Annotated in this window: 53 protein-coding genes (1 of these 53 only partly in view); 28 read left to right on the top strand and 25 right to left on the bottom strand. The window is 61.5% G+C overall.

Annotated features, from left to right (window positions below; all coding sequences use genetic code 11):
• From ACEN93_RS13190 to ACEN93_RS13175, 4 genes are all read left to right on the top strand, one after another.
• Nucleotides 1–658, top strand: the final stretch of a protein-coding gene (locus ACEN93_RS13190) for a sigma-54-dependent Fis family transcriptional regulator (RefSeq protein WP_495611492.1). 1259 nt of this gene lie to the left of the window's left edge; the window shows 658 of its 1917 coding nt (coding positions 1260–1917); the start codon falls outside the window, past its left edge; its stop codon occupies nucleotides 656–658.
• A gap of 194 nt (nucleotides 659–852) precedes the next feature.
• Nucleotides 853–2202, top strand: coding sequence for a UDP-N-acetylmuramate:L-alanyl-gamma-D-glutamyl-meso-diaminopimelate ligase (gene mpl / locus ACEN93_RS13185; RefSeq protein ID WP_007958628.1), 1350 nt, complete (start codon nucleotides 853–855; stop codon nucleotides 2200–2202).
• On the top strand, nucleotides 2199–2846 hold the full coding sequence (ubiX, locus tag ACEN93_RS13180) for a flavin prenyltransferase UbiX (RefSeq protein ID WP_236190113.1): 648 nt from the start codon (nucleotides 2199–2201) through the stop codon (nucleotides 2844–2846). Before mpl ends, ubiX begins: the two co-directional genes overlap by 4 nt.
• Nucleotides 2839–3123, top strand: a complete 285-nt coding sequence (locus ACEN93_RS13175; RefSeq protein ID WP_074691595.1) for a YceK/YidQ family lipoprotein — start codon at nucleotides 2839–2841, stop codon at nucleotides 3121–3123. The genes ubiX and ACEN93_RS13175 overlap by 8 nt, the downstream gene beginning before the upstream one ends.
• A gap of 34 nt (nucleotides 3124–3157) precedes the next feature.
• Here ACEN93_RS13175 and ACEN93_RS13170 read toward each other — a convergent pair whose 3' ends face one another.
• From ACEN93_RS13170 to ACEN93_RS13160, 3 genes are all read right to left on the bottom strand, one after another.
• Nucleotides 3158–3799 carry an oxidoreductase gene (locus tag ACEN93_RS13170; protein ID WP_007958634.1) on the bottom strand — a complete coding sequence of 214 codons (642 nt, stop codon included), beginning with the start codon at nucleotides 3797–3799 and terminating at the stop codon, nucleotides 3158–3160.
• Between the two features lie 27 nt (nucleotides 3800–3826).
• Nucleotides 3827–5554 (bottom strand): C13 family peptidase, encoded by a 1728-nt coding sequence (locus ACEN93_RS13165; protein ID WP_074691593.1) that lies wholly within the window; start codon nucleotides 5552–5554, stop codon nucleotides 3827–3829.
• Nucleotides 5555–5664: 110 nt separating this feature from the next.
• Nucleotides 5665–6120 carry a MaoC family dehydratase gene (locus ACEN93_RS13160; protein WP_085668083.1) on the bottom strand — a complete coding sequence of 152 codons (456 nt, stop codon included), beginning with the start codon at nucleotides 6118–6120 and terminating at the stop codon, nucleotides 5665–5667.
• A gap of 193 nt (nucleotides 6121–6313) precedes the next feature.
• Here ACEN93_RS13160 and ACEN93_RS13155 point away from each other — a divergent pair, with 193 nt between their 5' ends.
• The 3 genes from ACEN93_RS13155 to ACEN93_RS13145 are packed head-to-tail and all read left to right on the top strand — an operon-like array spanning nucleotide 6314 to nucleotide 7993.
• Nucleotides 6314–6676 carry a CidA/LrgA family protein gene (locus ACEN93_RS13155; RefSeq protein WP_039771873.1) on the top strand — a complete coding sequence of 121 codons (363 nt, stop codon included), beginning with the start codon at nucleotides 6314–6316 and terminating at the stop codon, nucleotides 6674–6676.
• A complete protein-coding gene (locus ACEN93_RS13150; RefSeq protein ID WP_007958637.1) occupies nucleotides 6676–7392 on the top strand; it encodes an LrgB family protein in 717 nt (238 codons plus the stop codon). Before ACEN93_RS13155 ends, ACEN93_RS13150 begins: the two co-directional genes overlap by 1 nt.
• Before the next feature lie 10 nt (nucleotides 7393–7402).
• Nucleotides 7403–7993 (top strand): LON peptidase substrate-binding domain-containing protein, encoded by a 591-nt coding sequence (locus tag ACEN93_RS13145; RefSeq protein ID WP_074691591.1) that lies wholly within the window; start codon nucleotides 7403–7405, stop codon nucleotides 7991–7993.
• Between the two features lie 19 nt (nucleotides 7994–8012).
• On the opposite strand, the gene ACEN93_RS13140 is transcribed toward ACEN93_RS13145, so the two are convergent.
• The 4 genes from ACEN93_RS13140 to ACEN93_RS13125 form a co-directional block, all read right to left on the bottom strand.
• A complete protein-coding gene (locus tag ACEN93_RS13140; protein ID WP_495611491.1) occupies nucleotides 8013–9776 on the bottom strand; it encodes a hypothetical protein in 1764 nt (587 codons plus the stop codon).
• A gap of 291 nt (nucleotides 9777–10067) precedes the next feature.
• Nucleotides 10068–13541, bottom strand: a complete 3474-nt coding sequence (locus ACEN93_RS13135) for a calcium-binding protein (protein WP_495611490.1) — start codon at nucleotides 13539–13541, stop codon at nucleotides 10068–10070.
• Between the two features lie 249 nt (nucleotides 13542–13790).
• Nucleotides 13791–15107, bottom strand: coding sequence for a bifunctional DedA family/phosphatase PAP2 family protein (locus ACEN93_RS13130; RefSeq protein WP_103385491.1), 1317 nt, complete (start codon nucleotides 15105–15107; stop codon nucleotides 13791–13793).
• A gap of 54 nt (nucleotides 15108–15161) precedes the next feature.
• Nucleotides 15162–15857 carry a DNA-3-methyladenine glycosylase gene (locus tag ACEN93_RS13125; RefSeq protein WP_490840864.1) on the bottom strand — a complete coding sequence of 232 codons (696 nt, stop codon included), beginning with the start codon at nucleotides 15855–15857 and terminating at the stop codon, nucleotides 15162–15164.
• 177 nt (nucleotides 15858–16034) lie between these two features.
• Here ACEN93_RS13125 and ACEN93_RS13120 point away from each other — a divergent pair, with 177 nt between their 5' ends.
• From ACEN93_RS13120 to ACEN93_RS13060, 13 genes are all read left to right on the top strand, one after another.
• Nucleotides 16035–17306 (top strand): glutamate-5-semialdehyde dehydrogenase, encoded by a 1272-nt coding sequence (locus ACEN93_RS13120; RefSeq protein ID WP_039771866.1) that lies wholly within the window; start codon nucleotides 16035–16037, stop codon nucleotides 17304–17306.
• Entirely contained in the window at nucleotides 17275–17997 is a 723-nt protein-coding gene (gene nadD / locus ACEN93_RS13115) for a nicotinate-nucleotide adenylyltransferase (RefSeq protein ID WP_039771865.1), read from the top strand. Before ACEN93_RS13120 ends, nadD begins: the two co-directional genes overlap by 32 nt.
• A 72-nt stretch (nucleotides 17998–18069) precedes the next feature.
• Nucleotides 18070–18564, top strand: coding sequence for a ribosome silencing factor (gene rsfS / locus ACEN93_RS13110; RefSeq protein WP_064382180.1), 495 nt, complete (start codon nucleotides 18070–18072; stop codon nucleotides 18562–18564).
• 9 nt (nucleotides 18565–18573) lie between these two features.
• Entirely contained in the window at nucleotides 18574–19041 is a 468-nt protein-coding gene (rlmH, locus tag ACEN93_RS13105) for a 23S rRNA (pseudouridine(1915)-N(3))-methyltransferase RlmH (RefSeq protein WP_009051038.1), read from the top strand.
• Nucleotides 19042–19050: 9 nt separating this feature from the next.
• On the top strand, nucleotides 19051–20946 hold the full coding sequence (gene mrdA, locus ACEN93_RS13100; protein ID WP_074691583.1) for a penicillin-binding protein 2: 1896 nt from the start codon (nucleotides 19051–19053) through the stop codon (nucleotides 20944–20946).
• A gap of 31 nt (nucleotides 20947–20977) precedes the next feature.
• Complete coding sequence (gene rodA / locus ACEN93_RS13095; protein WP_050761190.1) at nucleotides 20978–22081, top strand: rod shape-determining protein RodA; 1104 nt, start codon at nucleotides 20978–20980, stop codon at nucleotides 22079–22081.
• Between the two features lie 17 nt (nucleotides 22082–22098).
• The gene (gene mltB / locus ACEN93_RS13090) at nucleotides 22099–23109 is read left to right on the top strand and encodes a lytic murein transglycosylase B (RefSeq protein WP_007958658.1); all 1011 of its coding nucleotides are present in this window, start codon (nucleotides 22099–22101) and stop codon (nucleotides 23107–23109) included.
• Entirely contained in the window at nucleotides 23109–24116 is a 1008-nt protein-coding gene (locus ACEN93_RS13085; protein ID WP_011336096.1) for a septal ring lytic transglycosylase RlpA family protein, read from the top strand. Before mltB ends, ACEN93_RS13085 begins: the two co-directional genes overlap by 1 nt.
• A 325-nt stretch (nucleotides 24117–24441) precedes the next feature.
• Nucleotides 24442–25599, top strand: a complete 1158-nt coding sequence (locus tag ACEN93_RS13080; RefSeq protein WP_011336095.1) for a D-alanyl-D-alanine carboxypeptidase family protein — start codon at nucleotides 24442–24444, stop codon at nucleotides 25597–25599.
• A gap of 84 nt (nucleotides 25600–25683) precedes the next feature.
• Nucleotides 25684–25959, top strand: coding sequence for a DUF493 domain-containing protein (locus ACEN93_RS13075; protein WP_011336094.1), 276 nt, complete (start codon nucleotides 25684–25686; stop codon nucleotides 25957–25959).
• Complete coding sequence (lipB, locus tag ACEN93_RS13070; protein ID WP_039771855.1) at nucleotides 25959–26606, top strand: lipoyl(octanoyl) transferase LipB; 648 nt, start codon at nucleotides 25959–25961, stop codon at nucleotides 26604–26606. The genes ACEN93_RS13075 and lipB overlap by 1 nt, the downstream gene beginning before the upstream one ends.
• A 25-nt stretch (nucleotides 26607–26631) precedes the next feature.
• Nucleotides 26632–27630: a lipoyl synthase gene (lipA, locus tag ACEN93_RS13065; protein WP_162130488.1), complete on the top strand. Its 999-nt coding sequence runs from the start codon at nucleotides 26632–26634 to the stop codon at nucleotides 27628–27630.
• A 174-nt stretch (nucleotides 27631–27804) separates the two neighbouring features.
• Nucleotides 27805–28752: a S66 peptidase family protein gene (locus tag ACEN93_RS13060; protein WP_074691579.1), complete on the top strand. Its 948-nt coding sequence runs from the start codon at nucleotides 27805–27807 to the stop codon at nucleotides 28750–28752.
• A 51-nt stretch (nucleotides 28753–28803) separates the two neighbouring features.
• Here the strand turns inward: ACEN93_RS13060 and ACEN93_RS13055 are convergent, their stop codons facing one another.
• The 5 genes from ACEN93_RS13055 to leuS all read right to left on the bottom strand — a co-directional run bounded on the left by ACEN93_RS13055 (nucleotide 28804) and on the right by leuS (nucleotide 34871).
• The gene (locus tag ACEN93_RS13055; RefSeq protein WP_039771851.1) at nucleotides 28804–30126 is read right to left on the bottom strand and encodes a lytic murein transglycosylase; all 1323 of its coding nucleotides are present in this window, start codon (nucleotides 30124–30126) and stop codon (nucleotides 28804–28806) included.
• A gap of 61 nt (nucleotides 30127–30187) precedes the next feature.
• The gene (gene arfA / locus ACEN93_RS13050; RefSeq protein ID WP_007958672.1) at nucleotides 30188–30352 is read right to left on the bottom strand and encodes an alternative ribosome rescue factor ArfA; all 165 of its coding nucleotides are present in this window, start codon (nucleotides 30350–30352) and stop codon (nucleotides 30188–30190) included.
• A gap of 142 nt (nucleotides 30353–30494) precedes the next feature.
• Nucleotides 30495–31532 carry a DNA polymerase III subunit delta gene (gene holA, locus ACEN93_RS13045; RefSeq protein ID WP_039771848.1) on the bottom strand — a complete coding sequence of 346 codons (1038 nt, stop codon included), beginning with the start codon at nucleotides 31530–31532 and terminating at the stop codon, nucleotides 30495–30497.
• 39 nt (nucleotides 31533–31571) lie between these two features.
• Entirely contained in the window at nucleotides 31572–32177 is a 606-nt protein-coding gene (locus tag ACEN93_RS13040; protein ID WP_039771846.1) for an LPS-assembly lipoprotein LptE, read from the bottom strand.
• 87 nt (nucleotides 32178–32264) lie between these two features.
• Entirely contained in the window at nucleotides 32265–34871 is a 2607-nt protein-coding gene (gene leuS / locus ACEN93_RS13035; RefSeq protein ID WP_039771845.1) for a leucine--tRNA ligase, read from the bottom strand.
• Nucleotides 34872–35125: 254 nt separating this feature from the next.
• Between leuS and ACEN93_RS13030 the strand changes: the two genes are divergently transcribed.
• Together ACEN93_RS13030 and ACEN93_RS13025 are read left to right on the top strand one after the other, a co-directional pair.
• Nucleotides 35126–35449, top strand: coding sequence for a hypothetical protein (locus tag ACEN93_RS13030; protein ID WP_039771843.1), 324 nt, complete (start codon nucleotides 35126–35128; stop codon nucleotides 35447–35449).
• A 105-nt stretch (nucleotides 35450–35554) separates the two neighbouring features.
• A complete protein-coding gene (locus tag ACEN93_RS13025; protein WP_074691573.1) occupies nucleotides 35555–36334 on the top strand; it encodes a YdcF family protein in 780 nt (259 codons plus the stop codon).
• A gap of 35 nt (nucleotides 36335–36369) precedes the next feature.
• Here the strand turns inward: ACEN93_RS13025 and lnt are convergent, their stop codons facing one another.
• The 5 genes from lnt to miaB form a co-directional block, all read right to left on the bottom strand.
• Complete coding sequence (lnt, locus tag ACEN93_RS13020; RefSeq protein WP_414882761.1) at nucleotides 36370–37893, bottom strand: apolipoprotein N-acyltransferase; 1524 nt, start codon at nucleotides 37891–37893, stop codon at nucleotides 36370–36372.
• Between the two features lie 14 nt (nucleotides 37894–37907).
• Nucleotides 37908–38747 (bottom strand): CorC family transporter, encoded by an 840-nt coding sequence (locus ACEN93_RS13015; RefSeq protein WP_007909641.1) that lies wholly within the window; start codon nucleotides 38745–38747, stop codon nucleotides 37908–37910.
• A gap of 5 nt (nucleotides 38748–38752) precedes the next feature.
• Entirely contained in the window at nucleotides 38753–39247 is a 495-nt protein-coding gene (gene ybeY / locus ACEN93_RS13010; RefSeq protein WP_007958682.1) for an rRNA maturation RNase YbeY, read from the bottom strand.
• Entirely contained in the window at nucleotides 39240–40244 is a 1005-nt protein-coding gene (locus ACEN93_RS13005) for a PhoH family protein (protein ID WP_011336084.1), read from the bottom strand. Before ACEN93_RS13005 ends, ybeY begins: the two co-directional genes overlap by 8 nt.
• A 123-nt stretch (nucleotides 40245–40367) precedes the next feature.
• The gene (miaB, locus tag ACEN93_RS13000; protein WP_103385487.1) at nucleotides 40368–41696 is read right to left on the bottom strand and encodes a tRNA (N6-isopentenyl adenosine(37)-C2)-methylthiotransferase MiaB; all 1329 of its coding nucleotides are present in this window, start codon (nucleotides 41694–41696) and stop codon (nucleotides 40368–40370) included.
• A gap of 132 nt (nucleotides 41697–41828) precedes the next feature.
• Between miaB and ACEN93_RS12995 the strand changes: the two genes are divergently transcribed.
• Entirely contained in the window at nucleotides 41829–42158 is a 330-nt protein-coding gene (locus tag ACEN93_RS12995) for a DUF1820 family protein (protein WP_027617776.1), read from the top strand.
• Nucleotides 42159–42256: 98 nt separating this feature from the next.
• On the opposite strand, the gene ACEN93_RS12990 is transcribed toward ACEN93_RS12995, so the two are convergent.
• From ACEN93_RS12990 to ACEN93_RS12975, 4 genes are all read right to left on the bottom strand, one after another.
• Entirely contained in the window at nucleotides 42257–42811 is a 555-nt protein-coding gene (locus tag ACEN93_RS12990) for a tetratricopeptide repeat protein (RefSeq protein ID WP_039771834.1), read from the bottom strand.
• 226 nt (nucleotides 42812–43037) lie between these two features.
• Entirely contained in the window at nucleotides 43038–44321 is a 1284-nt protein-coding gene (gene hemL, locus ACEN93_RS12985; RefSeq protein ID WP_007958695.1) for a glutamate-1-semialdehyde 2,1-aminomutase, read from the bottom strand.
• Nucleotides 44322–44331: 10 nt separating this feature from the next.
• Nucleotides 44332–44955 carry a thiamine phosphate synthase gene (gene thiE / locus ACEN93_RS12980; protein WP_103385486.1) on the bottom strand — a complete coding sequence of 208 codons (624 nt, stop codon included), beginning with the start codon at nucleotides 44953–44955 and terminating at the stop codon, nucleotides 44332–44334.
• A 24-nt stretch (nucleotides 44956–44979) separates the two neighbouring features.
• Complete coding sequence (locus tag ACEN93_RS12975) at nucleotides 44980–45777, bottom strand: hydroxymethylpyrimidine/phosphomethylpyrimidine kinase (protein ID WP_039771996.1); 798 nt, start codon at nucleotides 45775–45777, stop codon at nucleotides 44980–44982.
• A gap of 304 nt (nucleotides 45778–46081) precedes the next feature.
• On the opposite strand from ACEN93_RS12975, the gene ACEN93_RS12970 reads away from it, so the two are divergent.
• From ACEN93_RS12970 to ACEN93_RS12955, 4 genes are all read left to right on the top strand, one after another.
• Entirely contained in the window at nucleotides 46082–48430 is a 2349-nt protein-coding gene (locus tag ACEN93_RS12970) for a 7TM diverse intracellular signaling domain-containing protein (protein WP_495611489.1), read from the top strand.
• Nucleotides 48431–48525: 95 nt separating this feature from the next.
• Complete coding sequence (locus ACEN93_RS12965; protein ID WP_495611488.1) at nucleotides 48526–50175, top strand: acyl-CoA dehydrogenase family protein; 1650 nt, start codon at nucleotides 48526–48528, stop codon at nucleotides 50173–50175.
• A gap of 59 nt (nucleotides 50176–50234) precedes the next feature.
• The gene (gene amn / locus ACEN93_RS12960; RefSeq protein ID WP_011336076.1) at nucleotides 50235–51734 is read left to right on the top strand and encodes an AMP nucleosidase; all 1500 of its coding nucleotides are present in this window, start codon (nucleotides 50235–50237) and stop codon (nucleotides 51732–51734) included.
• Nucleotides 51735–51806: 72 nt separating this feature from the next.
• Complete coding sequence (locus tag ACEN93_RS12955; protein WP_039771829.1) at nucleotides 51807–52442, top strand: pseudouridine synthase; 636 nt, start codon at nucleotides 51807–51809, stop codon at nucleotides 52440–52442.
• Here the strand turns inward: ACEN93_RS12955 and ACEN93_RS12950 are convergent.
• A complete protein-coding gene (locus ACEN93_RS12950) occupies nucleotides 52437–52646 on the bottom strand; it encodes a DUF2788 domain-containing protein (RefSeq protein ID WP_003228500.1) in 210 nt (69 codons plus the stop codon). The two genes, ACEN93_RS12955 and ACEN93_RS12950, sit on opposite strands and share 6 nt — an antisense overlap.
• 106 nt (nucleotides 52647–52752) lie before the next feature.
• Nucleotides 52753–53232 carry an Lrp/AsnC family transcriptional regulator gene (locus ACEN93_RS12945; protein WP_007909658.1) on the bottom strand — a complete coding sequence of 160 codons (480 nt, stop codon included), beginning with the start codon at nucleotides 53230–53232 and terminating at the stop codon, nucleotides 52753–52755.
• A 455-nt stretch (nucleotides 53233–53687) separates the two neighbouring features.
• On the opposite strand from ACEN93_RS12945, the gene ACEN93_RS12940 reads away from it, so the two are divergent.
• Nucleotides 53688–54722, top strand: a complete 1035-nt coding sequence (locus ACEN93_RS12940; RefSeq protein WP_103385483.1) for a DUF6515 family protein — start codon at nucleotides 53688–53690, stop codon at nucleotides 54720–54722.
• On the opposite strand, the gene ACEN93_RS12935 is transcribed toward ACEN93_RS12940, so the two are convergent.
• A complete protein-coding gene (locus ACEN93_RS12935; RefSeq protein WP_495611487.1) occupies nucleotides 54716–55612 on the bottom strand; it encodes a cation diffusion facilitator family transporter in 897 nt (298 codons plus the stop codon). The two genes, ACEN93_RS12940 and ACEN93_RS12935, sit on opposite strands and share 7 nt — an antisense overlap.
• Nucleotides 55613–55627: 15 nt before the next feature.
• On the bottom strand, nucleotides 55628–56047 hold the full coding sequence (gene pmcY / locus ACEN93_RS12930) for a periplasmic Zn2+ metallochaperone PmcY (protein ID WP_039771823.1): 420 nt from the start codon (nucleotides 56045–56047) through the stop codon (nucleotides 55628–55630).
• Nucleotides 56048–56085 lie beyond the last annotated feature (38 nt).

The raw sequence follows: 56085 nt of genomic DNA, 5'->3' as shown, positions 1-56085 counted from the left end.
GTTGCAGCAGGCCGATGGCGGCACGCTGTTCCTCGATGAAATCGGCGACATGCCGCTGGCCTTGCAGACCCGTCTGCTGCGGGTGCTGGAGGACCGGCAAGTGGTGCCCATTGGCGGCGAGCCGGAAGCGGTCAACGTGCGGATCATCAGCGCCACTCACCGCAATCTGCTGGAGCGGGTCGGCGATGGCAGTTTCCGTGAAGACCTGTATTACCGGCTCAACGGACTGGAAGTCGCGTTGCCGCCGTTGCGCGAGCGCAGTGACAAATCGCAGCTGCTGGATTTTCTGCTGGCTGAAGAGGCGGGCGGGGAAAAGATCCTGATCGAAGAACCGGCGCGCCAGGCGTTGCTGGGTTTCAACTGGCCGGGCAATGTGCGGCAGATGCGCAATGTGCTGCGCACGCTGGCGGCGTTGTGCGATGAAGGGCGGATCGGATTGGAGGATTTGCCGGCGATGTTTCGGCAGGTGCAGCCGCTGTTGGTCAAAGCCGATGAATCGTCGTCCGAACATCCATTGGAAGATGCCGAGCGGCTGGCGTTGCTCAATGCGCTGGAACACACGCGCTGGCATATGACCCACACGGCGCAGCAGCTCGGCGTGAGCCGCAATACGCTTTATAGAAAGCTGCGCAAGCACGGGATCGCCCGAACCGCCTGAATACTCCTGCCGATCGTTCCCACGCTCTGCGTGGGAACGCCTCCCCGGACGCTCCGCGTCCGCTTTTGGACGCAGAGCGTCCTGCGCTGCATTCCCACGTGGAGCGTGGGAACGATCAGGGTCGGGTGATCAGCTAAAGAGTGCGATTTCCCCCTCCCTGCGCTAACCTGCGGCCATGTTTTACGAGGTCGACTATGCACATTCATATTCTGGGTATCTGCGGGACTTTCATGGGCTCGATGGCGGTTCTGGCCAAAGAGCTGGGCCATCACGTGACCGGCTCCGATGCCAACGTCTATCCGCCGATGAGCACCCAGCTCGAAGCTCAGGGTATTCAGCTGACCCAGGGTTACGACCCGGCGCAGCTTGATCCGGCGCCGGATCTGGTGGTGATCGGCAACGCCATGTCCCGCGGCAACCCGGCGGTGGAATATGTGCTGAACAAAGGCTTGCCTTACGTGTCCGGCCCGCAGTGGCTGGCCGACCATGTGCTGCAAGGTCGCTGGGTGCTGGCGGTTGCCGGTACGCACGGCAAGACCACCACCAGCAGCATGCTCGCCTGGGTGCTGGAACATGCCGGCATGAGCCCGGGTTTCCTGATCGGCGGCGTGCCGCAGAATTTCTCGGTGTCGGCACGTCTGGGCGGCACGCCGTTCTTCGTGATTGAGGCCGACGAATACGACAGTGCGTTCTTCGACAAGCGTTCGAAGTTCGTCCACTACCGTCCGCGTACCGCGATCCTCAACAACCTTGAGTTCGATCACGCCGACATCTTCCCTGATCTGCCGGCCATCGAACGTCAATTCCATCACTTGGTGCGGACCATCCCGAGTGAAGGCCTGGTGATTCACCCGACCACCGAACCGGCCTTGCAGCGTGTGATCGAGATGGGCTGCTGGACACCGGTGCAAACCACCGGTGCCGGCGGTCAATGGCAGGTCAAGTTGCTGAAAGACGACGGCTCGGCGTTCGAAGTGATGTTCGAAGGCGTATCCCAAGGCGTGGTCGAGTGGGAATTGACCGGTCAGCACAACGTTGCCAACGCCTTGGCGACGTTGGCAGCCGCGCGTCACGTCGGTGTTGTTCCGTCGATGGGCATTGCCGGGTTGAGCGCGTTCAAGAGCGTCAAGCGCCGTATGGAGAAAGTCGCGGAAGTGCGCGGCATCACTATCTACGATGACTTCGCCCACCACCCGACCGCAATTGCCACCACCCTTGATGGCCTGCGTAAACGCATCGGCGATGCGCCGCTGATCGCGATCATCGAACCGCGCTCCAACTCGATGAAGCTCGGCGCGCACCGTGACGGTCTGCCGGACAGCGTGGTCGATGCCGATCAGGTGATCTGGTACGCACCGGCCAATCTCGGCTGGGATCTGGCAGGCACTGCCGCGTTGTGCACCGTGCCATCGATCGTCAGCGATTCGCTGGAAGGCATCATCGAACGCGTGAAAAGCCAGGCCCAGCCCGGCACCCACGTGGTGATCATGAGCAACGGCGGCTTCGGCGGCCTGCACGGCAAACTCGCCGAGGCGCTGAAATGAACAGTCGTTTCGAGAGCAACGGCCCCGAACGCATCACGCTGGCGATGACCGGCGCGTCCGGCGCCCAGTACGGCTTGCGCCTGCTGGATTGCCTGGTGCGCGAGGATCGTGAGGTGCATTTCCTGATTTCCAAGGCCGCGCAACTGGTAATGGCCACCGAGACCGACGTGTCGCTGCCGGCCAAGCCGCAAATGATGCAGGCGTTCCTCACCGAATACACCGGCGCGGCCGCCGGGCAGATCCGCGTGTACGGCAAGGAAGACTGGATGTCGCCGGTGGCCTCGGGCTCCGGCGCTCCGGCGGCCATGGTGGTGGTGCCGTGTTCGACGGGCACCTTGTCGGCCATCGCCACCGGCGCCTGCAACAACCTGATCGAGCGGGCGGCGGACGTGACGTTGAAGGAGCGGCGCCAGTTGATTCTGGTGCCGCGCGAAGCGCCGTATTCGAGCATTCACCTGGAACACATGCTCAAGTTGTCGAACATGGGCGTAACCATCCTGCCAGCCTCGCCGGGCTTCTATCACCAGCCGCAGACCATCGATGACCTGATCGATTTCGTGGTGGCGCGGATTCTCAACCTGCTGGGCATCCCCCAGGACATGCTGCCGCGCTGGGGCGAACACCATCTGAGCAGCGATGAATAAGCTGCTGGCGATCCTGCTGGTGTTGCAACTTACTGGCTGCGCCACGGCGCGCACGCTGGATGCCGCCAAGCCCGGCGCGCCGGTGGTGTATTCCGGCACCCGGCTGGATCTGTATGCGATGAATGGCGGATGTTGCGCGATGGATCGATTCGGCGCCGAGGCGCCGAGTTACCCCGGTGTGGATCTGCCGGCCAGCGCACTGCTCGACACGCTGCTGTTGCCGTTGTCGTTGCTGACGGTGATCGGCGTGGGGTTCCAGGCGACTGGCGGACTCTAAAAAGATCGCAGCCAATGGCTGCGATCTTTTGTTTTTACTTGCCGAGTTTTCTCAACTCGTCCGATTCGACGATCCGCACACCATCCTGCTCCTCCAGCGCCAGCCGCCACATGGCCCGGGCCAGTTGGCAGGCTTCGATGCCGCGGTATTTGCCGGGAATCAGTTTCGAGAACGGTGCGGCAAGCTGCTCGCCCAGGCGCGGCTCGCTGCGTTCGCCGAGCAACAGCGATGGCCGGCAAATGGTCAGCTGCGGCCAGTCCTGCGCACGCAATGCGTACTCCATCTCGCCTTTGACACGGTTGTAGAACACCGAGGACCGGCGGTCGGCCCCCAGGGCACTGATCACGATCAGGTGCCGTGCGCCCATTTCCCGTGCGCGCTTGGCGAAAGCTACGACCATGTCCAGATCCACGGCGCGGAACGCTTCTTCGGAGCCGGCCTGCTTGATGGTGGTGCCGAGGCAGCAATAGGCGATGTCGACGCGACCCGCCAACTGCGGCAGGAAGGTCTGTGGGTCGCCGACCGGGTTTTCCAGATGCGGATGTTCGGCCAGCGGCCGGCGTGAGGGGGCAAGGACACGGCTGATAGTTGGCTCGTTGAGCAGGCGGTCGAGCAGATGTTCACCGGTCAGACCGGTGGCTCCGGCAAGCAAGACATGCTGAGGCGTCAAGTACATAGTGTCTCTCCCTTGATACTGTTCAGCTTAGTTGCTGTTTGTCGCTCCGTCGTTCAATGCAGCACTTTGCAATGCTTTTCTCGCTTGCTGTTTACGCAGCAGTTGCCAGTGCGCCAGTACGGTTTTCGGCGCCCAGATTTGCGGTTCAGAGGCTTCGAAACTGTCCGCCAGTTCCCGTTCGGCAACGGTGGCCTTGGCCAGTTTGAAGGCTTGCTCCAGGTCGTCGGTCTGGTTCAATGCCTGGGCAAACAGGGCGTCGCCGAAGTAGGTGAAGTTGGCCTCCTCGGAGCAACCGAACGACACGCGGTCGGCGCGTGAGGCGGTCATGATCAGCGTGCGTTCGTCCTTCAGCGCCGGAATGAAGCCGCCGGAATAGCACGAAGAGATGACAATGATCTTGTCGCGGTTCTTCAGCGGCGCCAGCACGGCGGCGAGTTCGTCGGCGGGCAGGTCGGCCAGTTCCATGCGCGGCTGGTCGAGTACCAGTTCGTGCTCGGCGGTGCCGTGGCTGGTCAGGTAGATGAAGACCAGATCTTCCGGACCGCTGCGTTCGGCCAGGGTTTGAGCGGCGCGACGCAGATTTTCTCGGGTGGCCATCGGTCGGTCGCCGAGGTGGTCGCGGTGGTTGACCAGGCGAATCTGGCCAAACGCGCCGAAACGGCTGGTGAGCATGTTGGCCACGTAGTCGGATTCGCGCAGGAACACGCTCTGCTTGCCATCGCCGCCGAGGGTCAGGGTGTACAGCTCAACGGCCGGGGTCGAGGCCGGCACATTCGCCAGTGCCTCGTCGAGCAGGCGACCCTGGGCCAGCAGGCCGAGTTCGAGGGTGTCCGGCAGCAATTTGCCGTCGGCATCGCGCACTCGCTGGCCGTTGATCCAGGTGCCGCTGAGCACGCTGCCATCGGTGAGCACCAGGGTGCCGCGTCCTGAATAGCTGTCGCTGTCGAACCCGCCGACGTAGAAGCTGCCATCGGACAGGTTCAGGCGACCCTGACCGCTGAAGCGCCAATCATTGAAGTAACCGATGTAGTGGCTGCCGTCGGCGCCGATCAGTTCGCCCTTGCCGGTCAGCGCGCCTTCCTTGAACTGCCCGAGCCAGACATCGCCATCGGCGTTTTCGTAGCGACCCTTGCCGTGCAGTTGATTGTTCTTGAAGCCGCCGACGTAGATGTCGCCGTCGGCACTGTTGAACGTGCCGTTGCCTTCGAGCTGGCCGTTGACGAAGTGGCCGGTGAACTGATTGCCGCTGGCATCGCCGCGCTGGCCTTCGCCGTTGGGTTTGCCGTGGGCGAACTGGCCCTGATAGGAACTCCCGTCATCCAGCTCGAGGCGGCCGAGCCCGGAATACTGGTCGGCCTTGAATTCGCCGCGATAGGTCATCGCGTTTTCTTTAAGGGTGCCTTCGCCGTCACGTCGGCCCAGCTTGAAGCCGCCGGTGTAGCTGCCGGCCGTGGTGGTCAGCGTGCCCTGGCCGTCGAACAGCCCTTGCTGGAAGTTGCCGCGATAGACCTCGCCATTGCTGCCGTGCCATTCGCCCTGGCCATGCCATTGCCCCTTGTCGAACGCCCCGGCGTACCAGCTGCCGTTGGGGTAGTCGACCCGGCCCTGGCCTTGCAGCAAGCCATCGACCAGTTCACCACGATAGCGGCCGCCGTCGGGCAGGCGCGCATCCGGCGGCAACAGCGATTCGCCGTCGCCACACGCGGCCAGCAAAAGGGTCAAGGCAAGGGGAGCAAGAGGGGCGAATGAGCGCATAGCGGGATCCGGGCAATTAGGCGACCGAGTATGCCGCAGCTATGTGACCTTATACAGCCGGCAGGGAAGAGCGGATGCGAAACAGCGTGAGCCGCTTCGCATCCAGGCGCTTAAACGAAGCAGAGCGACAGCGGTTCGGCGATGTAGGCCGGTTTGTCCGAGCCTTCGATCTCCAGGGTGGCGGTGGCCTTGAGCAGCCACTGGCCAGGTTTTTTCTCGGTCACTTCACCCAGATCGACCTTGAGCCGGACTTTGGAGTCGACCTTGACCGGCTGGATGAAACGCACGCTGTCCAGGCCGTAGTTGACCACCATCTTCACGCCTTGCGGCAGGATCAGGATGTCTTCCATCAGTTTGGGGATCAGCGACAACGACAGGAAACCGTGTGCAATGGTGCTGCCAAATGGCGTTTGCGCGGCTTTGACCGGATCGACGTGGATGAACTGATAATCCCCGGTGGCTTCGGCGAACAGGTTGATGCGCTCCTGATCGATGGTGAGCCATTCGGAACGTCCGAGTTCCTTGCCGACATAATCTTTGAGCTCTGCAACGGGAACATAGGGCATTGAGACTCTCCTTGGGTTCATCGGTTTTATAGTTTTTCAGGTGGGGGATTTGACCGCCCTGCGAACCACTGTAGATCATCATGGCGATTTGCTCAGGTCAACCGACCATGCTTTTGGCGAATGCCGGTTCATAGCGCAGGCGTGCTTATAATGCGGGCGACCTGCGGGGTGAAAAGTAAGACGGAGATGTCGGATGTTGCTACGTGGCCTGACCATGCTGGTGCTGTTTCAATTGCTCGGCACGGCCCTCAATCATTTGCTGTTGCCGGTGCTGCCGGGGCCGATCATCGGCCTTTTGCTGTTGCTGGCATTCCTGATCGTGCGCGGTGAAGTCGGCGAGCCGCTGAATCTCGCCGCCGGCAGCCTGTTGCGTTATTTGCCGTTGTTGCTGGTGCCGCCGGCGGTGGGTGTGATGGTCTACGCCACGGCGATTGCCGCCGATTTCTGGGCCATCGTCGGGGCGTTGGTGGTGTCGCTGATTCTGTCGATGGCCTTCGCCGGCGTGCTGATGCAACGGCTGGTCAAGCGTCACGCGCCGCACTCGGAGGAATCCTGATGCTGTTCGACTGGCAAGGTGCCTGGGCTTCGGTGATTCACCATCCCCTGTTTGGCATCGGCATTACCTTGGGGGCCTATCAACTGGTGCTGGCGGCGTTCGAGAAAACCCGCTGGATCTTTCTGCAACCGGTACTCGTCTCGATGTTGCTGGTGATCGGCGTGCTGGTCGGCTGCGGCCTGACCTACGCCGAGTACCGCAAAAGTACGGAAATCCTCAGCATTCTGCTGGGGCCGGCAACCGTGGCGCTGGCCGTGCCGCTGTATTTGAATCTGCGGCGCATCCGCCAATTGTTCTGGCCGATTTTTACTACGCTGGTGATAGGCGGCGTGGTCGCCACGGGCATGGGCGTGGCGCTGGGCTGGTGGTTCGGCGCCGATCACATGATTCTGATGACCATGGCGCCCAAGTCGGTGACCTCGCCGATCGCCATGCTGGTGGCCGAGCAGATCGGCGGTGTCGCGGCACTGGCGGCGGTGTTCGTGTTGATCACCGGGGTGATCGGTGCGATCTTCGGCCCGGCGCTGCTGACCCGCCTTGGCGTGCACAGCCCCGAGGCGCGCGGTATGGCGCTGGGCATGACGGCGCATGCGGTCGGCACGTCGGTGGCGTTGCAGGAGAGCGATGAATGCGGCGCCTTCGCGGCGCTGGCGATGAGTCTGATGGGCGTGGCCACGGCGGTGTTCCTGCCGTTGGCGGTGTCGATGGTGGTGTAAGGAAATGTCTATGAGTCTGCCGCTTTTTCCGCTGAACACGGTGCTGTTTCCCGGCTGCAATCTGGATTTGCAGATCTTCGAGGCGCGCTACCTGGACATGATCGGCCGTTGCATGAAACAGGGCGGCGGATTCGGTGTGGTGTGCATCCTTGAAGGCACTGAGGTCGGCGTGGCGCCGGAAGGTTTCGCCATGGTCGGCTGCGAAGCGCGGATCACCGATTTCCAGCAGCAGGACAACGGACTGCTGGGGATTCGTGTGCAGGGCGGGCGGCGCTTCATCGTGCAGAGCACCGACGTGCAGCGCGATCAATTGATCATGGCCGAGGTCGAGTGGCTGGACGAAGAACCCGAACAACCGTTGCAGGATGAAGACGCCGATCTGGTGGCGCTGCTCAAGGCCCTGGCCGAGCACCCGATGGTCGAAGCGCTGAACATGGGCACTGAAGCGGTTGGCCAGCAATCGCTGGCCAACCAGTTGGCCTACCTGTTGCCCTTTGCCGAAGAGGACAAGATCGACCTGCTGCAACTCGACGATCCGCAGCAGCGACTGGATGCGATCCAGGCGTTGCTCGATGAGTTGCAGGGGGAACTGTTTGCGTAAGGCCGGCTGAGCGGTTCCGTTACTCGGGCCAGACGATGTCGCCGGCGAACCACTCCTTGCCTGGGTCCAGTGTCAGTATCGGCTTGCCGGCCTTGGCGACCTTGTCGATCAGCGCGTCATATTCATGCTGGTTGTAGGCGCCGCGATGGGTACGCTCTTCAATACTCGAAGAGGTGAACCAGGGGTCTATTCCTGCCTCAGCCACATCGTCGACTTTCGCCGCCCGTGTATGGGTTGAGTCGAGCAGCCAGAGTCGGCTGGACTCGATGCCCTTTTTCGAGGCGGAGATAAGCGCTTCAAACTCATCCTGAGGAAACCACGCGCCATTCTTCTCAGCGGATAGATTGAGTAGCTGGTTTTCTTCCCTGAGCACGACTTCCATTTTTCGCGTGTCGATGATGTAGGCGAAGATGAAACTCTGGTTATGTCGAGTCGTTTCGTAGTTGCGCTCGGAATCGAGTTCCACGTCAGAGGCATCAGACCACTCGTTATCGGATTCGCCGGAATCAGGGTCAGGCTTACCGGTTTTTTTGCCGGGGTATTTGTTCTTCTGGTTGTTGTAGAGCAGGTATTCCGGATCCGGCGGATTTCTGCCATTGCCGCCATACTCGTGGAGCAACTTCAGACTGACCGTTGCGCTGATCGGCTTTTGGGTGGTCGCTCCCTGCGGATGTTTCCAGCGCGGCAGCATTCTGCCGTCGTTATAAAACTCGAACGGCGTTCGCTCATCTGCCCGGAACAAACCGGGAATATCAAGGCGGTACAGGCAACCGCTGTTGTTGCGCAGGTAACCCAGACTGGCTAGAAACCCGTCGAGAAACGGCCGGCTCAGGCTTTGGTCGAAGTCCAGCAGATCGCCGCGCCAGAGCTTGCCGTTTCTTGTCGGGATGATCAGCGGCTCGATTTCCTGACGCAGTTGATCGAAGCGCCCCGGGTCGTTTTCGTCGAGCGAGCGCAATCGGTGCTGCTCCGCCCACTGCGGCATTTGCTGCGGGTTGTCGAGCAGATCCTTGCGCAGCTGCACATGCTGCACGGGCGAAAGATTGTAGCTGCGCAGATGTTCAGTCACTTCATCAAGCGTCTTCTGAGGATGCAACCAGCGCAAACCATCCATGATCAGATCCTGTCTGGCATTGCCGGTCACCATCGGTTTGACCCAGTGCGGCCGACTGCCACCGGTCTGGCCTTCTTCCCGCAAACGCGTGATGTCCTGGCCGTGAATGCCGTATGCCTCCCATATCTGATGGTCCTTCCAGGCTGTCAGGTGGGTGGGCGAACCATTGAAACCGGCCGGCGGTTCGTCAACCTGAACCCAATAGTTGTCAGGACCCTTGAATCCGTAAAAATAATCGGCGTTCGGTAAGCTGGAAAAAAATTCCTGCCGTCGGTAATAACCTTGGGTATCAACCTGTACCCAGTGAGGCATGGGGGCCAGGTGCATACGTGACAAAGGCCGGAAATGTTGCGGTTGTGAAGTGGTCGTACGCTTGATTTGTGTGTCGCCCTGATCAGACGCAGGACGTTTGGCCAATGGTGCTTTCGGCGGTTGATCGGCAAGGTGCCATGTTGTTTCGCCCGGATCTCTGCGGATCAGCGGGCCGGGTGCCAGTTTCCTGTACAGATCGGTTACCCGATAGGCGGCGTGGACTGCGTCGAACTCCACATGCACGGTGCCGAGGTCCTGTATATCGACGAAACGGCGTCCGACGACAAAGCGAAAACCATCGGCGTCCGCTGGCTGCATGTTGCGCAACAGCGCCTGGTTCAACAGGTAACCGGTCAACCCGCCGCTTGTTACGGGCCGGGCATCCGGCAGGTCGGATATCTCGACCCTGGGCGGGGTGCCGCTGGCGGCCGAGTGACTGCCGGAACCCTGCTCGGGTGTAACGACAGGTGGGGTGGGAATATCCGGGTGTGGTCGATGCCGTACCGGTATTTCCACCTCCGGACGCGGTCGATTGACGAACGTGTCCGTTGGCGTTTGCGAACTCACTCTCGAAGAGTTTGATGGCGGGGGTGTTTTGGGGCGCATCGTGTCATTCCTTGACGATTGATGTGGTTAGCGGGCCGCGACTCAGTTCGCGGCCGTTATGGCGGCAACCCTGTTTTCGATGATCAGGTGTTCGGGATCGACCAGACGCGTGGGAGCGCCGTTGGCTGTCCACTTGCCTGTTGCCGCGTTGTAGAAAATCTCTGCATGAGGTGCGTCGGACAGATGAATGTTTTCGATAAGAACGTTATCGCTTTCCAGCATCTGTCGGCGTTTATGGTCGTTCACCAGGACGACGATTGCCTGGGTCGATCCGCAGGACGAGGCGTTGACGCTATGCAGACCAATCACCTCGAACAGTGCATTGACCCGGTACCGATCTCCCGATGTAACGATCACGTCGATGGTTTCCAGGGGCAGCGAAACGTCGTTGGTGTCGGGCAGATGAACATGAAGGCTGCCGATCTTCAGCAGGTCATCCTTGATGGAAAGATGGCTGTCGTTGATTTTTTCCTTCATCTGGTGCGCATGAATGTGCCAGGTCGATGAACCCCGCAGGTTCGCGTCCGCTTCGGCGGTGGACAGGCGAATGGACAGGTTGCTGGACGGGTACAGCGCATAGGTCGAGGATCGTCCTTCCAGCCAGTAGCTCGTGTTGTGATCGATGGCTTTGAAATCGATGCGTTGCGGGGTATTCCTCAGGGTTCGCTTTTCGACAGAGGGTTTGACGAACAGGTAGGTACCGGCACGCTCTCGCAGTGAGGCATGGCTTGCCACCGATCGATAGCCCGGGTTCCTGGCGTCGTCCAGGCAGACATTGGCCGGATAGTCGAGGGCATAGGAAACACCGTCACGCATGACCAGGGTGAAGGCGTGATTCATCTTCCAGCCCGCGGTCAGGATCCCCGCGCCGCTGTCACTTTTTTTTCCCGTATCTTCGATGACGGCACCGTGCACCGAGAGCAGCCCTGCACCCGCACCGAAAGCAATCCTGAAGTGGACATCGTCGTAGTCGAGCACGGTAAATGCATTTGTCTGTCGGACTGTAACGGTATAGACGGCCTCGACATCGGCAATGTCCTTGCTGTCGAAGTCGATATAAAGCGTACTGCGCCCGCCATTGCTCTGCGGTGCTGCCTTCAGGACGGTGTGGTAGTTGCGTCTGGAGACGAAGTAGAACGAGTGCGCTTTGGTCGGCGGTATGTTGACCGGGCTGTTGAGCTGCACCGGGGAGGGCTTGGCAAGGCCGGCAGTGAGGACGTTGACACGCAGGGGGCGGTCGCTCTGGTCCGCAATCTCGGCGGGCCATTGAGGTTGCAGGTGGTAACCGTCCTGCGTGATGAATATCCATTTGTCGTTGTTCAATACGCGCTTGCCATCGACGGTCCGGTAAACCGCTTCGAGCACGAGGGCGCGCAGCGGAGATCGGGGATGGTCGTCGCGCAATGATTCGACGACCAGGGCATGAGTCCGAATGGTCCAGCTTTGAACGGCCTCGAGGGTGACACCCAGATAGACCCTGCTCGGCTCCAGACCATCCTCAGTGACGAGGATCTGGCGACTCAGAGGGTCGAGTTGGTAGATATCGTTACCGCTACCGCCGTCAACGCTGACGAAGTGGCCTCGAACTGAAATGTGGTCATCCCCTGCACCGGCATTGACCTGATCCTGCCCGTTGGCGGTAATGACGTCGGCCTGATCCGATCCGTTGACCCGGTTGCGGGCACCGGCCAGGGTTTCGACTTTCTCGATGGAACTGAACGTGGAATGCAATACCGGTTCGATTGCGGGGTTTGCTGAACGCAACCCGAGCCTTCCGGTTTTCATGTCGATGTCGTAACCGAGGTAAAGCGGTGGATTCGGGATGTGATCCAGATGCCTGTGAGTGCCTTGAAGCCAAAGCAGGTCGGTACCGTCTCCCCCTTGCAGATGATTCGCGCGGACCTCTGCGCGAGAGAGTGCATCGCCGGCGGACTGAAAGAGAAACGAATCGTCCTTGTCGCCGCCGGTGAGGGATTTGTCGCCGGCGCCGTAACTGAAAAAGTTCGGTTTGTCGCGCACGCCTTGTACCGTGTCATTGCCTCCACCCAGATTCCAGAACACCCCTTTGGCAGTGTCAGTCTTCAGGCTGGTCACGATGGCATCCGAGTCAGGCAGACCGGCTCGTGCATCGTAATGGTCATCGGTTTCGACGATGACTGGCAGGTTTTCAGTGACATAGGGTAATTCGCCCTTGGCCTCATCCCATTGATACCGTGAGAGACGAGTGGGCTGAAGCCTGACATCGAATCGGCCATTGACGATCGCGTCGACACTGTCCTTGAGTTCATTGTCCAGCCAGCGCAGGCTTTGGGTTTTCAAGGCCTTGGCATAGTCGCTGGTGGTTTTCGAGATCAGATATCGCTCCATCAGCGCCTTGTCCTGGTCCTGCCCGGTGAAGGCGAACCAGCCGGCACGCCAGCGTTCGTTCACGGACAGTTCGATGTAATCGTCGATGTCGTCGACAGCCCGGACGGCGCCGTAGATTCTGGCACCGACAATCATGATGGCCGCCGCTGCGATACCCACCGGGCCGGCTGCCTGGAAACCTGCCAGTGCCGCGCAACCCAACGCGAGGGAGAGCGCGGCGCTGAATACACTCAATCCCCCGGTCACGTAGAGATCCTGCGCCTCTTTTCCCTGGGCCTTGGCGGCATCGTTGAAGGATTTGATCGCGGTGTAGATGTCAAAGGGCAGTGTCAGCGCACTGGCGATCAGGCCTGCCCCCCGGCACAGCCATTTGCCCATGCCGGTCTTGCCGAAGTGTTCGATGGCCATCGATCCCTGCCGGATCATGTGCTCGCCTGTCCTGCTCAAGGCGTACTCGAATCCCAGCGAGGTTATCTCCGCAATGCCGCCGCCGACATTGATCAGCACTTCCCCCATTTGGCCTTTCTTGAGAGCGTCGATGGCGCCGGTATACGCGCTGTACAGTCCGTAGGCCTGCAACCCCACCCCCATGCTGGTCATGCTGCGACTCTTGGCCTTGTCTACCCAGCTGGGCAAATGATCCGGCAGCGGGTCTCTGCGAATGTCCAGACGTTGTGTAGCTTTCAGCAGACTGTTGATCTTGTTCATCGCTGGCGCGGAATCGCCGGCGGCCATCTCGCGCATCAGCGCTGGGGCATCGGGTGAACGTTGCGTGACAATCTCATACAGCAGTGGCGCAACTTTCTGGCCTTCTTGCGTATTGACTGATTTGATGCGCTGCTCAACTTCGGCCGGATCGAACTCCAGTGCGTCGATGAATGTTTGATCGGGCTCGGGGAAATAGGAGTTGGCGGCTGTGATGACCTGCCCGTTAAGCCGTCCGCCCAAGGCTCTCAGTTCCTCGCGGGTAACGGTCATCTCACCGATACGCAGGGGGCCGAACAGGCTGTCTGTTTCATGCAGGCTGGGTGTGCGATCGATCGGAGAGGGAGTGTCGGTCTCATTGTTAGTTGATGAATTACTTAGGTCGGAAATAACAATTGCGGCTGTAGGATAAGTTTCCGAAGTTTTTTCGAACGGGATAGACAAGATCAATACTCTTCCATGAGGTAATGAGTATTCAATCTGTCATGCAATAAATTTTTGGCCAGGCTTAATGTTTTGCCAATTATATTTATGGTTGTCGGTTTATCGCGATGACGAATGTTGTCTTTTTTACTTGGAGCAAGCTTGGCGGTGACGTATTTGTCGAAACAGCAGCGTTTCAGTTCAGAAACAGGACTGATCGCCGCTTGCGGATTCGCCCCGAAGGAGAATCCGTCAAGCGTCGGATGCGGCTCAATAGGCGTATCGAAGCAGGGTGTGTGGCAGGTGTCGCAATACGAAGAAGCCAAATAGAGCGACCAGAGCTGGCAAAACCAGCCACCAGACTTTCTGCGGCATTGCACCAAGAGGTGCATGACGTTGACTGAGCCACAGGCCCGCTGCGCAGACACAGGCGGCGAGCATGGCGCCGGCCAGGACATCCGTTGGCCAGTGCGCGCCCAGATATACCCGTGACAGGGCAATTGCCAGCGCCGGTATGCAGCCGAGCAACAGCCAGGTGAGGCGTAGCCGTGGCGGTTGTCCGCGTCCGGCCAGCACGGCGAGCGCCAGGAACAGCGCGAACGAGCCCGAGGCGTGGCCGCTGGGCATGCTGTAACTGGTGAGTGGGTCAGTCAGCACTTCCGGGCGTACCCGGGCGAAAAACAGTTTGGTCCCGGTGTTGGCCAATGCCGTTACGAGCAGGGTGCCGCCGACGAAGATCGCGTGTCGCCACTGACGACACAGCAACAGCAGCGCTGTCAGCAGGGCACTGAACAACAGCATGTTGCGGAACTCACCGATCAGGGTGAAAACCACTGCCACTTCATCCAGCGCCGGCCTGCGGTGCTCCTGCACCAGGGTCATGACGCCCTGATCGAGGGCGGTCAGGTATGGAAAACCGATGAACAGGCCGATCAGGATCAACAAGCTCATGCTGCTGATCCAGACCGTCGCCCGCCGATGACGGCGCAGGCTGCTGTTGGCGCTCAGGCCGACCATCACCGCGATGCTGCCGGCGACAATCCCGGCCTGCAGCCAGAAGCCTTCCGGCAAGGGCAGGCGAATCGCCGCCCCGGTGGCCCAGCCCGGCAGCAGATAGGCGAGGCTCCAGCCGGCCGCCGCCAGCAGACTCACGGCGGCGAAGCGCGGGAAGGGCATGTCGCACATACCCGCGACCATCGGCAGCATCGGTCGCAACGGGCCGATGAAGCGGCCGACCAGCAGGCTGGCGATGCCGTAGCGTTGGAAGTAGGTTTCCGCGCCGGCCATCCACTCCGGGTGATGGCGCAATCCCGGCAAGCGCCGGATGTTCTGGTGGAAGTGGCGGCCGAGGAAATACGAAATCACATCACCGAGAATCCCGCCGAGGAAACCCAGCAACAGGGTTTCGCTCAACGACAGGGCGCCGCTGCCGGCCAGCACCGCCACGGCAAACAGCAATACCGTGCCGGGCACGATCAACCCGGCAATCGCCAGGCATTCCACGCAGGCCACGACAAACACTGCAGCGGCCAGCCACTGCGGATTGGCGGCCAGCCACCCGGTCACGCTATCGAGCCATGGGCCCATACAAACCACTCCATTTCATTGATGTCCCTGATCGGCGAGCCGCAGGGTGTGCGTTCACAGCAGAAAATAATCGCGACCTTCGACCTGACCCCGGCGCAGCGGGTTCCGCGTGCACCACTGGGCGTAAGCCGCATCGACGAAGCGATACATCAAGTGTTCGTCGCGGCCATGGGGAATGCCCAGGCGGGTGGTCTGAATTACGTGGGTCGGCGCAGGGCCGGTGTCTTCCACCAGCAGAATTTCGTGGTCGAAGCGCTTGGCATCCCACACCGGCACTTTCAGTCCCAGCGCCTTGCACAATAAGGTCTGTCCGGCACAGAGCTTCTGCGTGTGACGCGGGCGACCCTGAGCATCGGGATTGTTCAACAGCATCTGCGCCAGGCTGGCCGGGCCGCTGATCTCGTCGACCCACGGATAGGCCGATTTGATCAGCACCGCATTGCCCGGACCCTGCGCACTGAAGTTCAGCGAATCGCCGCCACGGGCGTAGTACATATAGATGTGGCCGCCGTCCAGAAACAAAGCCTTACGCTTTTCTGTGTAGCCGAGGGACGCGTGGCTGCCTTTTTCCTCGCGGTAATAGGCCTCGGTTTCGATGATTCGGGCACTGAGCCACAAGTCACCGACCCGATGGCGAATGACTTTGCCGAGCAGATCCTTGGCCAGCGTCTGGGCGTCACGGTCGAAAAAGGCGTCCGCAAGGCCGACAGGCTGGCGCGCGGAGGTGGCGCGAACGGTCAGGTTGGACATGGCAAACAGTGTTTATCCAGGCGGAGGAGGTCGTGATGATAACAATTCAAGGCTTAATCCCGGCTGAACGTCGGCAAATCGCCGTCCATTTCGACCATCCGCCCGTCACCGCTGTTAGTCCCGGGACGCGACAGCTATAATCTGCCGCTTTCCTCTTTGCCAAGACCCCAGCAGACCATGACTGAGTCCGTTCTTGACTACATGACCCGATTGGGTCGCGCCGCCCGCGAAGCTTCCCGCGTCATCGGCCGTGCCAGCACCGCGCAGAAAAACCGCGCCCTGCTGGCTGCCGCCAATGCCCTGGATGCCGCCCGCGCCGAGCTTGCGGCAGCCAATGAACAGGATCTGGCCGCCGGTCGCGCCAACGGTCTGGAACCGGCATTGCTGGAACGTCTGGAGCTGACCCCGGCACGCATCGACGGCATGATCGTCGGTCTGCGTCAGGTCGCAGCACTGCCGGATCCGGTCGGTGCGATCCGTGACATGAGCTTCCGTCCGTCGGGCATTCAGGTCGGCAAGATGCGTGTCCCGCTGGGCGTGATCGGGATCATCTACGAATCCCGTCCCAACGTGACCATTGATGCCGCCAGTCTGTGCCTGAAGTCCGGCAACGCGACGATCCTGCGCGGCGGTTCCGAAGCGATTCATTCCAACCGCGCGATTGCCGCTTGCATCCAGCGCGGTCTGGCCGAAGCCGAACTGCCGGCCGCCGTGGTGCAAGTGGTGGAAACCACCGACCGCGCCGCCGTTGGCGCGCTGATCACCATGCCCGAATACGTCGACGTGATCGTACCGCGCGGTGGCCGTGGCCTGATCGAGCGCATCAGCCGTGACGCCCGGGTGCCGGTGATCAAGCACCTGGACGGCATCTGCCACGTCTATGTCAGCGAACACGCCGACTTGCCGAAAGCCCAGCGCATTGCCTTCAATGCCAAGACCTATCGCTATGGCATTTGTGGTGCGATGGAGACCTTGCTGGTCGATCAACGTGTTGCGAAGGATTTCCTGCCGTCGATGGCCAAACAGTTCCGCGAAAAGGGCGTCGAGCTGCGGGGGTGTGAACGCACCCGGGCGATCATCGAAGCCGTAGCGGCGACCGAAGAAGACTGGAGCACCGAGTACCTGGCGCCGATCCTGTCGATCCGCGTGGTGGATGGTCTGGATCAGGCCATCGAACACATCAACCATTTCGGCTCCCACCACACCGACTCGATCGTCAGTGAAAACCTCGCCGACACCCGCCAGTTCGTGGCTCAGGTCGACTCGGCGTCGGTGATGATCAACACCCCGACCTGCTTCGCCGACGGATTCGAATACGGATTGGGTGCCGAGATCGGCATTTCTACTGATAAGCTGCACGCCCGTGGCCCGGTGGGCCTGGAAGGACTGACCTGCGAGAAGTACATCGTGGTCGGTGATGGCCAGTTGCGCGGCCAGGCGACGGTCTGACTTGTCCGACCTCGACCTGAAAGCGCCGAAACCCGGCAAGAGGTCCCGTCCCCGGCGCATTGGCGTACTGGGCGGGACGTTCGACCCGGTGCACGTCGGCCATTTGCGTGGCGCGCTGGAAGTCGCCGAAGCGCTGGGGCTCGATGAGCTGCGCATGATGCCCAGCGCCCGGCCGCCACACCGCGATACGCCGCAGGTGTCGGCGCAGGACCGGCTGGCAATGGTTGAATGTGCGGTGGCCGGTGTGCCGCCGCTGGTGGTGGACGCCCGCGAATTGCAGCGGGACAAACCGTCCTGGACCATCGATACCCTGGAGTCGCTGCGTGCCGAAATGGCCGCCGAGACCCAGGTTTTTCTGCTTCTGGGCTGGGACGCGTTTTGCGGCCTGCCCACTTGGCACCGCTGGGAAGAGTTGCTCCAGCATTGCCACATCCTGGTGCTACAGCGCCCGGACGCCGACAGCGAACCGCCGGATGCCTTGCGCAACCTGCTGGCAGCGCGTTCGGTGAGCGACCCGCTGGCCCTGAAGGGGCCGAGCGGACAGATTGCATTCGTCTGGCAGACACCGCTCGCGGTTTCCGCCACCCAGATCCGTCAACTGCTGGCCAGCGGTAAGTCGGTACGTTTCCTGGTGCCCGACGCGGTCCTGGCCTACATCGATGCGCACGGTCTGTACCGTGCGTCGAACTGAACAAGGCGTGCTTCACTGATACGAATCCACGTGTCGCCAAGCCGCCGAAAATATGAGCAAAACGAGTTTTATATGACTGACAAAGACCAAACCAAAGTAAAGCGCAAAGGCACATTCAAGAGCGCCCCGCTGCCAGAACCGGTCAACACCAACGAACCGCTGAAGGGCGACGAACTGGTCAAGGTGGCCGTTGCAGCCCTGGAAGACGTCAAGGCCCAGGACATCCAGATCATTGATGTGCGCGACAAGCAGAGCATCACCGACTACATGATCATCGCCACCGGTACCTCCAACCGCCAGATCAACGCGATGCTGGACAAGGTTCGCGAAGAAGTGAAAAAGCAGGGCGCCAGGCCGCTGGGCGAAGAAGGCAAGGGCGACAGCGACTGGGTGCTGCTGGACCTGGACCTGGTGATCGTGCACATGATGACTGCCTCGGCACGTCAGTTCTACGACCTGGAACGCCTGTGGGCCGGTGCCGAGCAGAGCCGTGCGGCGGACGCCAAGCACCACAGCCCGGAAAACACCCACGAGCATTTCACCAAGCTCAACAAAGACCAGCTGTAAGGGATTGCTGTGCGACTGCGACTGATCGCCGTCGGTTCACGCATGCCCAAGTGGGTGGAAGAAGGCTGGCATGAGTATGCCAAGCGTCTTCCATCCGAGCTGGCGCTGGAACTGGTGGAAATTCCGCTCAATACCCGTGGCAAGAACGCCGACGTGGCCCGCTTCATCCGTCAGGAAGGCGAAGCCATGCTGGCCAAGGTCGGGCAGAACGAGCGGATCGTCACCCTCGAGGTTCATGGCAAGCCGTGGAGCACCGAGCAACTGGCGGTCGAACTCGATCGCTGGCGCCTGGACTCGCGCACGGTCAATTTCATGGTCGGTGGCCCGGAAGGGTTGGCACCGGAAGTCTGTGCCCGCGCGGATCAGCGCTGGTCGTTGTCGCCGCTGACGCTGCCGCACCCGCTGGTGCGCATCCTCATCGGCGAGCAGTTGTATCGTGCCTGGACCGTGCTGTCCGGCCACCCTTACCACAAGTAATCCGCCCTCATGTCTCAGCCGATCCGCATCAAGGACCACGAAAAAGACGCCCGTCTGGTGCGTGGTCGCGTCGTGTTCGGCGCAATTGCGGTGGTGGCGCTGATCTGCGTGCTGATTGCGCGCCTGTATTACCTGCAGGTGATTCAGTACGAATATCACTCGACCCTGTCGGAAAACAACCGGGTTCACGTTCAGCCGATCCCGCCGACCCGTGGCCTGATTTTCGACCGCAACGGCGTGGTGGTGGCGGACAACCGTCCGAGCTTCAGCCTGAGCATGACCCGCGAGCGCTCCGGCGACTGGCAGCAGGTGCTCGACGTGATCGTCGAGGTCTTGCAGCTGACGCCTGAAGACCGGGTGATCTTCGAGAAACGCATGCGCCAGGGCCGCCGGCCGTTCGAGCCGGTGCCGATCCTGTTCGAACTGACCGAAGAGCAGATCGCCCGGATCGCGGTGAACCAGTTCCGTCTGCCGGGCGTCGAGGTGGTCGCGCAGTTGGTGCGTCACTACCCGCAGGGCGCGCATTTCGCGCACTCGGTGGGTTACATGGGGCGGATCAACGAGAAAGAGCTGAAGACCCTCGATCCGGTCAACTACAGCGGCACCCACCACATCGGCAAGACCGGCATCGAGCGCTTTTACGAAGCCGAGCTGCACGGCCAGGTGGGTTACGAAGAGGTCGAGACCAACGCCCGTGGGCGCGTCCTGCGCGTGCTCAAACGGACCGATCCGGTGCCGGGCAAGGACATTGTCCTGAGCCTCGACATCAAATTGCAGGAAGCTGCCGAGGCCGCGCTGGGCGGTCGGCGTGGCGCGGTGGTGGCGCTCGATCCGAAAACCGGCGAAGTGCTGGCGATGGTCAGTCAGCCGAGCTTCGACCCGAACCTGTTCGTCACCGGCATCAGCTTCAAGGCTTACGCCGAGCTGCGTGATTCCATCGACCGGCCGCTGTTCAACCGTGTATTGCGCGGTCTGTACCCGCCGGGCTCGACGATCAAGCCGGCGGTGGCGATTGCCGGTCTCGATGCGGGCGTGGTGACGGCGTCGAGCCGGGTGTTCGACCCCGGTTACTACATGCTGCCCAACTACGATCACAAGTACCGCAACTGGAACCGCACCGGGGACGGCTTCGTCGACCTCGATACGGCGATCATGCGGTCCAACGACACCTACTTCTATGATCTGGCGCACAAGCTGGGCATCGATCGGTTGTCGGCCTATATGAACAAGTTCGGCATCGGCCAGAAGGTCTCGCTGGACATGTTCGAAGAGTCCCCCGGCCTGATGCCGTCCCGCGAGTGGAAACGCGCGACCCGGCGTCAGGCGTGGTTCCCCGGCGAAACCCTGATTCTCGGGATCGGCCAGGGCTACATGCAATCGACCCCGCTGCAACTGGCCCAGGCCACGGCGCTGGTGGCCAACAAGGGTGTGTGGAACCGCCCGCACCTCGCCAGGACCATCGAAGGCGAGAAGCCCAAGGATGAAAATCCGATGCCGGACATCATCCTTCGCGATCCGTCGGACTGGAACAAGGTCAACCACGGCATGCAGCAGGTGATGCACGGTGCCCGTGGCACCGCGCGCAAGGCCTCGATCGGCGCGCAATACCGGATCGCCGGCAAGTCGGGTACGGCACAGGTCGTGGCGATCAAGCAAGGCGAGAAGTACGACCGCTCCAAGGTTCAGGAGCGCCACCGTGACCATGCCCTGTTCGTCGGTTTCGCGCCGGCGGATGACCCGAAAATCGTGGTGTCAGTGATGGTCGAGAACGGTGAGTCCGGTTCCGGCGTCGCGGCACCGGTGGTGCGCCAGGTCATGGATGCCTGGCTGCTGGATCAGGACGGACGGTTGAAGGCCGAATACGCCAGCCCTATCAGTGCGGAGGCTACGGCCCGTGATGAATAATTTCGATCGCATGCTCTCCAGCGAGGATGTGATGCGTCGCCGGGCGACGCTGCTGCAACGTTTGCATATCGACGGCCCGTTGCTGGTGCTGTTGTTGATCCTGGCCGCCGGCAGCCTGTTCGTACTGTATTCGGCCAGCGGCAAGAGCTGGGACCTGTTGGCCAAACAGGCCACGTCGTTCGGTATCGGCCTGGTGTCGATGATCGTCATCGCCCAGTTCGAGCCAAGGTTCATGGCGCGCTGGGTGCCGCTCGGCTACGTGATCGGGGTGGTACTGCTGATGGTGGTGGACATCATGGGCCACAACGCCATGGGCGCGACCCGCTGGATCAACATCCCCGGGGTGATCCGCTTCCAGCCCTCGGAATTCATGAAGATCCTGATGCCGGCGACCATCGCCTGGTACCTGTCCAAGCGCACGCTGCCGCCGCAGCTCAAGCACGTCGGCATCAGTCTGCTGCTGATCGGCGTGCCGTTCGCCCTGATCGTGCGTCAGCCGGATCTGGGCACTTCGCTGCTGATTCTGGCCGGTGGCGCCTTCGTCTTGTTCATGGGCGGGCTGCGCTGGCGCTGGATTCTCAGCGTACTGGCGGCGGCGATTCCGGTGTCGGTTGCGATGTGGTTCTTCATCATGCACGACTACCAGAAGCAGCGGATCCTGACGTTCCTCGACCCGGAAAGCGATCCGCTGGGTACCGGCTGGAACATCATTCAGTCGAAAGCCGCCATCGGTTCCGGCGGCGTGTTCGGCAAGGGCTGGCTGCTGGGCACCCAGTCGCACCTGGACTTCCTGCCGGAAAGCCACACCGACTTCATCATCGCGGTACTCGGCGAAGAATTCGGCCTGGTGGGCATTTGCGCGCTGTTGCTGATCTATCTGTTGCTGATCGGTCGCGGCCTGGTGATTACCGCCCAGGCGCAGACGCTGTTCGGCAAATTGCTGGCCGGCGCTCTGACCATGACGTTTTTTGTTTACGTTTTCGTCAACATCGGTATGGTCAGTGGCCTGTTGCCGGTGGTGGGGGTGCCGTTGCCGTTCATTAGCTACGGCGGAACTTCGCTGGTGACGCTGCTGTCAGCGTTTGGGGTTTTGATGTCGATCCATACCCATCGCAAGTGGATCGCACAGGTTTGAATAAGGTGAAGAGTTCAATGCAAGTAATGCGTGACTGGGCGACACGATACGCACCGTGGCTCGGCCTGGTAGGCATCCTTGGCAGCGCGCAGGAAGCGTTGGCCGGCGATTACGAAGGCTCGCCCCAGGTGGCCGAATTCGTCGGTGAAATGACCCGCGACTACGGTTTTGCCGGCGAACAGCTGATGGCCGTGTTCCGCGAAGCCCAGCGCAAGCAGGCGATTCTCGACGCCATTTCCAAACCCGCCGAACGGGTCAAGCAGTGGAAAGAATACCGGCCGATGTTCATCACCGACGCGCGCATCGCCCGCGGTGTGGACTTCTGGCGCCAGCACGAGGCCACCCTGGCCCGCGCCGAGCAGGAATACGGTGTTCCAGCCCAGGTGATCGTGTCGATCATCGGCGTTGAGACCTTTTTCGGACGTAATACCGGCAATTACCGGGTGATCGATGCCTTGTCCACGCTGGGTTTCGACTATCCTCCCCGTGCCGAATTTTTCCGCAAGGAGCTTCGTGAGTTCCTGCTGCTGGCCCGGGAAGAGCAGGTCGACCCGCTGACCCTCAAGGGTTCCTATGCCGGGGCGATGGGTTTGCCGCAGTTCATGCCGAGCAGCTTTCGCGCCTACGCGGTGGATTTCGACGGCGACGGCCACATCAATATCTGGAACAACCCGGATGATGCGATCGGCAGCGTCGCCAGCTATTTCAAGCGTCACGGCTGGGTCGCCGGTGAGCCGGTAGTCAGCCGCGCGGATGTCCGTGGCGAGCAGGTGGATGAAGGCCTGACCACTGGCATCGAACCGACGAAAACCGTCGGGGAGTTGCGAGCGCTGGGCTGGTCGAGTCATGATGCGCTGCGCGATGACATGCCGGTCACCGCATTCCGCCTGGAAGGCGACAACGGCCCGGAATACTGGATGGGCTTGAAGAATTTCTACGCAATCACGCGTTATAACCGCAGCGTGATGTACGCCATGGCCGTACATCAACTGTCTGAACAGCTGGTACAAGCACGGGGCGTCAAGTAATGCGGGCATTGCCTATCAATAAACCCCTGAAGCTGGTGGCTTTCGCTGCGTTGGCGGTGCTGGTCGCCAGTTGCTCGACCAGCCGTTCGCCGAGCCAGAAGCCGACCACCGCCGTACGTTCGCAGCCGGGCCTGGACATCAACCGGGCCCACAAGGATGGCGCGCCGTGGTGGGATGTCGATGTGTCGCGTATCCCGGACGCCACGCCGACCCTGCACACCGGCCCGTACAAGGCCAACCCGTACACCGTGCTGGGCAAGACCTACTTCCCGTTGCAGGAATCCAAGACTTACGTGGCCTCCGGCACTGCGTCCTGGTACGGCACCAAGTTCCACGGTCAGAACACCGCCAACGGCGAGGTCTACGATCTGTACGGCATGAGTGCCGCCCACAAGACATTACCGCTGCCGAGTTACGTTCGGGTGACCAACCTGGACAACAACAAGAGCGTGATCCTGCGGGTCAATGACCGCGGGCCGTTCTACTCGGACCGGATCATTGACCTGTCCTACGCCGCCGCCAAGAAACTCGGTTATGCCGAAATCGGCACCGCGCGGGTCAAGGTCGAAGGCATCGACCCGCAGCAATGGTGGGCCGCCAAGGGCCGTCCGGCGCCTTTGATGCTCAACGAGCCGCAAGTCGCGCAGAATAGCGCCCCGGTGATCACGGCCTCGGCCGGCACCGTCGAGCAATGGACTCCGCCGCCGCAGCAGCACGCCGCGGCCGTCGTGCCAGTCCAGCTCGATGCAAAAAAAAACGCTTCTGCACCAGCGTCTGGCCAGTATCTGCAGGTGGGCGCGTTCGCCAACCCGGACGCTGCAGAACTCCTGAGGTCGAAGCTCAGCGGGATGGTGAGCGCTCCGGTGTTCATCAGCTCGATCGTGCGCAATCAGCAGACCCTGCACCGGGTTCGCCTGGGACCGATCGGTTCGCCGGGTGAAATTGCCCAGGTACAGAACAGCGTGCGCCTGGCCAACCTCGGTTCGCCAAGTGTGGTCACCGAGTAAACGTAGGACTTGATTGACGGTTCACCAGCGATTGGGGGGTGAACCAGGTTGTTGGCTCGTCGAAGAACAAAAGCCCGGCAAGGGTGACTGGAGTGAGCAACTGAACACGCGATGCTCGTAGGGTTTGCTCGAAAGCTCGCCGAGCGGCGATCAGGCAAGGCAAAAACAGGTGAGGAAGCGGAGTGTAGGGGACCTACATGAGCATTCCGAATCTGTTTTTAACGCAGCATGATCGTCGCGCAGGCAGGTTTCGGGCAAAGCCTGAAAGACATCTGATTAAATTTTGTCCGCTAGGACAGTTTCCATTAGCGATTTCGAGAGACGGATGAACATCACCACCTTTGCCAAACGCCTGTGTCTGCTAGTCCCGCTGCTCCTCTCGCCAGCCGCCTTCGCGGCCGAGATGATGCCGTCGCCACCACAACTGGCCGCCAAATCCTACGTGCTCATGGATGCCAACAGCGGCAACGTGCTGGTGGAGAACAACGGTGACCAGCGTCTGCCGCCGGCCAGCCTGACCAAGCTGATGACCGCGTACATCGCCACGCTGGAAATCCGTCGCGGCCAGATCGGTGAAAACGACCCGGTGACCGTCAGCGAAAACGCCTGGCGCACCGGCGGTTCGCGGATGTTCATCAAGGTCGGCTCGCAGGTCACTGTCAGCGACCTGCTGCACGGCATCATCATCCAGTCCGGCAACGACGCCAGCGTCGCGGTGGCTGAACACATCGCCGGCAGCGAAGACGCCTTCGCCGACCTGATGAACAAGACCGTCGCCGATCTGGGCATGACCAATACCCACTTCATGAACCCGACCGGTCTGCCGAACCCCGAGCACTACTCGTCGGCTCACGACATGGCGATCCTGGCGCGCGCGATCATCCACGAAGACCCGGCTCACTACGCGATCTACTCGCAGAAAGAATTCTTCTGGAACGGCATCAAACAGCCTAACCGCAACCTGCTGCTGTGGCGCGACAAGACCGTCGACGGTCTGAAAACCGGTCACACCGACGAAGCCGGCTACTGCATGGTGTCCTCGGCCGTACGTGACGGCATGCGCCTGATCGCCGTGGTGTTCGGCACCAACAGTGAAGTGGCTCGTGCCGCCGAGACCCAGAAGCTGCTGACCTACGGTTTCCGCTTCTTCGAAACCCAGACCTTCTACCAGAAGGGCACCGAACTGGCTCAGGCCCCGGTGTGGAAAGGCACTACCAGCCAGGTCAAGGCCGGTCTGGCTCAGGACCTGACCATGACCCTGCCGAAAGGCCAGCTGAAGAAGCTCGCTGCCAGCATGACCATGAACCCGCAACTGACCGCGCCAATCGCCAAGGGCGACGTGATCGGTAAAGTCGAAGTGAAACTGGACGACAAGGTGGTGCACAGCGCCGACCTGATCGCCCTGGACGCTGTCGAGGAGGGTGGTATCTTCCGCCGCATGTGGGATAGCATCCGTCTATTCTTCTACGGCTTGTTCAACTGATTTGAGTTGACCTGCATGGCCCCGTTCCGATCCGGAGCGGGGCCTTGTTCGTTACCGGGCTTACGCTTACGAGGCCGTTACGCCATGACCGATACCGAAGTAAAGGCGCCAAAGATCGAATTTCCCCAGGTTGATTATCCGGTTAAGGTGATCAGCGATACGGGCGTCGGCAACAAAGACAAGATCATCGACATCGTCAAGAAACACGCCAGGATCAACGATGAGCGTGTCGACGAGCGTCAAAGCAGCAACGGCAAGTACACCACCATCCAGTTGCACATCGTCGCGACCGATCAGGATCAGCTGTACAACATCAACAGCGAACTGCGGGCTACCGGTTTCGTGCACATGGTGCTGTGATGCCCGGCACGCTGGGCTTTCGCGAGCTTGGCCAGATGGCTTACGAGCCGGTCTGGCAGGCCATGCAGCGTTTTACCAACGAGCGTGGCACCACGGCCCCGGACGAAATCTGGCTGGTGGAACACCCGCCGGTGTTCACCCAGGGTCAGGCCGGCAAGGCCGAGCACCTGTTGCTGCCGGGAGACATTCCGGTGGTGCAGGTCGACCGCGGCGGTCAGGTGACCTACCATGGACCAGGCCAACTGGTAGCCTATCTGCTGCTGGATGTGCGCCGACTCGGTTTCGGCGTGCGCGATCTGGTCAGCCGCATGGAGCGCTGCCTGATCGAACTGCTGGCCAGCTACGGCGTGACCGCCGTGGCCAAGCCGGATGCTCCCGGCGTCTACGTCGACGGAGCGAAGATCGCTTCTCTGGGTTTGCGGATTCGCCACGGTTGTTCCTTTCATGGCCTGGCCCTGAACGTGGACATGAACCTGGAACCGTTTCGACGGATTAATCCCTGCGGCTACGCCGGGCTGGCGATGACCCAGCTGAGCGAGCACGCAGGATCGATTGAATTTGCCGAGGTAAGTGCCCGGCTGCGCGCGCAGCTCGTCAAACACCTCGACTATGCTGAGCAGACGACCCTGACGGGCGGAATCGACTGATATGACTACTGATGCAGTGCAAACCATGATCCCGACGCTCGACGTGACCGAGCGCCCGGCCCCGCGTCCCAAGGTTGAAGCCGGCGTCAAGCTGCGCGGCGCCGAGAAGGTTGCACGCATCCCGGTGAAGATCATTCCGACCACCGAACTGCCGAAGAAACCCGACTGGATCCGCGTGCGCATCCCGGTTTCGCCGGAAGTCGACCGCATCAAGAGCCTGCTGCGCAAACACAAGCTGCACAGCGTCTGCGAAGAGGCCTCCTGCCCGAACCTGGGCGAGTGCTTCTCCGGCGGCACCGCGACCTTCATGATCATGGGTGACATCTGCACCCGTCGCTGCCCGTTCTGTGACGTTGGCCACGGCCGTCCGAAGCCACTGGACGTCAACGAGCCGGAAAGCCTGGCCATCGCCATCGCCGACCTGAAACTCAAGTACGTGGTGATCACCTCGGTTGACCGTGATGACCTGCGTGACGGCGGTGCCCAGCACTTTGCCGACTGCATCCGCGAAATCCGCAAACTGTCACCGAACGTACAGCTTGAGACCCTGGTTCCGGACTACCGTGGCCGCATGGACATCGCCCTGGAAATCACCGCCGCCGAGCCGCCGGATGTGTTCAACCACAACCTGGAAACCGTACCGCGCCTGTACAAGGCTGCGCGTCCGGGTTCGGACTACCAGTGGTCGCTGACCCTGCTGCAACGCTTCAAGCAGATGATGCCGCACATCCCGACCAAATCCGGCCTGATGCTCGGCTTGGGCGAGACCGACGACGAAGTCATCGAAGTCATGAAGCGCATGCGCGAACACGACATCGACATGCTGACCCTGGGCCAGTATCTGCAACCGTCCCGCAGCCACTTGCCGGTGCAGCGTTTCGTGCACCCGGACACCTTCGCCTGGTTCGCCGAGGAAGGTTACAAGATGGGCTTCAAGAACGTCGCGTCCGGCCCGTTGGTGCGTTCTTCGTACCACGCTGACGAGCAAGCGAAACTGGTCAAGGCCGAGCTGCTCGGTTCCTGATTAAGCGCTGAATGAAAGAATGCCCGCCGGGGTTTATCGCCCGGCGGGCATTTTTTTGCCCGGCCTACACGCGTTACTGACTTTTCCTGCAATCTGCGGCGCAGCCGAGCCTCTTCTGTTTGTCGCCGTTCCTGACTACTGTGTGAGCATGACTTCACACAGGGAGATCCATGGATGACCGTTCGACCGACCCACACCCTTTTTCCGCACAAGTCTGTGCCCGCACTGCCGTCGGAAGGGCTGATCGGCGTCATTGCGCCCGCCGGCCCCGGCACGCTGGATACCGAAAAGGCCGTTCAGTGGATGCGCGCCCGGGGTTACGGCTTACGGGTGTTCCCGGGCGTCTATGAAAAGGACGGTTATCTGGCCGGCAGCGACGAGGTGCGGCTCAACGATCTGCACGCGGCGTTCGCTGACGAAGAGGTCGATGCGATCATTTGCCTGCGCGGTGGTTACGGCACGCCAAGGTTGCTGGATCGGATCGATTACGACCTGCTGAGCCGTCATGCCAAGCCCTTCGTCGGTTACAGCGACATCACCGCACTGCACCTGGCCATCAGTCGCTACGCCGGGTTCGTGACCTTTCATGGGCCGTTGTTGAATGCCGATCTGCTGGGGGACAAGGAACCGCCGACGGTGACCTCGTTCTTCGCCATGCTGCGCGGTCAGTTGAAGGCCGGCAGTGTACTGAGTCATCCAGCGGCTTATCCGTTGACCACCGTGGAGCCCGGCATTGCCCACGGGCGTTTGCAGGGCGGTAATCTGGCAATGATCGCCTCGACTCTTGGCACGCCTTACGAAATCGATGTCGAAGGGGTGATTCTGCTCATCGAGGACATCAACGAGCCGCTGTACCGGATCGACCGCTTGCTGACCCAGATGCGTCTGGCGGGCAAGTTGGCCAGATTGCGCGGCGTGTTGGTCGGGGATATTGCGGGGGTGGATGTCGATGCGCTGAATCGCCTGCTCAAGCAGACCTTCGAACCGCTGCGGATTCCGGTGCTGTCAGGATGGCGTAGCGGGCACTGTAATCCGAACCTGACGCTGCCGTTGGGGGCGCTGGTTCGACTGGACGCAGGGAAGAAGGAGTTGATGCTGGAACAGGATGTGGTGATTCGCTGATCGAGCCGCAAAAAAAGACCGCCGCCTGAAGAGGCGGCGGTCTTTTTGTTTTTACTGGTTGCGCAGGCTTTCCAGCAGCTTGTGCGTCGGATAACCATCCGCCGGCCAGCCAAATGACTGCTGCGCAGCGCGAATCGCCTTGCGCGTATTGGCACCGATGATCCCGTCGGCGGTGCCTGCGTCGTAGTTTCGCGCGGTCAGCAGGTTTTGCAGTTCGATCCGCTCGGTGCGGCTCAACGGCAGGTCGTCTTTTGGCCAGGTGCCATTGATGAGGCCGGCGCCGTTGAAGCGCTCGGACAACAGGCTGACGGCCAGTGCGTAGGACGACGAATTGTTGTACTTGAGGATCGCCCGGAAGTTATCGAGGATCAGGAACGCCGGGCCACGGTAGCCAGCCGGCAGCAGCAGGGCGGCGGACAGTTGCTCGGAGCCGGCCGGCACCTGGCCGCCGTTCGGCAGGATCACGCCCAGTTGCCGCCATTCAGCGACGCTCTTGCGAATCGCGCCATCGGCCAGGGTGTAGTTGAAACTGCTCGGCAGTTGCACTTCGAAGCCCCACGGCTGGCCACGCTGCCAGCCGGAGCTTTGCAGGTAATGCGCGGTGGAGGCCAATGCGTCAGCCGGGCTGCCCCAGATGTCGCGGCGACCGTCACCGTCGAAATCCACGGCGTGGGTGTTGTAGGTGGTCGGGATGAACTGGGTCTGGCCCATGGCGCCGGCCCAGGAACCGAGCATTTTCTCCGGGGTGATGTCGCCCTGTTGCAGGATCTGCAGCGCCGCAATCAGCTGCGCATGGGCAAAGCCCGGACGGCGACCTTCATAGGCCAGGGTCGCCAGCGAGTTGATCACCGACTTGCTGCCCTGGAACTGGCCGAAGTTGCTTTCCATCCCCCACACCGACACCAGCGCCTGGCGATCGACGCCATAACGCTGCTCGATGCTTTGCAGAATGTCGGCGTACTGGCTGATCAGTGCCTGGCCTTTGCGCACGCGCAACGGCGACAGTGCGCCATCCAGGTATTCCCAGACCGGCCGGGCGAATTCCGGCTGGCTGCGGTCGGCGCGAATTACGCTGGCATCGAAGCTGACATTGGCGAATGCGCGGTCGAACAGGTCGGCACGAATGCCGGCGGCCAGAGCGTCCTTGCGGAAACCAGCCTGCCATTCGGCAAAGGTCTGGGTCGGTTGCAGGTCGAGATCGTCACCGGACGGCACTACCGGCGGGATGACCGCTGGGGCTGTGGCAACGGGGACGGTCTGAAGCGGTTGAGCGTCAGCGGCGGTGGGTTTTTCCGCGCAAGCGACGAGCAATACGAAGCTGGAGGCAGCGATCAGTTGGCGAAAGGGCCAACGACGGGAAAGACTGAGGGGCATGCACGGGTCCAGGGAATACGAATCAGGTGCAGACCTTAACATGAGGAAGGGGTGCTGCGCTTCAAGCGGCCAGAAAGTAAGAAGCCTCCCAGCTGTCAGACTGGAAGGCTTCGCGGCGGTAGCTGCCTTTACCCTTGGTTGGTCGTTCCTGGCGGCTGCGGAACAGGGGTTGGGCGACGATGGATTTGGCCTTGTTGTGGCCATGTTTCGATGGCTTTTTACTCATGATGATTCTCTCGATTGAGTGAGGTTTTGCGCGGCAGATAATCTGCCGATCCAGAGCGTCTGTCTATAGGACCGACGGTGGGATGTTCTGTAGGAAATGGACTCGGTAAAAAAAACGGGATCACAGCGCGCGATCCCGGATTTCATTCGGCAGGCAACGTCAGGCGCTGACCGGCCATCAGCAACGCCAGTCGGCTCAGGCTCATCCACGGTGAGCCGGCTGCCTGGCCCTTGATCTGCGCATCGATGCGCTGGGCTTCGAGCAGCAACTGCGCCCAGCGTTGCGCCGAGTAGCGTTGCAAGGCCTTGCTCATCAGCGGTTTGCGCTTGTCCCAGACCGGCGGCTTGGCCTGACTGAAGCATTTGTCCAGCGGTGTGCCCTGGCTGTATTGCAACGAGATGTTGGCCAGCAGCCGTAACTCCCGAGCCAGGGCCCAGAGGATCACCGGCGGCTCGACCCCTTCACCGCGCAGCCCTTCGAGCATGCGCAGGGCGTGGGCCGGTTCGCCGTTGAGCACTGCATCGGTCAGGCCGAACACGTCGAAGCGCGCACTGTCGGCCACGGCCGCCTGTACGGTTTCGATGGTGATCTGCCCGCCCTCGGCCATCAGCTTGAGCTTTTCGATCTCTTGCGCAGCGGCGAGCAGGTTGCCTTCGACCCGCGCGGCAATCAGTTCGACTGCGTCCTGACTGGCCGACAAGCCGGCCTGGGACAGGCGCTGACGAATCCAGCTCGGCAGCTGGTTGGCGTCCACCGGCCAGATCTGCACGAACTGGGTCTGCTGACCTTCGACCAGCGCCTTGCCCCACTTGGTTTTCTGCGCGCTACCGTCCAGCTTCGGCAGGCTGATCAACAGCACCGTGTCTTCAGCCGGGCGCGAGCAGTATTCGATGAGTGCGGCAGCGCCCTTGTCACCGGGCTTGCCCGAAGGCAGGCGCAGTTCCAGCAGGCGTTTTTCGGCGAACAGCGACATGCTGGCGCCGGCCTGCAGCAACGTCCCCCAATCGAAATTGGCGTCGGCGGCAAAGACCTGGCGTTCATCGAATCCTTGCTGGCGGGCAGCGGAGCGAATGGCGTCGGCGGCTTCCTGACACAGCAGCGGGTCATCGCCGCTGATGATGTAGACCGGCGCAAGAGCGCCTTGCAGGTGTTTGCCGAGTTGGGCGGGAGCGAGCTTCATAAGAGAGGGCGAACGGGGCGCCTGAGCGCCCCGAACGTCTTACTGCTGCGGCAGTTCGAGCGGCGACTGACGCGGGGTTTCCGCTTCAGCCTTCTGTGCCGCTTCGAGGGCGTCGGCCTCTGCCTTGGCACGGGCATTGGCGGTTTGCTGCAGAGCGTCCAGCTGTGCCGGCGTCAGCTGTTGCAGACGCAGCATCATGCGCTGTACCAGCTCGCGGCGGGTTTCACGGCGTGCATCGTTGGCTTCCTGGTCGGAACCCACCAGGTTGTTGCCGTCGTGGATGAACACTTTCTGCACTTCAAGCTTGTCGCTTTTGAGCAACAGGTCCTTTTCGCCGCGGATATCGTAGGTCAGCACGGTGCTCACCTGATATTCGCCAGTACGACCGGCGCCCGCGTAGCTGAGGATGCGCTGGCTTTCCTGCTCATCGGACAGGTAAAGCTTGTACGGCGCACCGGAAACGACCTTGACGCCGCTGGCCTCCAGCACCTGACGCAGTTGCGTCACGGTTTCGCCGTAGGCGTTGCGGGCGCTCAGATCGAGCTCCTTGATCGACAGTTCGTTGGTGCCGGTACCACGCAGCTGGAAACCGCAGGCGCTCAACAGGACGGCGAGGCCCATCACCAGCAGATTGCGTTTGATCATTGTGTTGCTCCCCTTGAAACCATGTGGGCCGACTCTGTGGCCCGAAAGGTTTTACTGGGCGTCAGGCACACCTGACGCCCGATCCAATTAGCTGGCGACGATATTGACCAGTTTCCCGGGCACTACGATCACTTTGCGAATCGTCAGGCCGTCAACGAAACGCAGTACGTTCTCGTTGGCACGGGCTGCCGCTTCGACTTCTTCACGGGTGGCGGCGGCCGGCATTTCGATCTGGCCACGCAGCTTGCCGTTGACCTGGATCACCAGGGTCAGGCTGTCCTGAACGAGTGCGCTTTCATCCACCACTGGCCAGCCGGCGTCGATCACAGGGTCGGCGTGGCCCAGTTGATTCCACAGTTCGTGGCAAATGTGCGGGGTGATCGGAGCCAGCAACAGCGTAACGGCTTCCAGACCTTCCTGAACCAGCGCGCGATCCTGTTCGGTGGATTGTGCTGCTTTTTCCAGCACGTTCATCAGCGTCATCACCTGGGCGATGGCGGTGTTGAATTTGTGGTTCTGGCCAACATCGTGGCTGGCCTGCTTGATGGCCTGGTGAATCGCGCGACGAACGGCTTTCTGCTCGTCGTTCAGGCCGGCGATGTCCAGTTTGCCCGGCAGGCCCTGAGTGACGTGGGCCTGAGCCAGACGCCAGACGCGCTTGAGGAAGCGGTGCGAACCTTCAACGCCGGAGTCGGACCACGCGGCGCTCATGTCGGGCGGCGAGGCGAACATCATGAACAGGCGGCAGGTGTCCGCGCCGAACTGGTCGATCATCGATTGAGGGTCGACGCCGTTGTTCTTCGACTTGGCCATTTTCTCGGTGCCGCCGATTTCCACCGGCAGACCGTCGGTTTTCAGTCTGGCGCTGGTGACGTTGCCCTTGCCGTCGCGTTCGAGATCGACGTCCGCCGGGTTGAACCAGGTGTAGGCGCCGTTGGCTTCGCGGCGATAGTAAGTCTCGGCAATCACCATGCCTTGAGTCAGCAGGTTCTTGAACGGCTCGTTGGAGCTCACGAGGCCTTCGTCGCGCATCAGCTTGTGGAAGAAACGCGCGTAGAGCAGGTGAAGAATGGCGTGTTCAATGCCGCCGATGTACTGATCCACCGGCAGCCAGTGGTCGGCCGCGGATTTTTCCACCAGACCGCCTTCGAAGTGCGGCGAGGCATAACGGGCGTAGTACCAGGACGACTCGACAAAGGTGTCCATGGTGTCGGTTTCACGCTTGGCAGGCTGGCCGCATTTCGGGCAGCTGCACTCGTAGAACTCGGGCATGCGCGCCAGCGGCGAACCGGCGCCGTCCGGCACCACGTCTTCCGGCAGGACGACAGGCAATTGATCTTCCGGCACCGGCACGTCACCGCAGGCATCGCAGTGGATGATCGGGATCGGGCAGCCCCAGTAGCGCTGGCGGCTGATGCCCCAGTCGCGCAGGCGGAACTGGGTGCGCGAGGCGCCCAACTCTTTCTTGATCAGGGCGACTTCCATGGCGTCGAACGCGCCAGCGAAGTCCAGGCCGTCGAACTCGCCGGAGTTGATCAGCGTGCCGTGCTCGCCGTAGGCGTCTTGCCATGGCGCCGGGTTGGTTTCACCGGAGCTGGTGCGAACCACCGATTTGACCGGCAGGTTGTACTTGTGGGCGAACTCGAAGTCGCGCTCGTCGTGCGCCGGCACAGCCATGACCGCGCCGTCGCCGTAGTGCATCAGTACATAGTTGGCGACCCACACCGGCAGTTTTTCGCCGGTCAGCGGGTGCTCGACGAACAGCCCGGTCGGCAGGCCTTTCTTCTCTTGAGTGGCGACGTCGGCTTCGGCGACGCTGCCGCCCTTGCATTCGGCGATGAACGCTTGCAGCTCAGGGTTGTTCTTCGCGGCGAGAGCGGCCAGGTGGTGCTCGGCAGCCACGGCGACATAAGTCGCGCCCATCAAGGTGTCCGGACGGGTGGTGAAGACTTTCAGGGTGCCGGTTTCGCCGATCGAGTCAACGTTGTACGGGAACTGCACTTCCATCCCGCGCGACTTGCCGATCCAGTTGCGCTGCATGGTCTTGACCTGCTCGGGCCAGCCGGTCAGTTCGTCGAGGCTCTCCAGCAGCTCATCCGCGTAGGCGGTGATCTTGAAGTAGTACATCGGAATTTCGCGCTTTTCGATCAGCGCGCCGGAACGCCAGCCGCGACCGTCGATCACCTGTTCGTTGGCCAGAACGGTCTGGTCGATCGGGTCCCAGTTCACGGTGCCGTTCTTGCGATAGATCACGCCTTTTTCGAACAGGCGGGTGAACAGCCATTGTTCCCAGCGGTAGTAATCCGGTTTGCAGGTGGTGACTTCGCGCGACCAGTCCACCGCCAGGCCCAGGCTGCGCAGCTGGGATTTCATGTAGGCGATGTTTTCGTAGGTCCACTTGGCCGGGGCCACGTTGTTCTTCATCGCGGCGTTTTCCGCCGGCATGCCGAAGGCGTCCCAACCCATCGGTTGCAGAACGTTCTTGCCGAGCATGCGCTGGTAGCGGGAGATCACGTCGCCGATGGTGTAGTTGCGCACGTGCCCCATGTGTAGCTTGCCGCTGGGGTAAGGGAACATCGACAGGCAGTAGTAGGTTTCCTTGCCTGGCTGTTCACTGACTTCAAAGGACTTTTGCTCGTCCCAGAACGATTGGGCGGCGGCTTCGATTTCACGGGGCTGATATTGTTCGTGCATGGCTACTTTTGTACTGGATAGGGGTGGCCTAATCCTCTTCAATGCGACGTCCCGGGCATGTCGGACGAGCTGGAAGTGGAGTTACAGGAAGCGCCGTAGCATACATGACCGCGCTTGGCCTAGGGAAACCCTGATTGCAGCCGTTTGACCGGCCGAAATTGCGGCGAGGGCCGTTGGTCGCGGCACGCAGCCGGTTTGTGCAGCGAAGCTAAGCTCTAACTGGGGAGTGAGTCTTATCTTCAATGAGGTGAGGGATGGTGGAGTCACAGCAAAAAAACGTTACCAAACCCGAGTTGTACGAGCGGTTGATCGATCGTCTTGGGATGGCCCTGGACGCGGCAAAAACCGCTGGAAGGCTGCGCGACGAGCGCCCCCTGGAGCTGGAATTGCGTGGCTTGAGTCCCGCCGAGTTCAAACTGGTCAAGGCCTATCTGGATCGCAGTGAGCGTGAAACCCACGGATACCTGTCACAAGCAGTGAAACAGCTCGATGCTGCCCATTCGGCCAAGGTCATCTGGCTCAAGGACAAGGCACCCGGCAGAGACGCCGTCAAAGTGCGGACTCTGCAGGCCAAGTAAACGCATGGCAGGTCAAAAAGCGGATCTTTTTCAACGGGATCCGACCCTACTGGTTGTCGCGCTGTATCAACCCACTTAGGCTTCGGGCATCTCTGGAGATGCTCGATGCCTTTTCGTTATTTCATTAAACAACTTCTATTGCCGCCAGGCCTTCTTTTGCTGCTGTTGCTGGCGGCCTGGTGGCTGCGTCGCTCGCGGCCACGGCTGGCCGGGCTGTGCTTTGCCCTGGGTTTTGGCGGCTTCTTGCTGATGAGTCTGCCGGTGGTCGTGCAGTGGGGCGCCAAAGCTCTGGAACGTGAGCCGCCGCTGGCCCGGGAAGCATGGGCAAGCCTGGCGCAGCGCGCCGATGCGATTGTGGTGCTGGGCTCAGGACGCGAGCGCGGCGATCTGGCCTGGGGCGAAGATCAGCCGACCGGTGTTGGACTGGAGCGCCAACGTTACGCGGCGCGACTGGCCAAGGCGTCGGGGTTACCGATTCTGACCAGTGGTGGCCTGCATTACGGTACGCCGCCGACCGAGGCGAAGCTGATGGCGGATTCGCTACGCGATGACTTCGGCGTGACCGTGCGCTGGCAGGAAGGGGAAAGCCGAACCACGTGGGAAAACGCCGAATTCAGCGCCAAAGTGCTGTTGCCGGAAGGCGTCAAACGCATCGTGCTGGTGACCCAGGCCTGGCACATGCCGCGAGCGGTGTGGAGTTATCAACAGGCTGGATTTGAAGTGGTGCCGGCGCCGGTCGGTTTCCTCGGCACGGACAATGCACGACCGTTCGGCGGCTGGCTGCCGGAATTCAAGTCGATCTGGCAGAGCGGGCAATTGATGAACGAGGCGGTGGGGCAAATCGGCTATTCGCTGTTCTATCGAAGGGATGACCGCGCCGAATGATCACTCCCGCGCAAGACGCGGGAGTGAACAGGTTTTCAGAGCGTCTTGGACATCCGGTTGGTCATCAGCGCCCAGCCGAACAGCACCACGCACAGGATGATCAGCGGCCACGAGCGCCATTGCAGATACGGCGTCAGGTTGTGCATCGGCACCACTTCGCCGTAGAGCACGCCCTGTTCGAACTGCGGAATTCGTTCGGTGATCTGGCCGAACGGATTGATCAACCCGGTCACGCCGTTGTTGGTCGCGCGAATCATCCAGCGTCCGGCTTCAAGCGCACGCATCTGCGCCATTTGCAGATGCTGCAACGGGCCGATGGACGTACCGAACCAGGTGTCATTGCTGATCGTCAGCAGCAGATCACTGCGTGCCGCCAGGCCCGCGGCGAATTCCGGGTAGACCACTTCGTAGCAGATGAACGGCGCGATCTGGTAGCCCTTCGCTTGCAACAGCGCCTGATCCGCAGGGCCGCGGGCGAAGTCGGACATTGGCAGGTCGAAGAACGCGATCAGCCCGCGCAGGATGTCCTGCAACGGTACGTATTCGCCGAACGGCACCAGTTTCTGTTTCAGATAAGTACCGTCGCCTTCGCCGACCACGGTGATGCCGTTGAAGAAGCGTTTTTCGTGACGGACCACTTCGCGGATCGGCACGCCAGTGATCAGCGCTGATTTACGCTCGGCGGCGAAGTTGCCCATCATGGTCAGGTAGCCCTCGGCGGACTCCTTGAGCACCGGCACTGCGGTTTCCGGCCAGATCAACAGGTCGACCGGTTTCGAGCGGAAACTCAGGTCGCGGTACAGCGCCAGCTGCGCATTGAGCTCGGCCGGGTCCCATTTCATGCTTTGTGCGACGTTGCCCTGAATCGCAGCAACGGTCAGCGGCGCGCCGGCCGGGCTGGTCCAGGCATGACCCTTGAGTGCAATGCCCGCTGCCCATGGTCCTATCAGCAATACCAGCCCAGCAGCGATGAACGCTTTGCGGCGGGTTTGCAACAGACGCGGTGCGTTGTAGATCAGTGCAGCGGTCAGCGCCAGGACAAACGACACCAGCCACATGCCACCTACTGGCGCGAGCCCTGCCAGCGGGCCGTCGAGCTGGCTGTAACCGGAATACAGCCACGGAAAACCGGTGAGGAACCAGCCGCGGAAAGCTTCCTGGCCTACCCATAGCGCCGCAAATGCAAGGGCGTCGGCCACCGGCGCTTCGTTACGCCGCAACCAGCGCGCCCACAGCCAGGCGGGAAGGGCGAAGAACCAGGCAATGGCCGCCGTGAAGATCAGCATCAGGAAACCGGCCAGCAGCACCGAAGCGCCGCCGAAGTGGTGGATGCTGTAATAGATCCAGCTGGTGCCGGCGCCAAACAGGCCGAAACCGAAGCACCAGCCACGACCCAGTGCCTGACGCGGGCTCAGCTCGCGCAGGCCCGCGTAGAACAGGCCGACCGCCAGCAACGCCAGCGGCCAGAGATCGAACGGTGCGAGAGCGAAGGTGGTGATTGCACCGGCCGCCACGGCCAGCAGGTTACCGGGCCAGCCGGGGCGGGTTGTCCAGCGCATTTCAGTCCTTAAATTTACCGGGCGATTGGCGTGAGTCGCAGTAAGTGAATCCGACGGCTGTCGGCGTTCAGGATGCGGAAGCGATAGGCGCCGATTTCAGTGATTTCGTTGCGTTTTGGCAAGTGCCCGAACGCGCTCATCACCAGCCCGCCGACGGTGTCGAACTCGTCGTCGGAGAATTCGCTGTCGAAGAACTCGTTGAAGTTTTCGATCGGCGTCAGGGCCTTGATCAGGAAATCACCGCTGGGCAGCGGCTTGATGTAGCTGTCTTCTTCGACGTCGTGCTCGTCTTCGATGTCGCCGACGATTTGCTCGAGCACGTCTTCGATGGTCACCAGACCGGCCACACCGCCGTATTCGTCGATGACGATGGCCATGTGGTTGTGGTTGGCGCGGAATTCACGCAGCAACACGTTCAGACGCTTGGACTCCGGCACGAAGGTGGCCGGGCGCAGCAGGTCCTTGATGTTGAAGCTGTCGCCGTTCTCCTTGAGGATCAGCGGCAGCAGATCCTTGGCCAGCAGCACGCCCATCACGTCGTCATGGCTTTCGCCGATGACCGGGTAGCGCGAGTGGGCCGAGTCGACCACGGCGGGGAGGAATTCGCGGGGTGTCTGGGTCGCCTTGATGCTGATCATCTGCGAGCGCGGCACCATGATGTCGCGAACCTGCAGGTCAGCCACCTGGATGGCGCCTTCGACGATGGCCAGCGCTTCGCTGTCCAGCAGTTTGTTCTGATGTGCATCGCGCAGCAGCTCAAGCAGCTCCTGGCGGTTCTTCGGCTCATGGGCAAAAGCCTGGGTCAGTTTACCCAGCCATGACTTTTGCCCGTTGCTCGATCGATCTTCGCTCATAGCGATTACTCTGAATCCTTTGTCGTAACAGTAGGGGATGTTTCGGTTTCGTCGTCCGCGTACGGATCGGGATAACCCAGTTCGGCAAGCAACTCGCGTTCCAGTGCTTCCATTTCCTCGGCTTCCTCGTCATCTATATGGTCGTAACCCAGCAGATGCAAGCAGCCGTGAATGACCAGATGTGCCCAGTGGGCCTTTAGTTCCTTGCCCTGTTCGGCGGCTTCGCGCTCGACCACGGCCACGCAGATCACCAGATCGCCCAGCAATGGAATGTCGAGAAACTCGTCAGGCACTTCGGCGGGAAAGGACAGGACGTTGGTCGCGTAATCCTTGTGCCGCCAGGTGTGATTCAGTTCGCGACCTTCTTCCTCGTCGACCAGACGAATGGTCATTTCCGAGTCGGCTGTGCGCTGGCGCAGGGCCAGTTCGCACCATTGGCGGAACTCGGCTTCGGTCGGCGCAGACGCTTCGGTCGCGATTTGCAGGTCAAGCTCAAGCATCGTGGCGAGTGTCCTTTGGCGCTTCGTCGGCCAAACGCGTCTCGAAGCGCTCGTAGGCTTCGACGATGCGTTGCACCAACGGGTGGCGCACCACGTCTTTGGGCTGGAAGTGGGTGAAGCTGATACCCGGCACATCCTTCAGGACTTCGATGACGTGATGAAGTCCTGACTTGGTGCCGCGCGGCAGGTCGACCTGGGTGATGTCGCCGGTAATCACGGCCGTAGAGCCGAAACCGATCCGGGTCAGGAACATCTTCATCTGCTCGACGGTGGTGTTCTGGCTCTCGTCGAGAATGATGAAGCTGTTGTTCAGCGTGCGACCGCGCATGTAGGCCAGCGGCGCGACTTCGATCACCTGACGTTCGATCAGCTTGGCCACGTATTCGAAACCGAGCATTTCGTAGAGCGCGTCGTAGAGCGGGCGCAGGTACGGGTCGATTTTTTGCGACAGGTCGCCGGGCAGGAAGCCGAGTTTTTCACCCGCTTCGACCGCCGGACGCACCAGCAGGATGCGCCGGATCTGCTCGCGCTCCAGGGCATCGACGGCGCAGGCCACGGCCAGATAGGTCTTGCCGGTACCGGCCGGGCCGATGCCGAAGTTGATGTCGTTGCCAAGGATTTCTTTCACATAGCGCAGCTGATTCAGGCCGCGTGGGCGAATCATGCCTTTCTTGGTGCGCAGGGCGACGGAGGCTTCGGCGGGGGCGTGGTTGTCCAGTTGCTCGACGGCCGATTCCTGGAGGAACAGGTGCACCGTATCCGGCGACAGCTCTGAACCCTTGGTTTCCCGGTACAGGCGGCGAATCAGGTTTTCCGCGGAAGTGGTGTGCTTGGGTTCGCCGATCAGCTCGAACTGATTGCCGCGGTTGCGGATCTCGATGGCCAGGCGCTGTTCGATCAGCCGCAGGTGCTCGTCGAACTGCCCGCACAGATTGGCGAAGCGGCGAGCCTCAAAGGGCTCGAGGATAAAACGATGTGGTTCGATGGGTGCGTTCAAGGTCGTATTTAGCCGCCCTGGGGCAATTAGGATGAAATCAAGGATAACGCCAGCGGCGTGGGTGCGAAAGCTCTTAAAAAGCCTTGCATCGATTCAGCCGTCTGGCGGGGTCTCCTTGCGGTGTTACTGGATCAGCGAGCCGCGCAGCGAGTGCGGTTGCGCCGCGTCGATGTGGACGTCGGCGAACTGGCCGATCAGGGTCGGATTATCGCAGCGGAAGTTGACGATACGGTTATTCTCGGTGCGCCCTTGCAGCTCGCCCGGGTCTTTCTTCGAATAATCGGTCACCAGAATCCGCTGGATCGAGCCGACCATTTGTCGGCTGATCTCGAACCCTTGCTGGTTCAAGCGATGCTGCAAGGCGTTCAGACGTTCTTTCTTCAGTTCTTCCGGGGTGTCGTCGGCCAGGTCGGCGGCCGGGGTGCCCGGTCGCTGGCTATAGACAAACGAGTAGGAAAAGTCGAAACCCACGTCGGCAATCAGCTTCATGGTCTGTTCGAAATCTTTCTCGGTTTCCCCCGGGAAGCCGACGATGAAGTCCGAACTGATGCAGATGCCCGGTACGGCGGCGCGCAATTTGCGCAGCTTGGATTTGTATTCCAGCGCCGTGTGGTTGCGTTTCATCGCGGCCAGGATCCGGTCCGAACCCGACTGCACCGGCAAGTGCAGGTGCTTGACCAGTTCCGGCACTTCGGCGTGGGCCTGGATCAGGCTGTCGGAGAACTCCAGCGGGTGCGAGGTGGTGTAGCGGATGCGGTCGATGCCGTCGACTGCCGCGACGACGCGGATCAGTTCCGCCAGGTCCGCCAGGCGACCATCGTGGGTCAGGCCGCGATAGCCGTTGACGTTCTGCCCCAGCAGGGTCACTTCACGCACGCCGTGTTCGGCCAGGTGGATGATCTCGGCGATCACGTCGTCGAACGGCCGGCTGACTTCTTCGCCGCGGGTGTAAGGCACCACGCAGAAGGTGCAGTACTTGCTGCAGCCTTCCATCACTGACACATAGGCGCTCGGGCCGTCGATGCGCGGCTCGGGCAGATGGTCGAATTTTTCGATTTCCGGGAACGAGACGTCGACTTGCGGCAGCTTGCTGATGCGCGCGGCGTCGATCATTTCCGGCAGACGGTGCAGGGTCTGCGGGCCGAACACCACGTCGACGTACGGGGCGCGATCACGGATCGCCGCGCCTTCCTGGCTGGCCACGCAACCGCCGACGGCGATCACCATGTCCGGGTTGGCCAGTTTCAGCTCGCGCCAGCGGCCGAGCTGGGAATACACCCGGTCCTGGGCGCGTTCGCGGATCGAGCAGGTGTTGAGCAGAATCACGTCGGCATCTTCGGCGCGCGCCGTGACTTCCAGGGCCTGGTGTTCGCCCAGCAGATCGACCATGCGCGAGCTGTCGTACTCGTTCATCTGGCAACCGTGGGTTTCGATGTAAAGCTTCTTGGCCATGGAATAGGGTCGTCACGTGGTTCAAAGAACCGCGCATTATAGGGAACATGTCCCCAGGTTCCTACCGCTGTGCGTCCGGTGGCTATGCTATAGTTCGCGCCCTCATTTTTACCCCGATGCTGTCTGCCCGCCATGACCAAACGCGAAGCTCCAATCTACAAGGTGATTTTCCTCAACCAGGGCCAGGTGTTCGAAATGTACGCCAAGCAGATCTATCAAAGTGATCTGTGGGGCTTTCTGGAAGTGGAAGAGTTCGTCTTTGGCGAGCGCACGCAAGTGGTCGTCGACCCGAGCGAAGAAAAGCTCAAGGCGCAGTTCGAAGGCGTGGTGCGCAGCTTTGTGCCGATGCACTCGATCGTGCGCATCGATGAAGTCGAGCGACTGGGGACGCCGAAGATCAGCGAAGCCCGTGGCGGCGTTGGCAACGTGATGCCGTTTCCGATGCCGATGCCCGAGAAGTAAAACCGGACTTTATGGAAGTGATCGTTCCCATGCTCTGCGTGGGAATGCCGCCTTCGACGCTCCGCGTCGGTTACGCAAAGCGCGAGAACTATCGTTAGTCAGGGCAGGGGCGAAAACGGCGTACGCCCGTCGGCGCTCTGCAGTTCCATCAGGTATTTACGGAAAATTTGCCCGAGCACCTGGGTCGCGGTTTCGAGATCTTCGCGGGGCATTTTTTCGGCCACTTCGTCAGCCGTGTCCAATGCCTCTTCAGCACCGTTGACCGCCGCCATCTTCAGCACGATGTAGGCCTGAATGTTGTTGGCCTGCACGCCTTCACCGTGGAAGAACATGGTGCCGAGCTTGAATTGCGCCTGGGCGTGGCCTTGCAGCGAGGCCTTTTCGAAATAGCTCAGGGCTTGATTGAGGTCGCGCGGCGCATTCTTGCCGTCGTAGTAGAACTCACCCAACTCGTATTGCGCTTGCGCATCCCCCTCGTCCGCCGCTTTCTGGCAGGCGGCCAGTGCCTGCGTGACGTCTTGCGGCTGAGTATTGAGGGTGCAGCGACCCATCGCCGGGATCAACAACGAGTTGCCGCCTGCTTGTGCATGTGCGAGCAGCGGCTGAAGGAGCAACAGGCAGCCCAAGGCAAGGGTGCGGCCGGTGCGGTTCATGGGAATCGACTTACCTCTGAAGGGCGCGCGGACCCGTCGAGGGATCCAATAAGCGCGCATTATGAAATAAGCAGGGCCATCCTTACAAAGTCTTTACTCGATTTTCTGCTGCGCGGGAAATATATCGCCCACTTTATGAGAGATTTTTGGCAGGCGTGTCGGAAAAGGCGTGCGGGTGTAGGAGAACGCTGACGCTGGCAATGGCCAACGTCAGCGGCGGGGCGTTTTACTTCAACCTGGCGAAGGCGCGTTCGGCGGCGTCGAGGGTCAGTTTCAGCTCGGCTTCGCCATGGGCGATCGAGGTGAAACCGGCTTCGAAGGCGCTCGGTGCCAGGTACACGCCACCTTCCAGCATCAGGTGGAAGAAGCGGCCGAACAGCGCTGCATCGCTGGCCATCACGTCTTCAAACGTAACAATGTCGTCGGCACCGCTGAAGTACAGACCGAACATGCCACCCGCCTGGGTGGTCACGAACGGAATGCCGGCGGCATCGGCGCGCTGTTGCAGGCCGTCGAGCAGGCGCGTGGTGTAGTCGGTCAGCTCGGCGTGGAAACCCGGACGGCTGATCAGGCGCAGGGTGGTCAGGCCGGCGGCCATTGCCAACGGGTTACCCGACAGGGTGCCTGCCTGATAGACCGGGCCCAGCGGCGCGATGCGCTCCATGATCGAGCGTTTGCCGCCGAAGCAGCCGACCGGCATGCCGCCGCCGATGATCTTGCCGAAGGTGGTCAGGTCCGGGGTTACGCCGTAGTAAGCCTGGGCACCGCCGAGGGCGACGCGGAAACCGGTCATCACTTCGTCGAAAATCAGCACCACGCCGTGCTTGTCGCACAGGCTGCGCAGGCCTTCGAGGAAACCCGGCGCCGGCGGTACGCAATTCATGTTGCCGGCCACTGGCTCGACGATGATGCAGGCGACGTCCTGTCCGACTTCGGCGAGCATTTTTTCAACCGCGTCGATGTCGTTGAACGGCAGGGTCAGGGTGTGTTTGGCGAATGCCGCCGGTACGCCGGCCGAGCTTGGTACGCCCTGGGTCAGTGCGCCGGAACCGGCCTTGACCAGCAGACTGTCGGAGTGGCCGTGGTAGCAGCCTTCGAACTTGATGATGCTGTCACGGCCGGTGAAACCACGGGCCAGACGGATCGCACTCATGGTCGCTTCGGTGCCGGAGCTGACCATGCGCACCATCTCCATCGATGGCACCAGCGAGCAGACCAGATCGGCCATCTCGGTTTCCATCGCGGTCGGCGCGCCGTAGGACAGGCCGTGCTGCAACTGGTTGCGCACCGCATCCAGCACGTCCGGGTGGCTGTGGCCGAGGATCATCGGACCCCAGGAGCCGACGTAATCCACATAACGCTTGTCGTCTTCGTCAGTGACGTAGGCGCCTTCGGCGTGCTTGAAGAACAGCGGCGTGCCGCCAACGCTCTTGAACGCGCGAACCGGCGAGTTCACGCCACCGGGAATGTGTTTCTGGGCGTTGGCAAACAGGGTTTCGGAACGAGACATGATCGGGCTCTCAGACTTTTAGTAATTCATTGAAGGCGCGGGCGCGGCGGGTCACTTCGGCGCTGCTGTCGGCGCCGAACAGGCCATGGACCACGGCCAGCAGATCGACACCGTGGGCCACCAGTGGCGCAGCGTTGTCGAGGGTGATGCCGCCGATCGCGCAGATCGGCAGGTGCAGGGTGCGTTTGGCCTCGTCGAGCAGATCGAGGCTGCAACTCGGTGCACCGGGTTTGGTACTGGAATTGAAGAAGCGACCGAAGGCGACGTAACTCGCGCCCTCTTTGGCGGCCTGTTCGGCCAGTTCCAACTGCGCGTGGCAGGTCGAACCGATGATCGCCTTGGAACCGAGCAGGGCGCGGGTCGGCGACAGCGGGCCGTCGGTCTGGCCCAGGTGCACGCCGACGTTCAGGCGCGCGGCCAGTTCGGCATCATCGTTGATGATCAGTTGCGTCTTGTAGCGCTCGCACAGATCGCGCAGGGCTTCGGCCTCACGCAGACGGCGGGCCTCATCGCTGCTCTTGTCGCGGTATTGCAGCAGGGTGACGCCGCCTTCCAGCGCCGCCTCCACGTAGGACAGAAACTTGCCGGCCAGCAACTGGCTGTCGGTGATGGCATACAGGCCACGTAGTTTCATCGCGCAGACCTCAGGCTCGAAACATCAGGAACAGAAATCCAGCGGCAGACGACGCGGCACGAACTGGCCTTTGCCCAGTTGTTCGGCATCGCGCAGGGTGCGCCAGGTGTAATCCAGCGCGGTACGCACGGCGCTGGCAAGGTTTTCGCCCAGTGCCAGGCGGCCGGCGAGGGTGCTGGCCAGAGTGCAGCCGGAACCGTGATAGCTGCCCGGCAGGCGCTGGCACTTGAAGGTTTCGCGCAGGCCGTCGCGGCTGTACAGGCGATTGTGGATTTCGGTTTCGTCGCCGTGACCGCCGGTGATCAGCAGGTTCTTGATGAACGGCAGGAGTTTTTCAGCGCACTCGTCCGCGGTGCCTTCCGGCAGTTCGGCAAGGATCCGGGCTTCGGGAAGGTTGGGGGTGGCGATGATCGACAGCGGCAGCAGGCGTTCGCGCATGGCGTAGCCGACTTCGTCCTTGCCCAGGCGTCCGCCGCCGCCGGCACGCAGCACCGGGTCGCAGACCACTGGCAAGTGCGGATGCGCCTGGAGCAGTTCGACGACGGTGTCGACCATTTCCAGGGAACCGAGCATGCCCAGTTTCACCGCCGCGACTTCGGAGTCGTTGAGCACGGCATTGGCCTGGGCCAGTACCCACTCACGGTCGAGGACGCGAAAGTCAGTGACGTTGACCGTGTCTTGCACGGTCAGGGCGGTGACGGCCGGAGCCGCATGGCAACCCTGAGCGAGCAGGGCTTCGATATCTGCCTGCAGGCCGGCGCCACCACTGGGGTCGTGGCCGGAGAGACAGAGGACAACGGGGCGTGAGCTGTAGATATTCATGGTGCGCGAGCTTACCACCAAACCTGTTTTCCGGGTGTTGTGGCGCAGTGCGCGGCCGATAACACGGGTAGCGAGATCCACAGCGCTTGTCACAATCTGACCGAGCCAACAGCTCTAGTCCGGTGTTTTGCTCTGGAACGCCCGTTCTAGAGCCTTTGTAGGAAAAATTTCCATGGTGCTCAATGGCCATCAACGGCTATGCTAGAGTGGATCCAAACCAATAACAGGTAATACCGGTTTTACGTCATCTCAAAGGGAATGGGGGGCTTCCTGACACAACCGGCCAAGCCACGCTGGGGCTTCAATGCGCTATTTGTTGATGATGTTGTTCTGTTTGCCCCTCCTGGCAAACGCCGTCGAATTCGACGAGTTCACCCAGAGCCTCCCGCTGGGTCGATCCCTGCAAGTGTTCGAAGACCCGAGCGGTCAGGCGAGCATTGCCGACGTCCGCGCGCAAGCCGCCGCCGGAAACTTCAAACCCCATGACAAAGCCACGCTCAATGCCGGTTATTCGCGCTCGGCGTTCTGGCTGAAGATCGACCTGCATTACCGCCCGACCAACCCGTCGGCGCAACGCAGCTGGCTGCTGGAACTGGCGTATCCGCCGCTCGATCATCTCGATCTGTATCTGCCCGATGCGGCCGGTGACTACCGTCTGGTGCGGCAGACCGGGGACGCCTTGCCGTTCGCCAGTCGCGAGATCCGTCAGAACAATTACCTGTTCGACCTGGCGTTCAAACCGGATCAGCAACGAACCGTTTATCTGCGGTTGTCCAGCGAAGGTTCGATCCAGGCGCCGGTGACGTTGTGGTCGAGCACCGCGTACCTTGAAGACCAGCCGGTGCGCCTGTACGTGCTGGGGATCATTTATGGCGTGCTGCTGGGGATGCTGGTTTACAACCTGTTCATCTACCTCAGCGTGCGCGACACCAGTTACCTCTATTACATCTTCTATATCGCCTCGTTCGGCCTCTATCAGCTGTCGGTCAACGGCGCGGCGGTCGAGTATTTCTGGCCGGACAATCCATGGTGGGCCAACGCCGCCACGCCGTTCTTCATCGGATGTGCGGGGTTGTTCGGCAGCCAGTTCGCCCGCAGTTTCCTGCAGACGAAGAACCACAGCCGTTGGCTCGATCGTCTGTTGATCGCCCTGATTGTTTTTGGCGCCGTGGTGATCGGTCTGTCGTTGATGACCAGTTATGGCCTGGCCCTGCGTCTGGCGACGACCCTGGCCCTGACCTTCACCGTGGTGATCTTCGCCGCCGGGATCCTGGCCTGGTGGCGTGGCCTGCGGGTGGCGCGTTATTTCATCATTGCCTGGTCGGCATTCCTGATCGGCGGCATCGTCAACACCATGATGGTGCTGGGCCTGCTGCCAAATGTGTTCCTGACCATGTACGCCAGCCAGATCGGTTCAGCCATCGAAGTGGCGCTGCTGTCGCTGGCGCTGGCCGACCGCATCAACGCCATGCGCGAACAACAGGCGCAGACCCTGTTCGACGCCGGCCAGAAACTTGAAGTGCTGAACCAGCAACTGGCCCACAGCAACAAGCTCAAGGATGAATTCCTCGCGACTCTGACCCACGAACTGCGCACGCCGATGAACGGGGTGATCGGTTCGCTGGAGCTGATGCAGACCGTCGAACTCGATCCGGAACTGGAGCAATACCAGCAGACCGCCGCCGGTTCGGCGCGGGACATGATGCGCATGGTCAACGGCATCCTGACCCTGACCGAATTGCAGGCCGGCAAGCTCAAGGCCACGCCTGGCAGTTTCAGCCTGCGCGGGGTGGTCGAGGCGTTGCGGATGCAGTTCGATAGCAACGCTTCGAGCAAGTCGCTGGACTTCAAGGTCGACGTGCTGCCGACCCTGCCGGATCGCCTGCATGGCGACAGCGCCAAACTCGCGCAATGCCTGGAGTGCCTGCTGGATAACGCGATCAAATTCACCCGGGTCGGCGGTCTGGCCTTGCGGGTCACCGGCAAACCGTCGACGGACAATCGCCTGGCGCTGTCCTTCGCGGTGATCGACACCGGCATCGGTTTTACCGATCTGGGCGAGGCCACGCTGTATCAGCGGTTCTTCCAGCTCGACGGTTCGATGACCCGCGAATACGGCGGGCTGGGCGTCGGTCTGGCGATCTGCCGTCAATTGGTGGAATTGCTCGGTGGCAAGCTTACACACCGCTCCGAGCCGGGGAGCGGCAGCCGCTTTCAACTGGATGTCGAGTTTGAGTTGCCGGAAGTGGAAGCCGTGCCCGCGTTCAGCCGTGACACCGTGCGCGCGCCGCAGGATTGCACCGTGCTGCTGGTGGACGACAACAGCGTCAACCAACTGGTGATGCGCGGCATGTTGCTCAAGCTCGGATTTCGGGTGCGCACTGCCGACCACGGCGCCGCGGCGCTCGACTGTTTGCAGCGCGAGCGCTTCGATGCCGTGCTGATCGATTGCCAGTTGCCGCCGCTCGACGGGGCATCTTTGTGTTGCCAGATTCGTGATTTGCCGGGATGCGCTCATCTGCCGGTGTTCATGATCGCGCTGGGGGCGGATCGCGAGCATTGTGCCTCCGGTGGCTCGATCGATTATCTGAGCAAACCGGTGAAATTCGAGGATCTGCAGGTGGCGATGCAGCGGCGGGTGTTGAGCTGCTGACAGGGTGAAAGCGCCGGTATTTAGGCCGATATGACACTTTGATCGGTTCCGGGGCGGTGCTTAACTGAAGCTCTGGCCGATCAAGGAGCCCCGTCATGAACCTGCATCAGTTCGCCGAAACCCACGAAGTCACCAACCAGCCACCGTCGCTGGACGGCACCAACCTGTACCGCATCGACCTGCCGTTGCAGGAGTGGTCGCGGCGGTTCGGCGCCGGCTGGGCCGAGTCGCGGATCGACGCTTACGGCGCCTTGGCCGGCGGCCCGTTGATGGAGGCCGGGTTCCTCGCCAATCAAAACAAACCGGTGTTCGCCAGCCATGACCGCTACGGTCATCGCATCGACCTGGTGGAGTTTCATCCGGCGTATCACGAGCTGATGCGCACGGCCATCGAACATGGCTTGACGTCGTTGCCCTGGGCTCATCCACAGGACGGCGCCCATGTTGCCCGCGCCTCCATGACCTATTTGCACAGCCAGGCCGAGGCCGGCAGCGGTTGCCCGCTGACCATGACCTTCGCCAGTGTGCCGGCGATGCGTTTGCAGCCGAATCTGGCTGAGCAATGGCTGCCGAAAATCCTCGCCACCGAATACGACCCGCGCAATGTGGGCATGGCCCACAAGGCTGGCGTGACCATCGGCATGGCGATGACCGAGAAACAGGGCGGCACCGACGTGCGCGCCAACACCACCAAGGCTTATCCGGTCGGCGCCAGTGGCCCGGGCCAGGCTTATGAACTGGTGGGGCACAAGTGGTTCTGTTCGGCGCCGATGTGTGATGCGTTTCTGACGCTGGCGCAGACCGACAAGGGTCTGAGCTGTTTCCTGCTGCCGCGCCATCGCCCGGACGACACGCGCAATCAGTTCTATATCCAGCGTCTGAAGAACAAGCTCGGCAACCAGTCCAACGCCTCCAGCGAAGTTGAGTTCCGTGGTGCGCTGGCGTGGATGGTCGGCGAGGAAGGACGCGGGGTGCCGACCATCATCGAGATGGTGGCCATGACCCGTTTCGACTGCATGGTCGGCTCCAGTTCGCTGATGCGTCAGGCGCTGACCCAGGCCAGCCATCACTGCGCCCATCGCAAGGTCGGCGGCAAACTGCTCAGCGAACAACCGCTGATGCAGAACGTGCTGGCGGATCTGGCGCTGGAAAGCGAAGCCGCGCTGGCTCTGAGCCTGCGCATGGGCAAGGCGCTGGATCATCTGGACGACCGCCATGAAGCGCAGTTCGCCCGATTGGTGACGGCGGTGGGTAAATACTGGATCTGCAAACGCGCGCCGGGAATGATCAACGAAGCCGCCGAGTGCATGGGCGGCGCTGGTTATGTCGAAGACAGCATCCTGCCGCGTCTGTACCGCGAAGCACCGGTGAACTCGACGTGGGAAGGCTCTGGCAACGTGCAATGCCTCGATGTGTTGCGCGCCTTGTCGAAAGAGCCGGGTGTGCTTGACGTGTTGTTCAGCGAGTTGGGCGACGGCCATGGCGACAAGCGACTGGCCACGCACATCCAGCAATTGCAGGCGCAGTTCAAGGACACAAGCGACATTCAGTACCGCGCTCGGCAATTGACCGAAGACATCGCTTTGGGACTGCAAGCCAAGCTGCTGCTGGAGGCCGGGAATGCGGCGGTCAGCGATGCTTTTATCGCCAGTCGCCTGAGCGGTGGCGGTCGGGCCTACGGCGCGTTACCGCGTGGGCTGGATGTCGAGGCAATCGTCGCTCGCTCGACACCGCAAGGTTTCTGAAGGGGGATCGCGACAAAGCCACAACGCCACTGTTTCCGTGACGCCACGATGCAGGCAAGATGAAGCTCTGCAAGTCAGAACACAGGAAGCTGATCGTGACCGAAGCGTTTATTGTCGTTCAAACCGCCGAACAGGCCGTGGATCGTCTGGCCGAGCTGCATGAGCGGGCCACCACGGCGCTGAACTCGGCGCTCAAGCGTTATCTCAAGGATCGCGTCGAGCCCGACGCCGAGCAACGTGCCCTGTTCCGTTATCCCGAACTGCGTCTGACCTACCACTGCCAGGGTGAAGTCCCGCAGACCACCCGCGCCTACGCCAAGGTGCAGTTGCCGGGCACCTACAGCGTGACCGTTACCCATCCGAAGGCGTTTCGCAAATACCTGCTCGAGCAGCTCACGCCGCTGATGCACGACTTCACCGTGACTGTCGAAGTCGGAGTCAGCGGGCAGAACATTCCGTACCCGTACGTGGTCGAGCAGGGCGATGAACTGGCCGGCTCCGGCGTCACTGCCGCCGTGCTGGCGCGAGTGTTCCCGAGTACTGACCTGTCCGCCGCCACCGATGGCATCGCCGACGGCCTCTACGACTGGGAAAACACCGATCCACTGCCATTGGCGCTGTTCGATGCGGCCCGCGTCGACTTCTCGCTGCGTCGTCTGGTGCATTACACCGGCAGCGACTGGCGCCATGTGCAGCCGTGGATTCTGCTGACCAACTACCACCGTTATGTCGACCAGTTCATCGTCCATGGTCTGGAGCAACTGCGCCGCGACCCGCGCTTCGTACGCATGGTCTTGCCGGGCAACGTGATCATCGAAAAAGGCATGGATCACGGCGAAGCCTCGGCGATTGCCGCCGGCGTGGTCTGGCACCGCTACCAGATGCCGGCCTATCACCTGATCGCCAGCGATGGCCACGGCGTGACCCTGGTGAACATCGGCGTCGGCCCGTCCAACGCCAAGAACATCACTGACCACCTGGCCGTGTTGCGTCCGCATTGCTGGCTGATGATCGGTCACTGCGGCGGCCTGCGTCAGTCGCAGACCATCGGCGACTACGTGCTGGCTCACGCTTATATGCGTCGCGACGGGATTCTCGACCGGGTGGTGCCACCGAATATTCCGATTCCGGCGCTGGCCGAAGTGCAACTGGCGCTGCAACAAGCGGCAGCCAATATCACCGGCGAGAAGGGCGAAGAGCTGAAGAAGCGCCTGCGCACCGGCACCGTGCTGACCTACGACGACCGTAACTGGGAACTGCGTTGGGCCCAGGAGCGACCGCTGATCAACCTGTCCCGCGCCGTGGCGGTGGACATGGAAAGCGGCACCATCGCCGCCCAGGGTTATCGCCTGCGAGTGCCGTACGGCACGTTGCTGTGCGTTTCGGACAAACCGCTGCACAGTGAAATCAAGCTGCCGGGTTCGGCCAACGCGTTTTACGAACGTGCGGTCAGTCAGCACTTGAAGATCGGCATCGAAGCGGTGGATCTGCTGCGCACCGAACTCAATTCGCTGCACTCGCGCAAACTGCGCAGCTTCGACGAGCCGCCGTTCCGCTAAAGGTTTGTCGTGGTCATTTGGCGGTCGGGGCACTAGCATTGTCAGCCCAGATCGCCAGATGTTGTTTTGCCCATGTCCCGTCCCCAACGTCCACCTTCTCGCCGCCCCGGCGTGAAGCCATCCTCTTCAGCCCCGCGCCGTGTCGCCAAGGCACCACCGGCCGAGCCGAAGCTGATCCTGTTCAACAAACCGTTCGATGTGCTGACGCAATTCAGCGACGGTGAAGGGCGGGCGACGCTCAAGGATTACATCGACATTCCGGGCATCTATCCGGCCGGGCGGCTGGATCGTGACAGCGAAGGTTTGCTGCTGCTGACCAACGATGGCCAGTTGCAGGCGCGGATCGCCGACCCCAAGCACAAGCTGGCGAAAACCTATTGGGTGCAGGTCGAAGGCGTGCCGACAGCCGAGCAGTTGCAGCGTCTGCGTGACGGCGTCGAGCTGAATGACGGCATGACCTTGCCCGCGCAAGCGCGGCAACTGGATGAGCCCGAGCTGTGGCCGCGCAATCCGCCGGTACGCTTTCGCGCAACGATTCCGACAACCTGGCTGGAGCTGGTGATTCGCGAAGGGCGCAACCGCCAGGTGCGGCGGATGACAGCGGCGGTGGGGCTGCCGACGTTGCGGCTGGTGCGGGTCAGGATTGGTGACTGGACGATCGAAGGGCTCGATCAGGGCCAGTGGAAAGAAGTGCCGGCGCGTTTATAAGGCGCCGGATTCGATCAGGCCGATCACCACGCTCTTGATGATGAACGCGGCCACGCCCAGGCCCAGCACGAAGAACAGAATGAACGAGCCGAAGCGCCCGGCCTTGGACTTCTTCGCCAGATCCCAGACGATGAAACCCATGAAAATGATCAGGATGCTGACAAGGCCAGTCATCATCCACTCTTCAAATACTGCTGGATCCATCGGGCATCTCCGGCGCTGCGCGGCTGAAAGGGCGGCCGGGAGTATACGCCAGCGGTGAACGACGCAGCATTGACCTGCGTCGGTGTGCCGCAGTCATTCGTCGATTTCAGCTGCGCAGATGAGTCAGCGGCAGTTCGGTGCTGTTGAGTACCTGATTCAGCACAAAACTCGAGCGCACGCTGGTTACGCCTTCGATCCGGGTCAGATGCCCCAGCAGCAGCTTCTGATAGTGATCCATGTCCGGCACTACCACTTTCAGCTGATAGTCGGCATCCACCCCGGTCACCAGGCTGCATTCCAGCACTTGCGGCAAAGTGCGGATTGCGGCTTCAAAGTTCTCGAAACGCTCCGGCGTGTGGCGGTCCATGCCGATCAGCACGTAGGCGGTCAGGCTCAGGCCGAGCATCTTGCGATCGAGCAGGGCGACTTGACGGGAGATGTAGCCGTCATCCTCCAGTTGCTTGACCCGGCGCGAGCACGGGGAGGGCGACAGACCGATGCGCTCGGCCAGTTCCTGGTTGGAGATGCGGGCGTCGCGCTGCAATTCCGCCAAAATACTCAGGTCGTAACGGTCGAGTTTGCTCATCAAACGGTCCTTTGTCTTAACTATTGCGGCGGATTATCTATCCAGGGTTAAAAATTGCGCAAGTGATGTTTATTTGAGCAATCTTCGCAATCATCTGTCGCGGCTCCGGGCCTATTCTTATCACCAGAATCACTGCTCGGTAACACAGTCCACTGCGGCCCGCCCAATCCGGCCCGCCGCGGCCGCCACCCCCACCGGGGTTGTGCCGGCCCCCGAGCTGCACACTGTCCAGAAGACGGCGTGAGGTGAGCCGACGTCAAAAGCGTCGAGCCAGGACGAAGTTCTCTAGAAGGGAGGCCGACGGGTCTCCCTTTTTTCTTGCCCGCGATTTGGCCCATCTCGCTCAATAAATAAATGACGTGACTGATAACCTGTAGCAGAACCCGGTGTGTCCATCTCCGGTCTTAGCTACACGCCCTCTTAATTTCAGGCTCAAGTCCGCAGTGAGGAATTCCATGAAGTCGCGCATCTGGCGTCTGGCCAGTGTTGGTTTGCTGTGTGTGAGTGTCGGTGCGCAAGCGCTGGCGGATGAGCCGCAGAATCGCGGCCCCGACGGCGGCGGACGCGGGCCGGAGCATCAGGGCAACAATCAGGGGCATGGCGGCGGTGATCAGCAGCGCGGCCAGAACAGTCCGCAGCGGCAGAACAACGACATCATTCGTGGCGACAATAGCCGCCAGTTCGAGCACAACGGTCAGCAGAACCACGGTCAGTGGCAGAACCAGAACCAGCCACGTCCGGCCTATAACCCCAATCCGGTGCGCCAGCCGCCACCGCCGCCGCAATTGCCGGCCAACGATCTGCCGATCCAGCCGCGCCCCGACACCGTGCGCCAGACCCAGGAACCGCGTCAGGGTTACTACCGCGACGAGCGCCCGCAGAACGGTTATCACCAGAACTGGCAGACCGGCAACCGCCCCAACGACAACCGCTGGCCGGGTCGACCCGATGGGCATGGCAACGGCTGGGGCCCCGGTCCGCAATACCGGCCGGGTCATGTGATCGACCGTTTCCCGGATCGGGATTACCGCGTGCCGTATCGCGGCCAGGACTATTTCTACTCCGGCGGTTACTGGTATCGCCCGCAAGGCCCGCGCTACATCGTGGTTCAGCCGCCGCGCGGGATTCGCATCCAGTACCTGCCGGATTACGCTCGGGAAGTGTGGATCGGCGGCTCGCTGCTGTTCCTTGCCGCCGGCTCGTACTACGCCTATCAGGAAGCGACGCAGGATTACGTGGTGGTCGAACCGCCGGCGCAGCAGCCACCGCAGCCGACCGGCAATGGTTATGACGTGGAGGCGTATCCGGCCAACGGCCAGTCACCGGAGCAGGTTCAGCGCGACGGCTATGAGTGCTATCAGTACGCGGTGCAGCAGAGCGGCTTCAATCCGCGCACCGCGACTTACCAACCGGCACCCGAAGTGGTGCAGGCCTACCGCCAGGCCCAGGGCAATTGCCTGAGCAGTCGCGGTTATCAGGTCAACTACTGAGCCCGAGCGGCTTTGACCACTTCCTGCGGGTCGGCGTGCACCAGCACTTCGGCCCGTGGGTAAGCTTTGTGAATGGCATCCGCCGCCTGATCGCTGATGCCGTGGGCGACTGACAGCGTCAATTCCCCCGGCAATTCCAGGTGCAACTGCACGAACCAGTGATTGCCGGAAATCCGTGTGCGCAAATCATGCGCGCCCAACACGCCCGGTACGCTGCAGGCCAGTTCGAGCATGTGCTGACTGACATCCGCCGGCAGCTCTTCATCCATCAGCACCGAAAAACTTTCCCGGGCGATCTGGATTGCGCTCCACAAAATGTACCCGGCAATCCCCAGACCGAACCACGCATCCAGTTGTTCGAAACCCAGCCCGGCCAGCACCAGCGCAATCAGAATGCTGCCGTTGAGCAACAGGTCCGAACGGTAATGCAGCGAGTCCGCCCGCACGGCGTTGGAGCCGGTCTGCTTGATGACCCGATGCTGCAGCATCAACAGTGCGACAGTCAGCAGCAGGGAAAATACGATCACACCAATGCTCAGCCACGGCGCGCCGAGTGGCTCGGGATGTTTCAGGCGCTCATAAGCCTGAAACGCGATCAGCACCGCACTGCCGCCAATGAACAGCGCCTGCGCCATGCCCGCCAGCGACTCGGCCTTGCCGTGGCCATAACGGTGATCGTCGTCCGCCGGACGCAGCGCGTAATGCACCGCCAGCAGATTGAGCAACGAAGTGACGCCATCGAGGGCCGAGTCGGTGAGGCCGGCGAGCATGCTCACCGAACCGCTCAGCCACCAGGCGATGGCTTTGGCGATAATCAGCGTACAGGCCACCGCCACCGAGGCGCGGGTCGCCAGCCGCAGCAGGCGGGCGTGTTCGGTGCTTGTGGTCATGGGGGCGTCAATTCCTTATGCGGCAGGTTGCAGGCCGAACATCGCCAGTTGCTGGGTGCTGCCCTTGTGCTGGATCAGGCGCGGGTCGTCCAGCGGCAGATTGCGGCCCAGCTCCGTTTCGAGAATAGCCTGCAACTTCAAGTTATCGACCTGACCGTCCGGGCCGATGGCTTGCTTGAGCTTGGCCGGATCGACCTGCGCCGTGTGGCCCGGTTCGAAGTAGATCGCGCCGGTGGCGAAGTCCACGGCAAACGCGATCACGCCGGGAAGGATATAGAACAGCAGGCCCACGGCATCGAGCACGGCAATCGCCGGGTCGATCTTGCCGTCGATCTGGCCGCGCCGGTCTGGGTAGAAAATCGAACCGCACGCGGTGATCTGAGTGAGCAGGGTGGCAACCAGTACACCGCCGATCAGGCGAAAAGGTAAGCGCATGGGAATCTCCTGAGTCATCTGTTAACGAAACGTCATCG

It is taken from the genome of Pseudomonas sp. Pseusp21, from assembly GCF_059492145.1.
The sequence above is the reverse complement of the archived record's forward strand: the minus strand, read 5'-3'. Positions and strand labels throughout refer to the sequence as shown.

Excerpts from the sequence above, each read along its gene's own strand:
- mpl (WP_007958628.1), top strand. The coding sequence starts at position 853 with ATGCACATTCATATTCTGGGTATCTGCGGGACTTTCATGGGCTCGATG.
- ubiX (WP_236190113.1), top strand. The coding sequence starts at position 2,199 with ATGAACAGTCGTTTCGAGAGCAACGGCCCCGAACGCATCACGCTGGCG.
- ACEN93_RS13175 (WP_074691595.1), top strand. The coding sequence starts at position 2,839 with ATGAATAAGCTGCTGGCGATCCTGCTGGTGTTGCAACTTACTGGCTGC.
- ACEN93_RS13170 (WP_007958634.1), bottom strand. The coding sequence starts at position 3,799 with ATGTACTTGACGCCTCAGCATGTCTTGCTTGCCGGAGCCACCGGTCTG.
- ACEN93_RS13165 (WP_074691593.1), bottom strand. The coding sequence starts at position 5,554 with ATGCGCTCATTCGCCCCTCTTGCTCCCCTTGCCTTGACCCTTTTGCTG.
- ACEN93_RS13160 (WP_085668083.1), bottom strand. The coding sequence starts at position 6,120 with ATGCCCTATGTTCCCGTTGCAGAGCTCAAAGATTATGTCGGCAAGGAA.
- ACEN93_RS13155 (WP_039771873.1), top strand. The coding sequence starts at position 6,314 with ATGTTGCTACGTGGCCTGACCATGCTGGTGCTGTTTCAATTGCTCGGC.
- ACEN93_RS13150 (WP_007958637.1), top strand. The coding sequence starts at position 6,676 with ATGCTGTTCGACTGGCAAGGTGCCTGGGCTTCGGTGATTCACCATCCC.
- ACEN93_RS13145 (WP_074691591.1), top strand. The coding sequence starts at position 7,403 with ATGAGTCTGCCGCTTTTTCCGCTGAACACGGTGCTGTTTCCCGGCTGC.
- ACEN93_RS13130 (WP_103385491.1), bottom strand. The coding sequence starts at position 15,107 with ATGGGCCCATGGCTCGATAGCGTGACCGGGTGGCTGGCCGCCAATCCG.
- ACEN93_RS13125 (WP_490840864.1), bottom strand. The coding sequence starts at position 15,857 with ATGTCCAACCTGACCGTTCGCGCCACCTCCGCGCGCCAGCCTGTCGGC.
- ACEN93_RS13120 (WP_039771866.1), top strand. The coding sequence starts at position 16,035 with ATGACTGAGTCCGTTCTTGACTACATGACCCGATTGGGTCGCGCCGCC.
- nadD (WP_039771865.1), top strand. The coding sequence starts at position 17,275 with ATGGCCAGTTGCGCGGCCAGGCGACGGTCTGACTTGTCCGACCTCGAC.
- rsfS (WP_064382180.1), top strand. The coding sequence starts at position 18,070 with ATGACTGACAAAGACCAAACCAAAGTAAAGCGCAAAGGCACATTCAAG.
- mrdA (WP_074691583.1), top strand. The coding sequence starts at position 19,051 with ATGTCTCAGCCGATCCGCATCAAGGACCACGAAAAAGACGCCCGTCTG.
- rodA (WP_050761190.1), top strand. The coding sequence starts at position 20,978 with ATGCGTCGCCGGGCGACGCTGCTGCAACGTTTGCATATCGACGGCCCG.
- mltB (WP_007958658.1), top strand. The coding sequence starts at position 22,099 with ATGCAAGTAATGCGTGACTGGGCGACACGATACGCACCGTGGCTCGGC.
- ACEN93_RS13085 (WP_011336096.1), top strand. The coding sequence starts at position 23,109 with ATGCGGGCATTGCCTATCAATAAACCCCTGAAGCTGGTGGCTTTCGCT.
- ACEN93_RS13080 (WP_011336095.1), top strand. The coding sequence starts at position 24,442 with ATGAACATCACCACCTTTGCCAAACGCCTGTGTCTGCTAGTCCCGCTG.
- ACEN93_RS13075 (WP_011336094.1), top strand. The coding sequence starts at position 25,684 with ATGACCGATACCGAAGTAAAGGCGCCAAAGATCGAATTTCCCCAGGTT.
- lipB (WP_039771855.1), top strand. The coding sequence starts at position 25,959 with ATGCCCGGCACGCTGGGCTTTCGCGAGCTTGGCCAGATGGCTTACGAG.
- lipA (WP_162130488.1), top strand. The coding sequence starts at position 26,632 with ATGATCCCGACGCTCGACGTGACCGAGCGCCCGGCCCCGCGTCCCAAG.
- ACEN93_RS13060 (WP_074691579.1), top strand. The coding sequence starts at position 27,805 with ATGACCGTTCGACCGACCCACACCCTTTTTCCGCACAAGTCTGTGCCC.
- ACEN93_RS13055 (WP_039771851.1), bottom strand. The coding sequence starts at position 30,126 with ATGCCCCTCAGTCTTTCCCGTCGTTGGCCCTTTCGCCAACTGATCGCT.
- arfA (WP_007958672.1), bottom strand. The coding sequence starts at position 30,352 with ATGAGTAAAAAGCCATCGAAACATGGCCACAACAAGGCCAAATCCATC.
- holA (WP_039771848.1), bottom strand. The coding sequence starts at position 31,532 with ATGAAGCTCGCTCCCGCCCAACTCGGCAAACACCTGCAAGGCGCTCTT.
- ACEN93_RS13040 (WP_039771846.1), bottom strand. The coding sequence starts at position 32,177 with ATGATCAAACGCAATCTGCTGGTGATGGGCCTCGCCGTCCTGTTGAGC.
- leuS (WP_039771845.1), bottom strand. The coding sequence starts at position 34,871 with ATGCACGAACAATATCAGCCCCGTGAAATCGAAGCCGCCGCCCAATCG.
- ACEN93_RS13030 (WP_039771843.1), top strand. The coding sequence starts at position 35,126 with ATGGTGGAGTCACAGCAAAAAAACGTTACCAAACCCGAGTTGTACGAG.
- ACEN93_RS13025 (WP_074691573.1), top strand. The coding sequence starts at position 35,555 with ATGCCTTTTCGTTATTTCATTAAACAACTTCTATTGCCGCCAGGCCTT.
- lnt (WP_414882761.1), bottom strand. The coding sequence starts at position 37,893 with ATGCGCTGGACAACCCGCCCCGGCTGGCCCGGTAACCTGCTGGCCGTG.
- ACEN93_RS13015 (WP_007909641.1), bottom strand. The coding sequence starts at position 38,747 with ATGAGCGAAGATCGATCGAGCAACGGGCAAAAGTCATGGCTGGGTAAA.
- ybeY (WP_007958682.1), bottom strand. The coding sequence starts at position 39,247 with ATGCTTGAGCTTGACCTGCAAATCGCGACCGAAGCGTCTGCGCCGACC.
- miaB (WP_103385487.1), bottom strand. The coding sequence starts at position 41,696 with ATGGCCAAGAAGCTTTACATCGAAACCCACGGTTGCCAGATGAACGAG.
- ACEN93_RS12995 (WP_027617776.1), top strand. The coding sequence starts at position 41,829 with ATGACCAAACGCGAAGCTCCAATCTACAAGGTGATTTTCCTCAACCAG.
- ACEN93_RS12990 (WP_039771834.1), bottom strand. The coding sequence starts at position 42,811 with ATGAACCGCACCGGCCGCACCCTTGCCTTGGGCTGCCTGTTGCTCCTT.
- hemL (WP_007958695.1), bottom strand. The coding sequence starts at position 44,321 with ATGTCTCGTTCCGAAACCCTGTTTGCCAACGCCCAGAAACACATTCCC.
- thiE (WP_103385486.1), bottom strand. The coding sequence starts at position 44,955 with ATGAAACTACGTGGCCTGTATGCCATCACCGACAGCCAGTTGCTGGCC.
- ACEN93_RS12975 (WP_039771996.1), bottom strand. The coding sequence starts at position 45,777 with ATGAATATCTACAGCTCACGCCCCGTTGTCCTCTGTCTCTCCGGCCAC.
- ACEN93_RS12970 (WP_495611489.1), top strand. The coding sequence starts at position 46,082 with ATGCGCTATTTGTTGATGATGTTGTTCTGTTTGCCCCTCCTGGCAAAC.
- ACEN93_RS12965 (WP_495611488.1), top strand. The coding sequence starts at position 48,526 with ATGAACCTGCATCAGTTCGCCGAAACCCACGAAGTCACCAACCAGCCA.
- amn (WP_011336076.1), top strand. The coding sequence starts at position 50,235 with ATGAAGCTCTGCAAGTCAGAACACAGGAAGCTGATCGTGACCGAAGCG.
- ACEN93_RS12955 (WP_039771829.1), top strand. The coding sequence starts at position 51,807 with ATGTCCCGTCCCCAACGTCCACCTTCTCGCCGCCCCGGCGTGAAGCCA.
- ACEN93_RS12950 (WP_003228500.1), bottom strand. The coding sequence starts at position 52,646 with ATGGATCCAGCAGTATTTGAAGAGTGGATGATGACTGGCCTTGTCAGC.
- ACEN93_RS12945 (WP_007909658.1), bottom strand. The coding sequence starts at position 53,232 with ATGAGCAAACTCGACCGTTACGACCTGAGTATTTTGGCGGAATTGCAG.
- ACEN93_RS12940 (WP_103385483.1), top strand. The coding sequence starts at position 53,688 with ATGAAGTCGCGCATCTGGCGTCTGGCCAGTGTTGGTTTGCTGTGTGTG.
- ACEN93_RS12935 (WP_495611487.1), bottom strand. The coding sequence starts at position 55,612 with ATGACCACAAGCACCGAACACGCCCGCCTGCTGCGGCTGGCGACCCGC.
- pmcY (WP_039771823.1), bottom strand. The coding sequence starts at position 56,047 with ATGCGCTTACCTTTTCGCCTGATCGGCGGTGTACTGGTTGCCACCCTG.